The sequence below is a fragment of the Sphingomonas chlorellae genome (assembly GCF_056485145.1).
Genome location: NZ_JBQXXM010000007.1, coordinates 111,760 through 156,166, shown reverse-complemented (window position 1 = coordinate 156,166; position 44,407 = coordinate 111,760). Strand labels below are relative to the sequence as shown.

Annotated in this window: 42 protein-coding genes, 2 tRNA genes and 1 pseudogene (1 of these 45 cut by a window edge); 25 read left to right on the top strand and 20 right to left on the bottom strand. The window is 67.8% G+C overall.

Features of this window, described 5'->3' with window-relative positions; translation table 11 throughout:
- The 5 genes and pseudogenes from ACT3CF_RS16805 to nadA form a co-directional block, all read left to right on the top strand.
- Positions 1–532, top strand: a pseudogene (locus tag ACT3CF_RS16805) (hypothetical protein); the annotation flags it as partial.
- Positions 533–738: 206 nt separating this feature from the next.
- Positions 739–1,596 carry an MBL fold metallo-hydrolase gene (locus ACT3CF_RS16800; protein ID WP_478424725.1) on the top strand — a complete coding sequence of 286 codons (858 nt, stop codon included), beginning with the start codon at positions 739–741 and terminating at the stop codon, positions 1,594–1,596.
- Complete coding sequence (locus tag ACT3CF_RS16795; protein WP_478424724.1) at positions 1,593–2,285, top strand: DUF4230 domain-containing protein; 693 nt, start codon at positions 1,593–1,595, stop codon at positions 2,283–2,285. The genes ACT3CF_RS16800 and ACT3CF_RS16795 overlap by 4 nt, the downstream gene beginning before the upstream one ends.
- A 63-nt stretch (positions 2,286–2,348) precedes the next feature.
- Positions 2,349–3,110 (top strand): hypothetical protein, encoded by a 762-nt coding sequence (locus tag ACT3CF_RS16790; RefSeq protein WP_478424723.1) that lies wholly within the window; start codon positions 2,349–2,351, stop codon positions 3,108–3,110.
- Positions 3,111–3,176: 66 nt separating this feature from the next.
- A complete protein-coding gene (gene nadA, locus ACT3CF_RS16785; protein ID WP_478424721.1) occupies positions 3,177–4,187 on the top strand; it encodes a quinolinate synthase NadA in 1,011 nt (336 codons plus the stop codon).
- Between the two features lie 10 nt (positions 4,188–4,197).
- Here the strand turns inward: nadA and ACT3CF_RS16780 are convergent, their stop codons facing one another.
- Positions 4,198–5,220, bottom strand: coding sequence for a phytanoyl-CoA dioxygenase family protein (locus ACT3CF_RS16780; protein ID WP_478424720.1), 1,023 nt, complete (start codon positions 5,218–5,220; stop codon positions 4,198–4,200).
- A 75-nt stretch (positions 5,221–5,295) separates the two neighbouring features.
- Here ACT3CF_RS16780 and ACT3CF_RS16775 point away from each other — a divergent pair, with 75 nt between their 5' ends.
- Positions 5,296–5,826, top strand: coding sequence for a DUF1003 domain-containing protein (locus ACT3CF_RS16775; RefSeq protein WP_478424718.1), 531 nt, complete (start codon positions 5,296–5,298; stop codon positions 5,824–5,826).
- A gap of 49 nt (positions 5,827–5,875) precedes the next feature.
- A complete protein-coding gene (gene nadC, locus ACT3CF_RS16770) occupies positions 5,876–6,721 on the top strand; it encodes a carboxylating nicotinate-nucleotide diphosphorylase (protein WP_478424717.1) in 846 nt (281 codons plus the stop codon).
- Positions 6,722–6,735: 14 nt separating this feature from the next.
- Here nadC and ACT3CF_RS16765 read toward each other — a convergent pair whose 3' ends face one another.
- The 6 genes from ACT3CF_RS16765 to ACT3CF_RS16740 form a co-directional block, all read right to left on the bottom strand.
- Complete coding sequence (locus ACT3CF_RS16765; protein WP_478424716.1) at positions 6,736–7,182, bottom strand: DUF4112 domain-containing protein; 447 nt, start codon at positions 7,180–7,182, stop codon at positions 6,736–6,738.
- Positions 7,179–8,669, bottom strand: a complete 1,491-nt coding sequence (locus ACT3CF_RS16760; RefSeq protein ID WP_478424714.1) for an ABC transporter substrate-binding protein — start codon at positions 8,667–8,669, stop codon at positions 7,179–7,181. The genes ACT3CF_RS16765 and ACT3CF_RS16760 overlap by 4 nt, the downstream gene beginning before the upstream one ends.
- Positions 8,670–8,776: 107 nt before the next feature.
- A tRNA-Leu gene (locus ACT3CF_RS16755) sits at positions 8,777–8,863 on the bottom strand.
- Between the two features lie 131 nt (positions 8,864–8,994).
- On the bottom strand, positions 8,995–9,273 hold the full coding sequence (locus ACT3CF_RS16750; RefSeq protein ID WP_478424712.1) for an integration host factor subunit beta: 279 nt from the start codon (positions 9,271–9,273) through the stop codon (positions 8,995–8,997).
- 218 nt (positions 9,274–9,491) lie between these two features.
- Entirely contained in the window at positions 9,492–11,204 is a 1,713-nt protein-coding gene (gene rpsA, locus ACT3CF_RS16745; protein WP_478424711.1) for a 30S ribosomal protein S1, read from the bottom strand.
- Between the two features lie 292 nt (positions 11,205–11,496).
- Positions 11,497–12,870, bottom strand: a complete 1,374-nt coding sequence (locus tag ACT3CF_RS16740; RefSeq protein ID WP_478424709.1) for an aspartyl protease family protein — start codon at positions 12,868–12,870, stop codon at positions 11,497–11,499.
- Positions 12,871–12,929: 59 nt separating this feature from the next.
- On the opposite strand from ACT3CF_RS16740, the gene ACT3CF_RS16735 reads away from it, so the two are divergent.
- Positions 12,930–13,427, top strand: a complete 498-nt coding sequence (locus ACT3CF_RS16735; RefSeq protein WP_478424708.1) for a hypothetical protein — start codon at positions 12,930–12,932, stop codon at positions 13,425–13,427.
- Between the two features lie 6 nt (positions 13,428–13,433).
- Positions 13,434–13,670, top strand: a complete 237-nt coding sequence (locus ACT3CF_RS16730) for a helix-turn-helix domain-containing protein (protein ID WP_478424706.1) — start codon at positions 13,434–13,436, stop codon at positions 13,668–13,670.
- Positions 13,671–13,691: 21 nt separating this feature from the next.
- Here the strand turns inward: ACT3CF_RS16730 and ACT3CF_RS16725 are convergent, their stop codons facing one another.
- Entirely contained in the window at positions 13,692–14,330 is a 639-nt protein-coding gene (locus ACT3CF_RS16725; RefSeq protein ID WP_478424704.1) for a (d)CMP kinase, read from the bottom strand.
- 15 nt (positions 14,331–14,345) lie between these two features.
- Entirely contained in the window at positions 14,346–15,671 is a 1,326-nt protein-coding gene (gene aroA, locus ACT3CF_RS16720; RefSeq protein WP_478424702.1) for a 3-phosphoshikimate 1-carboxyvinyltransferase, read from the bottom strand.
- 101 nt (positions 15,672–15,772) lie between these two features.
- Between aroA and ACT3CF_RS16715 the strand changes: the two genes are divergently transcribed.
- From ACT3CF_RS16715 to ACT3CF_RS16690, 6 genes are all read left to right on the top strand, one after another.
- Positions 15,773–16,096 (top strand): TIGR02300 family protein, encoded by a 324-nt coding sequence (locus ACT3CF_RS16715; RefSeq protein ID WP_478424701.1) that lies wholly within the window; start codon positions 15,773–15,775, stop codon positions 16,094–16,096.
- A gap of 186 nt (positions 16,097–16,282) precedes the next feature.
- A tRNA-Ala gene (locus ACT3CF_RS16710) sits at positions 16,283–16,358 on the top strand.
- A 245-nt stretch (positions 16,359–16,603) separates the two neighbouring features.
- Complete coding sequence (locus ACT3CF_RS16705) at positions 16,604–16,903, top strand: hypothetical protein (protein ID WP_478424699.1); 300 nt, start codon at positions 16,604–16,606, stop codon at positions 16,901–16,903.
- 9 nt (positions 16,904–16,912) lie between these two features.
- Positions 16,913–18,265, top strand: a complete 1,353-nt coding sequence (locus tag ACT3CF_RS16700) for a hypothetical protein (protein ID WP_478424697.1) — start codon at positions 16,913–16,915, stop codon at positions 18,263–18,265.
- A gap of 21 nt (positions 18,266–18,286) precedes the next feature.
- Positions 18,287–18,625, top strand: coding sequence for a hypothetical protein (locus tag ACT3CF_RS16695; protein ID WP_478424695.1), 339 nt, complete (start codon positions 18,287–18,289; stop codon positions 18,623–18,625).
- A gap of 62 nt (positions 18,626–18,687) precedes the next feature.
- Positions 18,688–18,921 (top strand): hypothetical protein, encoded by a 234-nt coding sequence (locus ACT3CF_RS16690; protein ID WP_478424694.1) that lies wholly within the window; start codon positions 18,688–18,690, stop codon positions 18,919–18,921.
- Positions 18,922–18,965: 44 nt separating this feature from the next.
- Here the strand turns inward: ACT3CF_RS16690 and ACT3CF_RS16685 are convergent, their stop codons facing one another.
- Together ACT3CF_RS16685 and ACT3CF_RS16680 are read right to left on the bottom strand one after the other, a co-directional pair.
- Positions 18,966–20,291 (bottom strand): sensor histidine kinase, encoded by a 1,326-nt coding sequence (locus ACT3CF_RS16685; RefSeq protein WP_478424692.1) that lies wholly within the window; start codon positions 20,289–20,291, stop codon positions 18,966–18,968.
- Positions 20,291–20,965 (bottom strand): response regulator transcription factor, encoded by a 675-nt coding sequence (locus ACT3CF_RS16680; protein WP_478424690.1) that lies wholly within the window; start codon positions 20,963–20,965, stop codon positions 20,291–20,293. The genes ACT3CF_RS16685 and ACT3CF_RS16680 overlap by 1 nt, the downstream gene beginning before the upstream one ends.
- 269 nt (positions 20,966–21,234) lie before the next feature.
- Between ACT3CF_RS16680 and ACT3CF_RS16675 the strand changes: the two genes are divergently transcribed.
- The 4 genes from ACT3CF_RS16675 (at position 21,235) to ACT3CF_RS16660 (ending at position 25,501) form a co-directional block, all read left to right on the top strand.
- Positions 21,235–21,516, top strand: coding sequence for a type IV toxin-antitoxin system AbiEi family antitoxin domain-containing protein (locus tag ACT3CF_RS16675; RefSeq protein WP_478424688.1), 282 nt, complete (start codon positions 21,235–21,237; stop codon positions 21,514–21,516).
- Between the two features lie 114 nt (positions 21,517–21,630).
- Positions 21,631–24,126, top strand: coding sequence for a TonB-dependent receptor (locus ACT3CF_RS16670; RefSeq protein WP_478424686.1), 2,496 nt, complete (start codon positions 21,631–21,633; stop codon positions 24,124–24,126).
- Positions 24,127–24,257: 131 nt separating this feature from the next.
- Positions 24,258–24,824, top strand: coding sequence for a tetratricopeptide repeat protein (locus ACT3CF_RS16665; protein ID WP_478424684.1), 567 nt, complete (start codon positions 24,258–24,260; stop codon positions 24,822–24,824).
- Entirely contained in the window at positions 24,818–25,501 is a 684-nt protein-coding gene (locus tag ACT3CF_RS16660) for a Fe2+-dependent dioxygenase (protein WP_478424682.1), read from the top strand. The genes ACT3CF_RS16665 and ACT3CF_RS16660 overlap by 7 nt, the downstream gene beginning before the upstream one ends.
- Here the strand turns inward: ACT3CF_RS16660 and ACT3CF_RS16655 are convergent.
- The 6 genes from ACT3CF_RS16655 to ACT3CF_RS16630 form a co-directional block, all read right to left on the bottom strand.
- Positions 25,468–26,181, bottom strand: coding sequence for a response regulator transcription factor (locus tag ACT3CF_RS16655; protein ID WP_478424680.1), 714 nt, complete (start codon positions 26,179–26,181; stop codon positions 25,468–25,470). The two genes, ACT3CF_RS16660 and ACT3CF_RS16655, sit on opposite strands and share 34 nt — an antisense overlap.
- Before the next feature lie 79 nt (positions 26,182–26,260).
- Entirely contained in the window at positions 26,261–28,714 is a 2,454-nt protein-coding gene (locus ACT3CF_RS16650) for a TonB-dependent receptor (protein WP_478424679.1), read from the bottom strand.
- A 52-nt stretch (positions 28,715–28,766) separates the two neighbouring features.
- Positions 28,767–29,495, bottom strand: a complete 729-nt coding sequence (locus ACT3CF_RS16645) for a phosphatase PAP2 family protein (protein ID WP_478424677.1) — start codon at positions 29,493–29,495, stop codon at positions 28,767–28,769.
- A 28-nt stretch (positions 29,496–29,523) separates the two neighbouring features.
- Complete coding sequence (locus ACT3CF_RS16640) at positions 29,524–30,552, bottom strand: YncE family protein (protein ID WP_478424675.1); 1,029 nt, start codon at positions 30,550–30,552, stop codon at positions 29,524–29,526.
- 128 nt (positions 30,553–30,680) lie between these two features.
- The gene (locus tag ACT3CF_RS16635; protein ID WP_478424673.1) at positions 30,681–32,054 is read right to left on the bottom strand and encodes a sensor histidine kinase; all 1,374 of its coding nucleotides are present in this window, start codon (positions 32,052–32,054) and stop codon (positions 30,681–30,683) included.
- The gene (locus ACT3CF_RS16630; protein WP_478424672.1) at positions 32,054–32,716 is read right to left on the bottom strand and encodes a response regulator transcription factor; all 663 of its coding nucleotides are present in this window, start codon (positions 32,714–32,716) and stop codon (positions 32,054–32,056) included. The genes ACT3CF_RS16635 and ACT3CF_RS16630 overlap by 1 nt, the downstream gene beginning before the upstream one ends.
- Positions 32,717–32,889: 173 nt before the next feature.
- On the opposite strand from ACT3CF_RS16630, the gene ACT3CF_RS16625 reads away from it, so the two are divergent.
- Positions 32,890–35,139: a TonB-dependent receptor gene (locus ACT3CF_RS16625; protein WP_478424670.1), complete on the top strand. Its 2,250-nt coding sequence runs from the start codon at positions 32,890–32,892 to the stop codon at positions 35,137–35,139.
- A 6-nt stretch (positions 35,140–35,145) separates the two neighbouring features.
- Here ACT3CF_RS16625 and ACT3CF_RS16620 read toward each other — a convergent pair whose 3' ends face one another.
- The 3 genes from ACT3CF_RS16620 to ACT3CF_RS16610 all read right to left on the bottom strand — a co-directional run bounded on the left by ACT3CF_RS16620 (position 35,146) and on the right by ACT3CF_RS16610 (position 38,250).
- Positions 35,146–36,135, bottom strand: a complete 990-nt coding sequence (locus ACT3CF_RS16620) for a YncE family protein (RefSeq protein ID WP_478424668.1) — start codon at positions 36,133–36,135, stop codon at positions 35,146–35,148.
- Positions 36,136–36,224: 89 nt separating this feature from the next.
- On the bottom strand, positions 36,225–37,586 hold the full coding sequence (locus tag ACT3CF_RS16615; RefSeq protein ID WP_478424666.1) for a sensor histidine kinase: 1,362 nt from the start codon (positions 37,584–37,586) through the stop codon (positions 36,225–36,227).
- The gene (locus tag ACT3CF_RS16610; protein ID WP_478424664.1) at positions 37,573–38,250 is read right to left on the bottom strand and encodes a response regulator; all 678 of its coding nucleotides are present in this window, start codon (positions 38,248–38,250) and stop codon (positions 37,573–37,575) included. Before ACT3CF_RS16610 ends, ACT3CF_RS16615 begins: the two co-directional genes overlap by 14 nt.
- A 152-nt stretch (positions 38,251–38,402) precedes the next feature.
- On the opposite strand from ACT3CF_RS16610, the gene ACT3CF_RS16605 reads away from it, so the two are divergent.
- The 5 genes from ACT3CF_RS16605 to ACT3CF_RS16585 all read left to right on the top strand — a co-directional run.
- On the top strand, positions 38,403–38,705 hold the full coding sequence (locus tag ACT3CF_RS16605) for a PepSY domain-containing protein (RefSeq protein ID WP_478424662.1): 303 nt from the start codon (positions 38,403–38,405) through the stop codon (positions 38,703–38,705).
- Between the two features lie 85 nt (positions 38,706–38,790).
- The gene (locus ACT3CF_RS16600; RefSeq protein ID WP_478424660.1) at positions 38,791–40,143 is read left to right on the top strand and encodes a TolC family protein; all 1,353 of its coding nucleotides are present in this window, start codon (positions 38,791–38,793) and stop codon (positions 40,141–40,143) included.
- Complete coding sequence (locus tag ACT3CF_RS16595; protein WP_478424659.1) at positions 40,140–41,177, top strand: efflux RND transporter periplasmic adaptor subunit; 1,038 nt, start codon at positions 40,140–40,142, stop codon at positions 41,175–41,177. The genes ACT3CF_RS16600 and ACT3CF_RS16595 overlap by 4 nt, the downstream gene beginning before the upstream one ends.
- A complete protein-coding gene (locus tag ACT3CF_RS16590; protein WP_478424657.1) occupies positions 41,174–44,245 on the top strand; it encodes an efflux RND transporter permease subunit in 3,072 nt (1,023 codons plus the stop codon). The genes ACT3CF_RS16595 and ACT3CF_RS16590 overlap by 4 nt, the downstream gene beginning before the upstream one ends.
- Positions 44,242–44,407, top strand: partial view of a DedA family protein gene (locus ACT3CF_RS16585; RefSeq protein WP_478424655.1) — the beginning only. 431 nt of this gene lie beyond the right edge of the window; 166 of the gene's 597 nt are visible here — the first part of the coding sequence; it begins with the start codon at positions 44,242–44,244; its stop codon lies beyond the right edge, outside the window. The genes ACT3CF_RS16590 and ACT3CF_RS16585 overlap by 4 nt, the downstream gene beginning before the upstream one ends.

The following is a 44,407-nucleotide window of genomic DNA, read 5'->3' as shown; positions in this document are numbered from 1 at the left end:
GGCCGCGCCCGCCGCGCCGGTTGCCGCGACGGCGCCCGCCGCGCCGACGGCCCCGGAGGCGCCGGCCGCCCCCGCCGCCCCGACCGCGAGCGCCGCCGCCGGATCGTCCCCGCGCATCGTCATGTTCCGCAGCGACCGCGCCCGCGACGCCGCCGGCCGCACCGCCCCGATGGACCTGGAGGCGCTGCGCAATTCGGTCGCCCGGTTGCGCGAGGAAAAGTGCGGCCCGGGTCATGCCACGGTGGTTCGGCGCGAGGAGAACGGCCGCAAGCTGCTGATCGTGTGCAGCGACCGGATCGAGACCGCGGCGAACGACGCGGCGCGGCTGGCGATGCAGGCGCGCGGCGAGGCGCAGGTGATCGGCATCCACGACGCCCAGTTCGGCATGGCGATCGCGCGCAGTTCGCTGATGAGCGCGCGGCGCACGATCGCGGCGCAGACCGCGCTGAGCGAAAGCCAGCGGGCCGAGGCGCTGCGCGGGATCGACAGCGCCATTGCCCAGCTCGGCAAGAACAAGAACAAGAACGACTGACCGACCGAACGACCGGCGCCGCCCGCCGCGGCGGCGCCGCGATTGCCGTCAGGGGCGCGCAAGGGGAGCGGTCCGTTGCCCCGGCCGCTTTGCGCCCCAACCGGGACCGGCCGTTCTCCTTCGCGGCCGGTCCCACCCGTTTCCCCGTCCGGCACCCGCGCCCCGCGCACCTTGCCAAGACGGGCGCCAGCGCCCATCTGAACGCCATGACAGAGGCCCCCACCGGCGTCGCGCTCTCCCTGGAGCCGCTGGTCACTCGCGTGCTGGCACCCAATCCGTCGCCCTATACCTATACCGGCACCCAGACCTATCTGGTGGGCGTCGAGGATCTGGCGGTGATCGATCCCGGCCCGGCCGACCCCGCGCATCTGGACGCGCTCGCCGCCGCCATCGCCGGGCGGCGCGTGACCGCAATCCTGTGCACGCACACGCACCGCGACCATAGCCCGGCCGCCGCGCCGCTCGCCGCGCAGACCGGCGCGCCCGTGATCGGCTGCGCACCGCTGGCGCTCGCCGATACCGGCCCGCGCGCCGACGCGGCGTTCGACACCGATTACCGCCCCGACCGGGTGCTGGCCGACGGCGAGCGCGTGTCGGGCAGCGGCTGGACGCTGACCGCGGTGGCGACGCCGGGGCACACGTCGAACCATCTCTGCTATGCGCTCGACCCGGGCGGCGCGCTGTTCACCGGCGATCACGTCATGGGCTGGTCGACGAGCGTGGTTTCACCCCCCGACGGCGACATGGGCGCCTATATGGCCAGCCTCGAGCGGCTGATGACGCGCGACGACCGCGTCTATTACCCCGCGCATGGCGAGCCGATCGCCAGTCCGCAGCGTTTCGTGCGCGGGCTGGCCGGACACCGCAAGCAGCGCGAGGGCCAGATCCTGCGGCTGCTCGCCAAGGGCGATGCCGACATCGCGGCGATGGTGGCGCGCATGTATGTCGGGCTCGACCCGCGGCTGGTCGGCGCGGCGGGGCGTTCGGTGCTCGCGCATCTGCTCGACCTGCGCGCGCGCGGGCTGGTGGTCGAGGCGGGCGACTGCTGGCGGCGCGCGGCATGACGCGGCGCGGCTGGATCGCGATCGCCGCCGCGCTGACGGCGATGATGCTGATCGTCGCGGGCGGCGCATGGCTGGCGCGCGACGCGATCGGGCGGCTGGTGCACGGGCCGGACCCCGAGGTCGTGGCGAGCGCCAGCCTGGAAGGACTGCGCGAACAGAACCGGCTGTCGGCCTTTGCCGCGCGGTTCGTCGCCGTGGTGACGTCGCGCCAGTCGCGGTTCGGGCTGACCGCCGAACGCACGCTGATCCTGCCCGGATCGGTGCGGTACGAGGTCGACCTGGCCAAGCTGGCGCAGAACGACGTGCGCTGGAATGCGGCGCGCCACGAGCTGCGCGTGCGGCTGCCCGATGTCGAGGTGGTGGGGCCGCAGGTCGAGCTGAACAGCATGCGCCAATATGACAATGGCGGCGTGCTGATGAAGCTGACCGACATCGGCGGCGAACTGGACGCCGCCAACCGCAAGGCGGCGCAGGCCGAGCTGATGCGGCAGGCGCGCGCGCCGGTGCCGATGCGGCTGGCGCGCGAGGCGACGCGGCGCGCGATCGAGCGCAGCTTTGCGATGCCGCTGCGCGCGGCGGGGATCGAGGGCAAGGTGGTCGTCCGCTTTGCCGGCGAGCCCGAGGGCGGGCAGGACGAGCAATGGGACCGTTCGCGCTCGATCGAGCAAGTGTTCGGCAACCAGCAATAATTTGAACCTTCATCAATGATGAAGTAAAACGGTGCCGCGATTCGGTGCGCCAGGGGGTGTGCGATGGCGACGGCAGCAAATACGCGCCCCGCAACGGCGGGCGACGCGCGGTTCTTCGTGATTTCGGCAATGCTGATGGCGGCGGTGATCGTCGGCGGATTTTCGATGAATCTCGCCATGGGACGATCGAGCTTTGCGGTGCCGCTGATCTTCCATGTCCATGCCGCGTTCTTCTTTGGCTGGGTCGTCCTCTATCTGGTGCAGACGACGGCGATCGCGACGGGCGCGCTGGGGCTGCACCGCACGCTCGGCAAGGTGGCGCTGGGCTGGATCCCGGCGATGCTGGTCGCGGGCGCGCTTGTCGTCCGGCAATCGCTGACGAGCCATGGCGGGCCGCCCTTTTTCGACACGCGCGAGTTCCTGTTCGGCAATGCGGCCGGGCTCGCCTATTTCGCCGGGTTCGCGGGTGCCGCGATCGTGCTGCGGCGGCGCACCGACTGGCACCGGCGGCTGCTGTTTTGCGCGATGGCGTCGTTGACCGGGCCGGGGTTCGGGCGGTTGCTGCCCGTGCCGTTCATGATTCCGTGGGCGTGGTGGGTATCGGCGGTGCTTGCCCCCGCGCTGTTCCCGATCGCCGGGATGATCCGCGACCGGCGACGGCACGGACGCATCCATCCGGCCTGGGCCTGGGGGCTGGGCGGGCTGGTCGCGACGATGCTGATCGCCGACCTGATCGCGTTCAGCCCGGCGGGAAGCGCGATCACGCGCGCGGTGGTGGCGGGCACACCCGGCGATGACGGCGATTTCGCCCCGCATTTCCCCTGATCGCCGGCCTTGATCCGCGTCGTGCGGCGGGCCATGTGCGGGGCCAGCAAGACAGGGATCGGGATGATGGATGCACGGAACGGTATCGGCGGCGGCCTGACGGGGATCGACCTGCGCGCCGAGATCGAGCGGCTGCGCAAGGAACGCAATGCGGTGATCCTGGCGCATTATTACCAGAAGCCCGAATTGCAGGACCTGGCCGATTTCGTCGGCGACAGCCTGGACCTGAGCCGCAAGGCCGCCGAGACCGATGCCGACGTCATCGCCTTTTGCGGCGTGCGGTTCATGGCGGAGACCGCCAAGATCCTGTCGCCCGACAAGATCGTCGTGCTGCCCGACATGGATGCCGGATGCAGCCTGGAGGACAGTTGCCCGCCCGAGCAGTTCGCGGCGTTCCGCGCGCAGCACCCGGACCATATCGCGCTCACCTATATCAACTGCTCGACCGAGGTGAAGGCGCTGTCCGACGTGATCGTCACCAGTTCGTCGGCGGAGAAGATCCTGGCGCAGATCCCCGCCGACCAGAAGATCATCTTTGGCCCCGACCGCAATCTGGGCGGCTATCTGAAGCGCAAGTCGGGGCGCGACATGCTGTTGTGGCCGGGCGTGTGCATCGTCCACGAGGCGTTCAGCGAGACCGAGCTGCTGAAGCTGCGCGCCGCGCATCCGGGCGCGCCGATCGCCGCGCACCCCGAATGCCCGCCGCACATCCTGGACCATGCCGATTTCGTCGGATCGACCAAGGGCATCCTGGACTTTGCGCTGAACATCGCGGGCGACACGCTGATCGTCGCGACCGAGCCGCACATCATCCACCAGATGCAGAAGGCGTTGCCGAGCAAGACCTTCATCGGCGCGCCGGGCGCCGACGGCAACTGCAACTGCAACGTGTGCCCGTACATGGCGCTGAACACGATGGAGAAGCTGTACCTGGCGCTGCGCGACCTGACGCCGCGGATCGAGATCGAGGAAGGACTGCGGCTGCGCGCCAAGCAGAGCCTCGACCGGATGCTGGCGATGGCGAGCGGCACGGTGGGACAGGGCGACCTGGGGCCGATCGCGCCGCCCGCGCGCTGAACGCGCCTGTTCAGCGCCAGACGGGGTGGGGGAGCACCAGCGGCGAGAAGAAGTTGAGATACTGGGTGAGCCGCGGTCGCGCGCCGCGGTTGGGGCTGGCGCCGTGCGGGAGTTCGTGGCGCCAGATCACCAGATCGCCCGCCGCGCCGGGGACGGGCACGGCCTGATCGTCGAACGGCACCTCGCGCGGGGTGTCGTTGCCGGGCGCCGCAAGCCAGTCGTGGATGCGACGGTGGAAGCCGGGGACGAGGCGGAGCGCGCCCTGATCGGCGGGCGTCTCGTCGAGATAGAGGATCGCCTGCGTCCCGAACGGGATCGGCGTCGCGAGGCTGACGTCCCAGTGGAGCGGCGAGCCCATGAACGGCGTGGCGGGGCCGAGCGGCGGGTTGAAGCCCATCTGGTCGATCACGGGCCACAGATCGGCGGTGCCCCAGAGCTGGGCGAATGCCTTGCGGACGCGCAGGCTGTGGCGGGCGACGTCGAGTTCGGGGGCCTGATAGATCGGCGTCCAGATCGACTGCCAGCGCGGGCCGGACCAGCTTTGCGGATCGTCGGGCGCGGCGCCGAGATAGTCCCAGAGCAGCCGCGCGGCATCGGCGGCAGCGGCGGGTGCGATCGCACGACGCAGCACGACGAAGCCGTGCCGGTCCCAATGCGCGAGATCGTCGGCGTCGAGCGCGGGCGGGGCCGATTCGACCGCAGCGATGGCGGCGGCGGCAGCGCCGCGCGGGGGCGTGCCGTCGAGCCAGTGGTGATAGCGCGCGATCTCGGCCGGATCGGGCGTGCCGGCGGTGGCGATCACCCATGCCTCGAGCGCGGCGAGATCGGGGCGCCGGGCAAAGACGAAGCGCAGGATCTGGTGCGCGCCGACGCCGAGCAGCGAGAACAGCGTCCGGTCGGCCGTCGTCAGCCCGCCGCGCACCGCCGGATCGGCGAGCTGGCGCCGGCGGAACGATTCGAGCCCGCGCACGCCGAGGCGCGGCGAGGGAGCCGAATCGGCGGACGGCAGGTCCGGGGCGACGACGGGCGGCATCGCGCCAGCCTAATCCCGCGGCGGGCGGGAGCAAGGGGCGGCTGATCTTCGCGCGGCCTCGTCCGTTGCGCCGTGATGACCATGCCTCCCCCTGCGCTTGGCGGCTCGCTCAACTCGGCGTTGCTGCGCAATATCGAGACGCTGGCCGCGCGCCGCCACGACGAGGCGCGCCAGGCCGGGCTGCAGGCGCGGATCGCCGACCGGGTGACGCGATTCACGGGATCGATGGCGTTCGTCTATCTCCACCTGATCGGCTATGGCGTGTGGATCACCGCCAATCTGGGCTGGTTGCCGGGGGTGCCGCGCTGGGACCCGAGCTTTGTCGTGCTGGCGATGGAGGCATCGGTCGAGGCGATCTTCCTGTCGACCTTTGTCCTGATCAGCCAGAACCGGATGATGGCCGCCGCCGACCGGCGCGACGACCTGGACCTGCAGATCAACCTGCTGACCGAGCATGAGGTGACCAAGATCGCCGCGATGGTGCGCGCGATCGCCGAGCGGCTGGACGTGCCCGAGGCGAACGACGCGGCAGTGCGCGAGATCGAGCGCGACATCGCGCCCGAGGCGGTGCTCGACGTGATGGACGAGAAGCGCCCCCGGGGCTGATCGCGCGCGCGATGCTTGCCTGGCGCGGTGCATCGGCTAGAGCCGGGGCATGACCTGGACGCTCGACCGCTTCGACCTGGATGGCTTTGTTCGCGCGACGCTCGCCGAGGATATGGGCGAGGGGGGCGACATCACCGCGGCGGCGGTGATCCCCGAAGCGGCGCGCTTTGCCGGGGTGATGGAGAGCCGCGACGCGATCATCGTGGCCGGACTGCCGATCGCCGAGGCGTTTTTCCGCGCGCTCGACCCGGAGGCGGCGATCGAGCGGCTGGTCGAGGACGGCGCGGCGGTGGCGGCGGGGACGCCGCTGATGCGGCTGAACGGGCGCGCGCGGGCGATGCTGACCGCCGAGCGGTCGGCGCTCAACACGGTGCAGCACCTGTCGGGCGTGGCGACGATGACGCGCCGCTATGTCGAGGCGATCGCGGGGACGGGCGCGACGCTGCTCGATACGCGCAAGACGCTGCCCGGACTGCGCGTGCTGGAGAAATATGCGACGCGGATGGGCGGCGCGACCAACCACCGCATGGGGCTGTGGGACGCGGCGATGATCAAGGACAACCATGTCGCGGTTGCCGGATCGGTCGAGGCGGCGGTCGCGCGTGCGGTGGCGGCGGGGATTACGCGGATCATCGTCGAGGTCGACCGGATCGACCAGATCGCGCCGGCGCTGGCGGCGGGCGCGACGCACCTGCTGCTCGACAACATGGACCCGCCGATGCTGCGCGAGGCGGTGGCGCTGGTCGACGGCCGCGTGCCGACCGAGGCGTCGGGCGGGGTGCGGCTCGACACGATCCGGGCGATCGCCGAGACGGGCGTGACCTATGTGAGCGTCGGGCGGCTGACCCAGTCGGCGCCGGCGGCGGACATCGGGCTCGACTTTCGCACCGCCTGACCGGGCGGGGGCGTTCAGCGCTGGACGAGCGTGACCGTCGCGGGGTGGTGGCGATCGAGGTGGCGCTTGACCAGCCGCAGGTTGCGCGTGTTCGAGCGGAAGAAGAAGTCGGGGACCGCGCCGACGAACGGGATCATCCCGAGCAGCCAGTCGAAGCCGACATTGCCCGCCATCCGCACCATCGTGGTGCGCGGCATGCGCAGGTTGCGCGCCTCCCAGGCGATGTAGAGCCCCATCAGCGCGGCGACGCTGGGGCCGACCGCGGGGACGAAATCGAGCACGACGTCGAGGCCGACCGTCTGGCGCGTGCCGGGGATGGTGAACAGCCGTTCGAGCACGCGCTCCATCCCCTCGATCCGGCGGCGGACCGAGCCGGGATCGCGCCCGAGCGGCAGCGATTCGGCGAGGCGCCGGGGGCGCGACTTGGGGACAACCGGGCTGGTCTGAGGCACGCCGTTCACTCCGCTTCGCTGCGCAGATGGTCCAACGGATGCCAGGCGCGCACGTTCCGCTGCCAGCCGTCGAGCCCGGGCGCCACCAGCGACCAGCGCAGCGGCTGGGCGAGCGGGATGAACGCGACGTCGGCGGCGAGCGCGGCATCGGCCTCGGCGATGCGCTGGGCACGATCGGCGAGGCTTCCCGCGTCGCGGCCGGCGGCGACGCGATCGGCCGCCTCGGGCGCACAGGGCGCGCAGGCGGTCTGCACGAACCAGCGGCCGCTGTCATAGGGGGCGACCAGATCGACGAGGCGCAGGTCGGCGGGGGCGTCGAGCGCGACGCGCCGCGCGAGCACGCCGATGCGGCGAAGCGCGCCGGCGACCTGGCCCCAGAGCAGCGTCGCGCCCGGCCCGTCGGGGAGCGCGATCCGCAATTGCGGCGATTCGCCCGTCGCGGCGACCCACGCCGTCACGCGCGCCGCGGCCGTCGCGCGCCGCGTGGCGAGATCGAGCGCGGTCCAGCTCGGCCGCGCGGGCGGCGCCGCCGAATCGAGCTGCGCCGGAAGCAGCGCCTCGCTGGGCGCCCAGTCGGGTCCGAAGGCGGCCGTGAGCGCGACCCGGTCGATCGCCATGGCGACGGCGGCGCGATTGTCGGGATCGGCAAGGAACCCCTCGCGACGCACCACCGCCAGGCCGAACATCCCGATCGCGGGGTCGAGCCGGATGCGTTCGGCGTCGGGCCGGGCCGCCATCAGGATCGGCCAATCGACGAAGCTGCCCCCGAGCACGACATCGGCGCTGCCGTCGATGAAGCGGGCGATCGCGAGCGCGGCACGATCGGCGCGCAACTGCACCGGCGCCGGGCCGCGCGGGACACCGTCCTCGTCGCCGCCCGCCAGCGCCGAATCGGCGCGCAGCAACAGCGGGCCGCGCGTCCCCGCGCGCACGGGCGCCATGCGGAACGGCCCGGTGCCGCCCGCGTCGCGCGGGCGAAACAGCGCCAGTTCGGGCTGGGCGAACAGCTTGAGCAGGTCGGGGCGCGGATGCTTGAGGCGCACCTCGATCACCTCGGGCGTCATCGGCACGACCTCGTCGATCACCGCGAGGAACGGGGCGAGCGGGTTGCGGCTGCCCGGCGCGGCGGCGCGGCGCAGTTCGCGGGCGACCTCGGCGGTGGTGACGCTGCTGCCGTCGGGCCAGATCGCCGGACGCAGCCGGAAGATGTAGCTGCGCCCTTCGTCGATGACGATCCAGCGCTCGGCGAGCCCCGGTTCGATCTGGCTGGCGGCATCGAAGCGCACCAGCCCCTGTGCGGTGGCGCCGAGCAGCGCCCGCCGCGGCGCATCGAGCGGCCCGAGCGCCGGATCGGCGCGATCGAGCCCGGTGCCGATCGCGCTCACCCGCACCGGCGCATCGGCGCGTTCGTCGGCCGAGCCGCAGCCGCCGAGCAGCGCGAGGGCGGCGGCAAGCAGGGGCGCAGCGCGTGCGGCAAGGGGAAGGCGACGGAACATCAGGGCTCGCGAACGGAGACGGCCCGCCCGGTGTATGGTTCCGCGGCGCGGCTGCCAAGCCCGCCGAGTCGTACCGGCCCCCGATCGACAGAATGGGGCGGCCGGACTGGTGCGGACGGCGGGACTCGAACCCGCACGCCCCGAAGGGCAGGAGATTTTAAGTCTCCGGCGTCTACCGATTTCGCCACGTCCGCACGCCGGCCCCTGCAAGCGCATGCGCGGCAAGGCGTCAAGCCATTGCAAAGCGAAGAGAGCAGATCGACCGTTGTCGATCCGGGCCGATCGCCGCCGCGCGATCGGGCGGCGGCCGGCGTTCGCGCCGACTTCAGACGTTCAGGCGGACGCGCATTTCCTTGCCCGGCTTGAAATAGGGCACGCGCTTTGCCGCAACTTCGACCGTTTCGCCGGTGCGCGGGTTGCGGCCGACGCGCCCGTCGCGCGCCCGCGTCGAAAAGGCGCCGAAGCCGCGCAGTTCGACCCGGCCGTCCTCGGTGAGTCGCTGGGTGATCTCGTCGAAGAAGACGGTGACGATCTTCTCCACTTCGCGCATCGACAGCCCGGGGTTGTCCTGAGCCAACAGCTGCACGAGTTCCGAACGGATCATCAAAAGCCTCCTACTTCCCAAGCGGTTGTACGCGCCGCCCGGGTGTCCCGATATGCTATTTCTAGCGGTGCAGGGGGAGCTTCAACAACCCGCATATTTACTGATCTGCGCAAATATCTGGGGAAAAAGCTGTTCAGATACGAAACGGGGGGCGGCCAGTGGCCACCCCCCGCGGGAAAACCGGACCGGCCGGGGCCGGTCGCGATTCCGTTTCAGGCTCAGTTGCCCTGGCTGCGCGCCTTGAGCGCCTCGCCCAGGATGTCGCCGAGCGACGCACCCGAGTCCGACGAGCCGTACTGCGCAACGGCCTGCTTCTCTTCGGCGATCTGCATCGCCTTGATCGAGAAGGTCGGCTTCTTCGAACGATCGAAGCCGGTCACCATCGCGTCGAACTTCTGGCCGACCTGGAAACGCTCCGGACGCTGCTCGTCGCGGTCGCGGCCGAGGTCGGTGCGCTTGATGAAGCCGGTCGCGCCGTCGTCGCCGACCTGAACCTCGAGGCCCGCGTCGCGGACTTCGAGAACGGTGACGGTGACGATCGCGTTCTTGTTGAGGCGATCCGCGCCGCCCGTGGTGCCGGCAGCCGCAACGCCGCCGCGCTCGAGCTGCTTCATGCCCAGGCTGATGCGCTCCTTGTCGGGCTCAACCGCAAGCACGATCGCCTTCACATGCTCGCCCTTGCGATGCAGGTTGAGCGCGTCCTCGCCCGAGATGCCCCAGGCGATGTCCGACATGTGGACCATGCCGTCGACGTCGTTGTCCAGGCCGATGAACAGGCCGAACTCGGTCGCGTTCTTGACTTCGCCCTCGACGGTCGAACCGACGGGATGCTCTTCCGCGAACTTCTCCCACGGATTCGCCTGCGCCTGCTTGAGGCCGAGCGAGATGCGGCGCTTTTCCTGATCGACCTCGAGCACGACGACTTCGACTTCCTGCGAGGTCGACACGATCTTGCCCGGATGGACGTTCTTCTTGGTCCAGCTCATCTCCGAGACGTGGACCAGGCCTTCGATGCCCGGCTCGAGCTCGACGAACGCGCCGTATTCGGTGATGTTGGTCACGCGGCCGGTGAGCTTGGCGCCGACCGGGTACTTGACGCTCGCGCCATCCCACGGATCGCTCTCGAGCTGCTTCATGCCGAGGCTGATGCGCTGCGTCTCGCGGTTGATGCGGATGATCTGGACGCGGACGGTGTCACCGATGTTGAGCACTTCGCTCGGGTGATTGACGCGCTTGTAGCTGAGGTCGGTGACGTGCAGCAGGCCGTCGATGCCGCCCAGGTCGACGAACGCACCGTAATCGGTGATGTTCTTGACGACGCCGTCGATCACCTGGCCCTCGTGCAGCGACTGGATCAGGCCCGAACGCTGTTCGGCGCGGGTTTCCTCGAGCACCGCGCGACGCGACACGACGATGTTGCCGCGCTTGCGGTCCATCTTGAGGATCTGGAAGGGCTGCGGGATGTCCATCAGCGGGGTGACGTCGCGCACCGGACGGATATCGACCTGGCTGCCCGGCAGGAAGGCCACGGCGCCCGACAGGTCGACGGTGAAGCCGCCCTTGACGCGGCCGAAGATCACGCCTTCGACGCGGGCCGACTTGGCGAATTCGGCCTCCAGCTTGTCCCATGCGGCTTCGCGGCGGGCGCGGTCGCGGCTGAGCATCGCTTCGCCGTTCGCGTTCTCGACGCGGTCGACATAGACTTCGACTTCGTCACCGACCTTGAGGTCGGCCTTCTGGCCCGGCGCCGCGAATTCGCGCAGCGGCACGCGGCCTTCCGACTTGAGGCCGACGTCGATGACGGCCAGGTCATTTTCGATGCCGGTGACGGTGCCGATCACGACGCGGCCTTCGAAGCCGTCCGCCTGACCCAGCGTCTGATCGAGCATTGCCGCGAAATCGTCGCGGGAGGGATTTGCCGAAGTGGCCATAAGTGGTTGGTTCCTAAACGTTCGTTTTTCCGGCCAGCCGGTTGGCTCCGGCGGTCTTGAGGGCCGAAAACGCCGCGGCGGCCCCATGCCGGACGCGGCATCCGCAACCGGGCGAACGTGAGCGGCGATCCGCAGAAACGCGAAAAGGGCACGAAAGACTCGAATGCCTTCGCGCCACCGCCACGAGCACCCGCTCGTTGGACCGGCGGGCCATAGCCGAAAGTCCCTGCTTTCGCAAGGCGCGCGCCGGCGTGTGCAAGCGCGCCGCCTGCGGCGCGCGGCGGCGCGTGGATCAGCGCGCGACGGGGCGTCCGAGCGCGAAGCGCATCGTGTCGAAATCGAGCGTAAAATGATCGAAGGCGCGCAGCACGTCCTGGCCGAGCACGCCCATCTTGTCGTCGAGCGATGCGCCGGGGGCCGGGGTGGCGACCGCGATGCGATCGAGCGTGAGCGCGCGGCCGGCGATGCCGAGCGGAACCGACTTCCATTCGAGCGCGTCGCGGACGCGCACCGTGCCGCCCGCAGCGCTGCTGCGCTGCGTCGTGGCGCCGAGCCCCGCGAGCAGCGGGCGATGCGCCGCGGCGAAGCGGCTCGACAGGCTGGTGTGCGTCGCGCCGGTATCGAGATGGAGGACGGCGGAAGCGGTGCCGAACCGCGCCTCGACATACAGGTCGCTGCCCGCGCCGGTGAGGCGGGCGGCGCGGCGCGTTTCGATGTCGTCGGCGGGTTCGGCGGCGGCGTTGCCCGCAGCGAAACCGCCGTCGCGATCGAAGCGGATCCGGCCGAGCGCGCGCAGCACCGGAAAGCCGATGATCGCGTCGATGCGATAGCCGCCGGGAAGCGGGAAGCGGAGCTGGTCATCGTCCATCACCAGAAACACGACATTGGCGAGCGTCACCCCCGCGATCGTCAGCCGGTCGGCGACGCCGAGGCGGGTGGGCACCCGCGCGGCGGTGGGCGTTCCGACGCTGACCTTGCCGTCGAGCAGCCGGATGTTCAGCCGCACCGCCTCGCTTGCCGAGACGACCGAGAGATTGGCGCCGGTGTCGAGCACCGCATCGCTTGCGACGCCGTTGACGGCGATGCTGCCGCGGACGAGCCCCGCCGCGTCGCGATGCGTGGCGATGCGCGTGCCGGCGCCGTCGCGCCGCTGCTGCGCCGGAACGTCGGCCAGCGCGGCGGCGATGGCGAGCGTCTGCGCCATCGTGCCGGCCTCGTCGCCATGATGCGCGGCCGCAGGCAGCGCCTGCCACGCGCGGATCGCGGCCGCGGCATCGGCATAGTCGCCACGGGCAAAGGCCAGGTCGGCGCGGATCGACTGGGCGATCGCGCGGCGGCGCGGGTCGCGATCGGTGCGCAGCGCAGGGTCGGCGAGCGCGCGGCGCCCGCCGGCATCGTCGAGCAGCAGCGCGGCGTGCTGGGCGCGGAGCAGTGCGCGCGACGCCGGATCGCGTGCCGCCGCCAGCGCAGCCTCGATGGCCCCCAGATCGCCCGCGGCGGCGGCGTCGATCGCCGCGGCGGCATCGCCACGCGGTGCGGACCGGGTCGCGGGGGCCGCGAGCGCGGGCGTCGCCGCAGCGATTCCGGCACCGGCGATTAGCGCAACGGCAAGGAGGTGGCGGTTAAGGCGGGGCAGGGGGCAAGCGCTTGAGTCGCGAGCGTCCATCGCATAATCTCCGAATCACGATGATGAATTATCGTAATACAGTAAGAAATGGCTGTCGAATGAAGATGGTTGATCCGATCGCGCAGGGGGCGCGGCGCCTGCGGCTGGGAGCGGCGGCGGTCGGCCTGGGGCTGGGGGCGATGCTGGCGGCGGCGGTGCTGCTGCCCGGGCCGGGCGTGCATCTGGGCCCGGCGTCCTTGCCGCGCCCGGCGGCGCTGGCGCTGTCGGCGGCGGAGATCGCCGTGGTGTGGCTGGCGCTGTTCCGGCTGGCGGCGATGCTGCGCCGGATCGAGCGGGGCGAGCGGTTTTCGGCGGGCGTGACGCATGATTTTCGGCGGTTTGCCGCCTGGCTGGTCTCGGCCGCGTTCGTGCGGATCGTGATGCCGCCGGTGCTCGCGACGCTGCTCGCGCTGGCGAATGGCGGGCATGGGCGCGTCGAGCTCGGGCTGGCCGACGGCGACCTCGTCGCGCTGCTGGTGAGCGCGCTGCTCTTCTTCGTCGCGCGGCTGTTCGACGAGGCGGCGCAGTACGAACTCGACAGCCGGGCGATCATCTGAGGCGGCATGGCGATCATCGTCCGCCTCGACGTCATGCTGGCGCTGCGCAAGGTCCGGTCGAAGGACCTGGCGGCGCATGTCGGCATCACCGAATCGAACCTGTCGCTGCTCAAGTCGGGCAAGGTGCGCGGCATCCGGTTCGAGACGCTCGACCGCATCTGCGCCTATCTCGACTGCACGCCGGGCGACATCCTGGGATGGGTGCCCGACCCGCCCGGGGGCGAGGCGGACGCGCCGGCCTGACCGGGCGCTGACCGGGCGCCGTCAGCCCGCGGCTGCGGTGGCGTTGCGGCGCGATTCGACGAGCGCGATCGCGCGTTCGATCGCGGCGTCCACCGACAGGAAGCTGGTGTCGAGCGTCATCGCGTCGTCGGCAGCGCGCAGCGGCGCATCGCTGCGTTGCGTGTCGCGCTCGTCGCGGGCGCGAATGTCGGCGAGCACGCGGTCGAGGCTGGTGTCGATGCCGTTGCGGCGCAGTTCGAGGTGGCGGCGCTGTGCGCGGATCGTCGGCGTGGCCTTCACGAACAGCTTGGCGTCGGCGTCGGGGGCGATAACGGTGCCGATGTCGCGGCCGTCGAGCACCGCGCCGCCGGGCTGGCGTGCGAATTTGCGCTGCCGCGCGAGCAGCGCCGCGCGAACCAGCGGATGCGCCGAGACGACCGACGCGGTCTTGCCCACCGTATCGGTGCGCAGCCACGGATCGTCGAGCAGCGCCTCGTCAAAGCCGCAGGCGGCGACGGCATCGGCCTCGCGCAACGGGTCGAGCCCCTCGCGCAGCACCGTCGCGGCGACGGCGCGATAGAGCAGGCCGGTATCGAGATGCGGCAGGCCGTAATGGCGGGCAAGCGCGCGGGCGATGGTGCCCTTGCCCGAAGCGGCGGGTCCGTCGACGGCGATGATCATGGCGGGACAACAGGCCTATTGCGCGATCGCGTCAAGCGTCGCGAAGAAATCGGGATAGCTGGTGGCGACGGGCGCGACATCGTCGATGGCGATCGGCCGGGCCGCGGCCAGCCCCGCGACGACCATGCTCATCGCGATGCGGTGATCGAGCCGGGTCGCGACGGTGCCGCCGCCGGGGATCGGCGCGCCCGCCGAACCGGTGATCGCGAGGCCGTCTTCAAACTCCTCGACCGCGACGCCGTTGGCGGCCAGCGCGTCGCGCATCGCCGCGATCCGGTCCGATTCCTTGACGCGCAGCTCGTGCGCGCCGCGCGCGACGGTGCGTCCCTCGGCCAGCGCGGCGGCGACGAACAGCACGGGATATTCGTCGATCATGCTCGGCGCCAGATCGGCGGGCACGGTGATCGCGCGCAGCGGCGCATGGCGGACGCGCAGGTCGGCGACCGGCTCGCCCCCGACGATGCGCGCATCCGTCTCGACAATGTCGGCCCCCATCAGCCGCAGCGCGGTGACGAGGCCGGTACGCGTCGGGTTCATGCAGACGTTGCGCACCACGATGTCGGCGCCGGGGACGATCGATGCCGCCACCAGCCAGAAACCCGCCGAGGAGGGGTCGCCGGGCACGACGATGTCCTGCGCGTGCAGTTCGGCCTCGCCGCGGAGCTCGATCCGCCGCCCCTCGGGCGTTTCGGTGACGGTGATGTCCGCGCCGAACCCGCGCAGCATCCGCTCGCTGTGGTCGCGCGTGGGAACGGGCTCGATCACGCAGGTGACGCCCGGCGTGTTGAGCCCGGCGAGCAGGATCGCCGACTTGACCTGTGCCGAGGCGACCGGGAGCGTGTATTCGATGGGAACCGCCGGGCACAGGCCGCGCACCATCAGCGGCAGCCGCTCGCCCGGGCTGGCGGTGATCGTCGCCCCCATCCGGGACAGCGGCGCGATCACGCGCGCCATCGGCCGCGACGACAGCGACGCATCGCCGGTGAAGGTGGCGGTGATCGGATGGCTGGCGACCAGCCCCATCAGCAGCCGGGTCGAGGTGCCCGAATTGCCCATCTCAAGCGCCTGTTGCGGCTGAAGCAGCCCGCCGACACCGACGCCGTGGACATGCCAGCGCCCGTCATCGGCGCGTTCGACCGTCGCGCCCATCGCGCGCATCGCCGCCGCCGTGGCGAGCACGTCCTCGCCCTCGAGCAGCCCCGAGATCCGGCTTTCGCCGACCGCCAGCGCCGCGAACATCAGCGCGCGGTGGCTGATCGACTTGTCGCCGGGAACGGTGATGGAGCCGGAAAGCGGGCCGCGCGGTGCGGCGTGATAAGGGCGGGGGAGGGCATTCGACATGGCGCCGGCTTTGACAGGCGGCTTGCGCTATGGCAAGGCGCGGCCCACTTTGCCGGGATCAATCCCGTTTTCCACAGAGTTTGAAAGGCAAGAGGCGGCACATGGTGAAGCCCGAATGGGGCACGAAGCGTACGTGTCCGAAGTGCGGAACGCGTTTCTACGACCTCCAGAAAGACGAGCCCGTCACCTGCATCAACTGCTCGTTCTCGTGGGAGCCTGAGCCGATCCTGAAGTCCAAGCAGCCGCTGCCGTTCGAGGCGGCCAAGACCGACGGCGAGAAGCCCGAGGTCGAGGATGCGGATCTGGGCGATGAGGATCTGGACATCGTCGCCGACGATGAAGAGCCTTCGGCCGACGACGATGTCGACCTGGGCGGCGACGACGACCTGGGTGTCGAGACGAGCGGCGACGAAGACGAACATTGATCGTTTGACGCGGGGTGCCGGCAGGTCCGGTGCCCCGCCGTCGCATTGCGGGAGGGCGATGCGACGTTCACGACCCCGGTTATCCACAGCTTTGCAGTGGTTTTTTCGGGGTTTTGGAAAAAATGGCAAATTACCCCTTGCCAACCCTCCGGCGGCTTTGTAGAGGCCGCCTCCTTCCCGGGGTGTGGGGCCGTAGCTCAGCTGGGAGAGCGTCGCAATGGCATTGCGAAGGTCAGGGGTTCGATCCCCCTCGGCTCCACCATTCCACCGAAAAATTTGATCTAGAATCAACCCCTTAGGGGGAAGGCCAGTTCCTGGTCCCTCAAATCCGTCCCTCAGTGAGCTAAGCTGGACTGAGCTGCAGCGAGACGGTCTCCGAATCTCTCCCAGACCCGCTCATGCGCTCCAAAGCCTGCGCGGCGCGCAGACGACTGACCCATTTTGCGCTCTCCTTGCTCGATCGCGCCGGGCGTTCTATCATTGTTCCTCGTTGATCGCGGGGGGTGCATGGCCGAGTTAGTCTATGACGCGGATGCGCTTCCGTCTGGCGAACTCGTGTTCGCATTGCATGTCGGCATCGATCAACATTCGCGGGCGATACTCGCGGATTTGACCATGGATCTCGTCGCGCCGGTGGATCGGTCGCTGCTGAAGCCGATGGTCTTCACCGGGTTTGAGCACCGAGCATCCGAGGTGCTGGCCCGAGCGCAACAGCGCGCCGCCGAGGCCGGCGTGCGGCGCATCCTCGTCGTCGATCCGCACGGTCTCCTGAGGATGGCCGGCTCGGCGCGCCCCTACAGACGGTGATGGCCCGCCATGTCTGATGGTCACGCGACCTTAGAGCTCAACCGCGGCGGGCGCTTCATGCACCCCCGCAACTGGCAGGATTTCGAGCTTCTGGCTCGGGATCTTTTCGCTGAAATTCTTGGCGACCCCTTTGTCGATCTCAATGGCCGAAACGGCCAACCCCAGGCCGGCGTCGATGTTTGGGGCGTCGATCAAAAGACCGGACAGAGTGTTGGCGCACAATGCAAGGGGAGGTCGGACGCCCATTGGACGCCGAACTCTCGCCTGAGCGCGGATGAGTTTCGCGCGGAAGTCGTGCGAGCCAAAACGTTCGTGCCGCCGCTCGACACTTTCGTGATGCTTACAACCGGCCCAAATGATGTCGAGCTCAAGCAACTTGCCCGCGAGTTGAGTGATGCCAACAAGGCTGAAGGCCTGTTCTCGGTGAAATTCCACGGCTGGGACTGGATCGAGGGGCTGCTGGCCCGCAATACAGACCTGGCTGCAAGTTACGGACTCGCTGCGCTAGTCCGCGCGACGCCTGATTCTGCCATCGAAATGGAGATCGGGCAGCGTCTTGCGCATGCCCTTGAGTTGATCAATGCGAACCGCCATTCCGACGATCGCATTACCCTCCAACACCTGGCTCGGCTCGCTGGCCACGGGAATTGGCGGCGACTCGAGCAGATTGTCCAAGGGCACGCTGAAACAGATGAAACCGAACTGGAAGGTCTAGCCGGGCTGCTCGCGATCAGTCCCTTGTGGCTGATCGAAGGAAAGGGCGCGCCGTTCTGCGTTGATCCGGACGGATTTCGAACCCAGGTCGAGGAAATCCATGCGGCGATCACGGCGTTGGCGCCCGAACGGATCTTCTTTGTCCGCCAGAGCGATGAGAGCGAGTATGCGCATTGTGCCTTGATCGTCCTACAGCTTGATGATCTGCGCTGGCACGTCCTTCGCAATACCTATCCGGTCTGCGAAAAGGTCGGCGCGGGTGGGCGGCATGACATGCTCGAACTCTGCCGGTTGATACGGCGTCTCGATCATGCCGATGTCGATGAGCGCTTCTACCTTTTCGGCAATCACCTCGGCAGCTCTGATTTCGAGCGACTCCTCGAGGGAGAGGTCTATCCAGGTGCCGTGCTTGACCTGTTCCACAACGACCGATGGTGGGAGGGGTTCTCGACGTTGCGGCTGGATTGGTGCAGCGGCGACGACGCACATTGGATATCGCTGCGCAAAGCGGTCGTGACGGTCGGCCACCAGCTGGCGCGTGCCCGAATCAGCGCTCAGTCTAGCGCGAGTTGGCGCAAGGCACTGACCTGGGGCAAATTTCGTTTGAAGGCGCCTGCGCGCAAGGAAGAGGGGGAGCCGTGGCCCTGAGCCACGAGAATCGGGGGCAGCATGTACAAGGATCTGCTGGAGATTGCTTCGGCCTGGGCGTCAATTCTGACCGCCGCGGTCGCCACCATCGCCTATGCTCGCTACTGGTATGGCCAGCGCAAGCGCATCCGCGTCCTGGAAGACTATTTGCGCGAGGAGAAGGACCGTGACGTCGACGAGGGGCGGCGCAGTATCACGCACCTCATGGCCGCCCTTTCTATGACCGAGGTTGAGGTCCAGCACGCTGGCTTTCAGAGCAGCCTGGTCCGATCCGTGCCAGGCAATGACGAGCGCGGCCGGGCGGTGATGATCTATTTCGAATATTGCGGCGCGGACCTTCCGCCGCCCGGCAAGTTCTGAATTCGGGACCGTCTGGACACGGTCGCGCGGGCGGCCGAAATGTCTGGCGAAAGGACACGCGCTTGAGTTTCATCGACGAGCTTTTTGAGAGTGGTGGTAATTTCGTCATAAAGCGGACTGACGGCGGGGCTTCGCTTGCGCCCGCGAGCGACAGGGACGCCGATCTGGAGTCCTTCCAGCACACCGTTCGCCGCGTACGGGCGCATGCCGGCGAAGGATACAGGGTCCATCTCGAACATGTTGTTTCGGACCGCCCGGGCGGGCTGGTTGATCTTCTGATACTTGCAATCGAATAGGAGCTTCGCTTCCGGGGCCCGGGATAGGCTAGAGCGGGCGCCTCTCAGTGCGGCGGCAGGATCACTTCGATTCCGAAGCCTGGGCCTGTTGCCAGGCTTGCCTTTCCGTGATGGGCGGCCGCGATCGCTGCGACCAGCGCCAGACCCAGTCCATGCCCGGTCGTCGAACGGCTGGCATCCGCACGGCTGAACCGCTCGAACAGGCGTGGCCGGGCCTGGTCGGGCACACCGGGGCCATCGTCGTTTACGGCCAGCCTCACTTCTCCCTCTTTCCGGCTGGCCGAGAGCTGGATCTGGGTTCCGGCCGGAGTATGCTGCAGGGCGTTGTCCAGCAGGTTCGATACGAGCTGGATGAGCAGGCGCCGATCTCCCAGCACGGTGATGCCGGGCTGCACGTCGATTTCAAATAGGTGGCCGCGCTGTTCGGCATCCGGGCGGAAGGTCTCGGCAAAATCCGTAAGCGTCGCACTCAGGTCGATCGTGCGGAAATGCTTGCGTATGCCGAGCCCCTCGACTTCCGAGATGCGCAGCAGCGCGGAGAAAATGTCCAGCATCTCGTCGGCCTGTCGGATCGCCGAGTCGATGGCGGCCGCCCGGTCGGCATCGCCGTCCTCCGCTGCCTCCTCCAGCCGGTGGCGCAGCCGGGTGAGCGGCGTCCGCAAATCATGGGCGATGTCGCTTGAGACCTGGCGCAGGTTGAGCATCAGGGCATTGATGCGGTCGAGCATCTGGTTCAGCGTCGTTGCGAGACGGTCGAACTCGTTGCCCAATCCGTCGACCGGCATGCGCTTGGCGAGATCGCCATCGATGATGGCGAGCGCGGCTCGGTCCATCCTGCGCAGCCGCGCGCGGGTCAGCGCGCTCAAGGTCCAGGCGCCCCCGAGCCCGAGCAACAGCATGGCGCCGACCGACCAGTCAAACAGGCCACGCAGGCGCCGATCGACCCGCCGCAGGCCTGCCCGATCCGCCCGCACAATCAGCAGCTTCCCGTCCGTCAAGCGCGTGGTCATCGCTTGGCCGACGGTGCCGTCGCGCGAGCGGAAGAACTCCTGATAGCCTGGGACAAGCTTTGTCTTCGGGTCCAGGTTGCCCGCCAGACGCTTTCCTGCGCCATCGACCAGCAGATAATCGAGGTCATTGGCGATCGGCGCTGCGAGCCGTCGGTTGATTGCCATGGCGATTGCCGCACCGCGGTCCGCGCCAGGCTCCACCAGCAGCGCGCGCGTCTCGATGTCGATGCGGTGATCTAGCTCCCGCTCGATCGCCTCATGCGTGATCCAATAGGCAATCCGTCCGATCGCCAGCGTGCCGAGCGTGAGCGCGATGCTGATCAGCGCCGCAAGCCCGAAGGTGGAGCGGCCGAAGCGCATCAATCCGCGCGCATCCGGTATCCGGCGCCGCGCACGGTTTCGATGGCATCCTGGTCGAACCCGGCGTTGAGCTTTGTGCGCAGCCGGCTGAGATGCGTCTCGACGATATTGGTGCGAGGCTCGAAATCGAGATCCCAGACGCGCTCCAGAAGCATGGTGCGCGTCACGATGCGTCCAGGGTGGCGCATAAGCTCGGCGAGCAACAGGAACTCGCGAGGCTGCAGCGCCACCTTGCGGCCGGAGCGACGCACCAGGCGTCGCTCGAAGTCGAGCTCGATATCGCCCACATGCATGCGGACGGGGTCGGCTTGTAGGAGGGGGCGACGCGCGAGCGCCTGAATTCGGGCGGCAAGCTCGGAAAAGGCGAAGGGCTTGACCAGATAGTCGTCGGCACCGGCTTCCAGTCCCTCGACCCGGTCGTCGATGCTGCCCATCGCAGTCAGCATCAGGACCGGCGTCGCGCAATTGCCGGTGCGCAGCATCTTGACCAGCGAGAGCCCGTCGAGCGCGGGCACCATGCGGTCCACGATCAACACGTCGAAGCTGCCGTCGGTGGCCTGGAACAATCCGTCACGGCCATCGGCCGCGGTCACCACGACATGGCCGCTTTCCGTGAGACCGCGCGCGACGAAGGCGCGCGTCTCGGGGTCATCCTCCACGATCAGAATACGCATTTCCAACCTCTATCGCCGTGCCGGCGCCGGATGCCAACCGCGCTTGGCTTCCGGGCAGACTGGCGTGACCGGAACAGGGACGCACGCAAGTATCCGAAGCCGAGGCTTGCATTGGCTCCTGGGAGAGCTTTTGCGCGCAACATTGGGATAACATTGGCAAATCCATACAACATCCCAATGTCGCGCTTTGCCGATTGGCAGGCGCGCATCGAAGCGTAAAGGCGAGCCTTAGTTGCGATCAAGTCGCATTAGCTTCGCAGGAAACGCAGATGCCGCATGCCATAGCGCTCACCGAAATCGCCATGCGCGGCGCAGCCGCCCGGCGGATTCGGGCCGCTGTCGGCGCGCCATCGGTGGCCCCTCGCGAGGCGCTCTGCGCTGGTGAAGTGATCAAGCGTCTGCGCGGACGGGGTACGGTTTCTGCGGCCGAGCTGCGGGAAGCGGGGATCTCGGCAGCCTATGCGAGCCAGTTGCGGCAGCGCGGAATCCTGGAGCGGGTCGCGCACGGCAGGTCCCGGCTGGCGCAGCGCTTCGACCAAATTCTTTCCTAGAAGCCATTGGAATAGGGGCGAAATCTTCGTCTTTATCGCTAATGCGACTTAGAATCATGAGTGACAGTGGCCCTTGGGCAGCTGTTGAGAGTTGAGCAAAGGGGGTTTCTTTTGATGACCGTTTCCGCCACGCGCACCGGCGCGTCTTTCCTCGCCCTTGCCTGTGTGGGGTTCATCGCTTCGTCCGCGACGGCCTATGCGGCCGAGAACGATCCCGCGCCCGCCAATGACGGCAAGGATGGCCAGGACCGCAGCGCGCAAGACCGCGAGCAGATCGTCGTCACCGGCGCCCGCACCGAACTGCAAGGCCCCAAGGCGACCGCGACGCTGCAGAATACGCCGCGTTCGGTGATCGTGCTGCCCAAGGACGTAATCGACCAAACCGGCTCGACCACGCTGGCCGATGCGCTGCGCACGGTGCCCGGCATCACCTTCGGTGCCGCCGAGGGCGGCAATCCGGTCGGCGACCGTCCCTTCATCCGCGGCTTCGACAGCCAGGGCTCGACCTTTGTCGACGGCGTGCGCGATACCGCCGCCCAGGCGCGCGACACCTTTGCGGTCGAGCAGGTCCAGGTCGTGCGCGGTTCGGACTCGACGCTGGGCGGCCGCGGTAGCGCCGGCGGCTCGATCAACATCATCACCAAGACCCCGCAGGCGACCAATTTCGTGCGCGCGAGCGGCAGTGTCGGCACCGCCGACTACAAGCATGCTTCGCTCGACGTGAACCAGTATCTTGGCAACACCATCGGCGTGCGCCTCGCGGCGATGTGGCATGATCAGGATTTCGCCGGCCGCGATGCGATCTGGCAGCGCCGCTGGGGCGTGGCGCCTTCGGTTACGGTCGGCCTTGGCACCGACACCCGCCTGACCGCTTCCTATTATTATCTAGAGACGCACGAGCTGCCCGACAGCGGAATTCCCTATCTCTACACGATCGGCAACGCGCCGGGCACGGGTGAGATCTATTCCGAACCGGCTATGGGCGACGTCAGGACGATCGCCGGCGTGACCGGCCATGTCGATCGCAACAGCTTCTATGGTTTGAAGAGCCGCGACTTCCGCGACGCCTATACCCATCAGGCGACGCTCAGGGTCGAGCATGACTTTGGCGGTGTGACGCTGCGCAACAGCAGCCGCTATAGCTATAACGAGCAGAATTACATCTACACCCAGCCCGACGACCAGCAGGGCAATGTCTACGGCACCAACGCCGCCACGCCCGCGACCGCAGGCGGGCTGGTCTGGCGCCGCAACAATACGCGCTACGGCTATGCCGAGGCACTGACCAACCAGACCGACCTGTTCGGCAGCTTCGAGACGGGAAGCATCAAGCACAGCTTTGCGACGGGTCTCGAGATCAGTTGGGAGAAGGCGCGCCGCGGCACCTATGTCACTGCGAGCGGCTCGACCATCAGCCCGCGCTGCACCCCGGCGGCGCTGGCACGCTTCTACTGCACCAGCCTGTTCAACCCGAACCCGAACGATGCGTGGGTCAACTATGCCAGCGACACCTCGACCACGGTGGTGCCGGTGGTGAAGGGCGGTCCGACGACCGAAATCCAGAACGACGCGCACACCGTCTCGGCCTATGCGTTCGACTCGATCACGCTGATGCCGTCGCTGATCCTGAACCTGGGCGGGCGCTTCGATCGCTTCACCTCGAAGCTGACGCCGGCGATCCCGGCGGGCAGCCAGGGCTTTAGCCTCGAGCGCACCGACAACATCTTCAACTGGCAGGCCGGTCTGGTGTTCAAGCCGACGCGCAACACCAGCCTCTATGCGAGCTATGCGACGGCGGCCACGCCGCCGAACAGCCTGCTCGGCGAGGGCCAGGAGGCAAACGCGCTGCCGACGACGAACACCAGCGCAAACCTAGCGCTGCTCGACAGCCTCAAGGTCGAGACGACCAAGAGCTATGAGATCGGCGCCAAGGCCGGGCTGTTCGGCGATCAGCTCTCGCTGACGCTCGCCGCTTTCCAGACCGATACCAACAATGCCCGCGCCACCGGCGAGGACAATACGGTCCAGTTCATCGGCAAGCGTCGCATCCGCGGCATCGAGTTCAGCTTCAATGGCAACGTCACCAAGTGGCTGAACGTGTTCGGCGGCTATACGCATCTCGACCCGAAGATCGTCGATGGCGGCTTCACTGCGCTGACCGCGCCGGCCGTGGTCGTGGGCGGTACGACCGTACAGGCAGCCAAGACCGTGCTTGTCCCCTCCGTCAACAATGGCCGCCAGGCGACGCAGACCGCCCGGGACAGCTTCACGCTTTGGGCGAACGTGACGCCGATGAAGGGGCTTAGCGTCGGCGGCGGCGCCTTCTACATGAGCCGGGTGTTCGGCGGCTATGCCGACAACCGCTCGGCGACCCAGAACGCAGCCGGCGTGGTGACCGTCAATCCGGCGACCAAGGTCCTGGTGCGTACCGTGCCCGAATATTGGCGCTTCGACGCCCGGATCGGCTACACGATCAACGAGCATTTCGATGTGAGCGTCAATGTGCAGAACCTGACCGACAAGGTCTATTTCCCGCAGGCCTATACAGCGCACTATGCGTCGATCGCGCCGGGCCGCTCGGCTTTTGCGACGCTCGGGATCAAGTTCTGAGCGACGATCTGCAATCGCTCTCCCCAGCGGAGGTTGCCGCCCGCCTCTCCGGTTCGCCGGAGGAGCGGGCGGCGCTGATTCAGGCGGGCGCGGAGCAAGGCGTAGCCGAGGCCCAGGCGGTCTGGGGGCAGATGCTGCTGGATGCGGGGGAGGCGCGTCAGGGCTTCGCGTGGTTCAACAAGGCTGCAGCGCAGGGCCACCTCATGGGACTCAACATGGTCGGGCGCTGCTATGACCTGGGTTGGGGCACAGCCATCGACAAGGTCCGCGCCGCCGAGTGCTTCCGCGTCGCCGCCGAGCGCGGCCTCGACTGGGGCATGTACAATTACGCGACCACGCTCACGCTTGGCGACGGCGTGCCCGAGGACAAGGGGGCTGCGCTTGCCTGGTTTGAGAAGGCGGCGGGACAGGGCAACGCCAAGGCAATCAACTATCTCGGCAGCTTCCATGAGGATGGCTGGGTAGTGGAACGCGACATGGCGAAGGCCGCCGGCTTCTATGCGGAGGCAGCCAGAGGTGGCGACTTCCGGGGCATGTTCAACCATGCGCGCATGCTGCTCGAGGCCGAGCGGCCCGACGAGGCGCGGCGGTGGATCGCCGAAGCCAGGAAGACGGCCACCCCGGCATTCACCGCGAAGATGCGGGGATGGCTGCTGGGATCGTCCTGGCCCGAGCTCGCGGAAGCGCTGGCATGCTAATCGCGATTCCGGAGCTGTTGGCGCTCGAGCAGGTGTCCGAGCTTCGCGCCATTCTCGACGCTGCGGATTGGGTGGACGGCAATGCCACCTCGGGCGCGCAATCGGCGCTCGCCAAGGACAATGAGCAGCTTCCCGAAGGGGGCGAGGCTCATCGCCGCGCCGGGGGGCTCATGCTTGATGCGCTGGGCCGCTCGGGGCTCTTCGTCGCCGCAGCGCTCCCGCTCAAGGTCTTTCCGCCCTTGTTCAACCGCTACGCCGGCGGCCAGAAGTTCGGCACCCATGTCGACAATGCCGTGCGCATCCAGCGCGGCAGCGATTTCCGCATCCGCTCCGACCTCTCGATGACTGTGTTTCTAGAGGATCCCGAGGCCTATGACGGCGGTGAGCTGCTAGTCGAGGGACAGTTCGGCGAGCGGGCGGTCAAGCTGCCCGCCGGTCACGCGATCCTCTATCCTTCGTCCAGCCTCCACCGGGTGGCGCCGGTGACGCGCGGCACGAGGGTAGCCAGCTTCTTCTGGATCCAGTCGATGGTGCGCGACGATGGCGCGCGGCGGATCTTGTTCGAGATGGATCAGGCTGTGCAGCGACTGGTCGCGACGCTCGGCAACGACGATCGTTCGGTCATCGAGCTGACGGGCGTCTATCACAATCTCTTGCGCCGCTGGGCGGACGCCTGACTTTCTCGGGCGCGCATCCTGTACCCCTCGCCATGGATCGTTTCGATTGGATCGATCTCGAGGTTCGTTCTGAGCCTTGAGCGCAGGTTGCTAAGATGCACGTTTAGGATGTTCGTTCTGGGCGCATAGCCGCGATGCCAGACACGCTCGACCAGCATGGCACGGGTGACGATAGCCCCGGCGTTGCGCATCAGCTCGGCGAGCAGCGCGAATTCGGGTTTGCCTAGATCGACCCGTCGCCCGGCGTGGAGAACGGCCTGACGATCGAAGTCGAGTTCGATGTCCCCGACTACGAGACTATGGGTCTCCGGCTGCAGCGGCGTGCGGCGGCGATGAAGCGCATGAAGGCGCGCCGACAATTCGGCGAAGCCGAAGGGCTTGGGGAGATAGGCGTCCGCGCCGGCATCGAAGCCTTCAATGCGATCCTCGACGGTCGCCATCGCAGACAGAATGAGCGCGGGTGTCGCGCACTTCTCGGCGCGCAGTCTCCGGAGGAGCGCCAGTCCATCGAAATCCGGGTACCGCCGGCCGATCACCAGCACGTCGAAATTCTCGGCGACCGCCGCGGTAACACTCGACCCCCGGCATTCGGCCGTCTCTACCGAGTCTCCCATCGCCGAGAGCTGCCGCGCGATCAGATTGCGCAGTTCGGGATCGTCCTCGACGACGAGAATTCGCATTGGGCTCTCTGGGTCGAGCTGGCGCGGCCGGAGGGGAGAGGGCCCGCCGCGTACCGGACGCAGCGGGCTCCCCAGGCCGTCAGAACTTGACGCGCGCATCGACCAGGAAGGAACGCGGCGGCAGGAAGTTGAACTGGTCTGCCTGACCATAGCCATTCTGGTAGCTGACGCCGCCCACCGTGGCCGTCGGCGCACCCGAGCTGCTGCTCGAGATTGCCGTGACCGCGCGGCTGTCGAAGACGTTCTGCACCGTGACACCGAGACGGAAATTGTCGCCGACGTCCTGGCTCATCGCGAACTGGCCGATGCTGTACGGCTTGATGCGATAGAGGCGCAGATTGGGATTGCCGCTGAACTCGGTGGCATATTGCGGACCGGTGAACTTCTGGTCGAACGAGAGCCGGAAGCCCTGGTTGCGATAGACGAAGCCCGCCGCCGCGGTGCTGAACGGCGCCTTGGCGATCTGGGCGCCGGTCGTCGTGCTGCGTGCGTAATTGTACGAGCCATTGGCGAACAGCGTGAGGCCGTGGACCGGCATCAGGCTGACCTGGCCCTCGACGCCCTTGTAGCGGACCTGGCCGATATTGACGAGCAGCGTGGTGTCGCAGCCGACGGTGGTGCAGGTACCGATCTTGTTGTTGACGTTGATGATATAGCCATCGACATCGACCGAGACTTTGTTGCCGTGCCAGACGGTGCCGACCTGATAGTTGGTCGTGGTCTGCGGCTTGAGCGCGTCGAGCGCGGTCGAGAGCGATCCCGACGTCGAATAGAAGCTCGACAGGTCCGGTACATACATGCCCTGGGCATATTGGGCGTAGAACGACCAGTTGGTCATCGCTTCCCAATTGGCGGTCAGGAACGGAAGCGTCTTGGTCCAGGTCGCGCTGGTGTTGATCTGCCCGCGCGACTTCTGGTTGACGAGCGCATCGACGCCGCGCGTGAAGTGGACGAACTTGACGCCCGGCGTGATCGCCAGGCCGTCGATCGGACGGATCTCGGCCTCGCCGAACAACTGATACTGGCTCCAGTCCGAGTGCTGGACATATTGGATGGACGCAAGCGAAGTCGACGGCAGCGCGTTCTGGGCGGCAGTGCCGTTGCCGTTGTTGAACTTCTCGTTGTAGCTCGGCGCGCCGGTGGTCATGTCGAGATCGAGAAGATGGCGGTCGGTCACGGCGTGCTCGTACCAGCCGCCGACGCGCAGCTTGCCGAAGCTGAAGTCATAGTTGAGCTGGCCGATATAGCCGAGCACCCGGTACTTGTTCATCTTGTCATAGCCGAGCACGTCGCCGGCCTTGGTCACCGCGACATAGGGCGAGGCGGCCGTACCCGCGCCGGTGAAGCCCGACACCACCGAGCCGGTGTTCCCGGACAGCGTGTTGTTGGTGTAGCCATACATGTAGACGCGATTGTCCATCGAGAAGCCGGAGCCCAACTCGCTCTGGAGACGCAGATAGGAGAAGTCGGTGGTCTTGTCGGTGCGGTTGTAGCGCCAATAGTCCATCGTCTTCGGGTCGTTGGTCAGGCCATAGTCCTTGCCGAACACGCCCACATTCGAGCTCGCCGCGCAATTCTCGCCGGTAAGCTGGGTCAGGGCCTGGCCGTCCGGGCCGACCGCCGCATTGGCGAAGCCCGTGATGCCCTTGGTGGCGCTGCCGCAGGTCGCGCCCTTGGTGACGTCGGACTGGTAGTAATGGTTGCGGTTCCAGGTGCTCATCACCGTGAGTGTGTTCGAGGTCCCGATCGGGACGACCGCCTTGCCGTAGAGATTCTTGCCAGCGACCGGCGAGTAGGTCAGCGCGCCGTCCGATTGCATGATCTGGCCGGTCAGCACGATACGGGTGCCGCCGAGGCTCTGGATCGCGCCGCTCTGGAATTCGGCGCGGCCGATGAACGAGTTCCACAGGCCGGCGATCGCCTCGACCTGGCCGCCCATCTGGTCCTTCACGCCGCGCGAATACATGTTGATGTTGCCGCCATAGCTCGCCTGGCCGAGCTGGCTCGCATTGCCCGGGCCGCGGTCGACGACCACCGTCTCGATCGTGTTCGAGGGGAAGAAGGCCGTCGAGTGATGGGTCGGGTTGTTGGTGTCGCCGAACGGGATCGAGTCGTAAGTGACGTTGTATTCGCCGTCCTGGAAACCGCGGATCACTGCCTTGGTCTCGGCAAAGCCATAGCCATTGCCCGCACCGCTGATCGACACGCCCGGGGTAAGCGCGATCAGCTCGTTGAAGTCGGCGGCCGGCGTCGTGTTGTCGATATAGTCGCGGCTGACTGCAGATTGCGGCTGGGTGGTGGTGAGCGACGCAGTGAGCGGTGCGCTCTCCGCGGTCCGCGAACCGGTGACGATGATGTCGGAGGAGGTCAGCGACTGCTTGTCATTGGCCTGGCCGGCATCGTTAGCGCTGGTCGACTTGGCATTGTCGTCGGCCTGCATGGTCTCGGCAGTTTGTGCCTGGGCGGCGGTGGCGCTCGTGATGGCGGCGATGCTGCCGGCCACGAGCAGGGCGATCCGAAGGTTCTTCTTCATCTTGATAGTCCCCCCATTGGGTCTCTTCAGAAGGTCAGGAAGCGCGAATGGCTCAGCGCGCGAGGCGAGCCAGTTCGGCGCGAGCGGCCGCAACGCGCTGCGCCGCGCGGGGATCGGCGAGGATGCGCTCGGCTGCGATCGACGCGATCACATGGCTGGCCTCGGTGTCCGTCGGGAAATGCACGCCGCAGATCTCGCGGCTGAGCGCATAGTCGCGGGCGCGGTCGAGCACGGCCGCGGCCTTGGCCGGGGCGAGCGTCGCGAGAACCAGGCCGACCGAATAGCCGAGGGTCGAATGGCCGCTCGGATAGCTGCGGGTCGGCTTCTTGCCCTTGCCCGCATCGCAATTCGGCATGGTCGGATCGACGCCCCAGGGGCGGACGCGTGCGAAATGCTCCTTGTAGATGTTGGCAGCCATGTTCGCTTCGTTGTGGACGAGCGTCAGCAGTTCCCAGGTCGCCGGCAGGGTCTTGAGGTCGACGCCCATCACCTGATCGAAGATCGAGGGATCCTCATGGGCGTCATCCTGGCGCGCCTGCTCCAGGCGCTCGGGCGAGGTGGCGGCGATCAGCGCGTGCAGATAGTCGAGCTCGAGCTTCTCGGCCTGCGAGCCGCGCGCGGCCGGTGCCGGGACGAGGCCGTCCTCGGGGAAATCCGCAGGGCTCAGCAACTGGAAGGTTTTGGCCGGCTTGGGAGCCGGAGCGGTCTGCGCGTGGAGCGTGGCGGGGACCACCGCACAGGCGGAGGCGAGGAGAAGGCTGAGGGCAGTACGAAGCGACATTTATGGTCTCCCAATTTGGAATTGCGGATCAGGAATTGGCGGGGGCGAGGACGAGCACCACGAAGCTGCCGGGGACCGGCTTTCCGCGCTTGGCGCCGGGTTCCGGGGCTGCGAGCGTGGCGGTCGGCAGGTAGATGCGGCCGTCGCGTGGATCGATCGCGCCGGTCTTGGCGCCGACCTGGGTGGTGATCGTACCCGCGAGGCGGATGTGCGTGGCGTTCTTGACGTCGATCGCGACCAGCGTGCCGCTGCCACCGCACGGAATGAAGGCGAGGCCGCGGGCTTCATCGACCAGGACCGCATCCGGGTCGCCGCCGATCGCGAAGGTTTCGGTCACCTTGCCTGCGGCCGGATCGACCACCACCGCGACATTATTGGCGCAAGCGCTGATCAGTCGCTTGCCTGCCACCAGTGCGAGACCGGTGGGACCATCGCAGCCGGTAAGCGCAATTGTCTTGGTGACGCGGCGCGTCTTCAGGTCGAGCACCGCGATCACATTGCGGTCCTCGATGTTGATGAAGGCGCCGCCCTTGCCATCGGCCACGCCGAACTCGAGACCGCCGCCCACGGCGATCTTGCCGGCGAGCTTGTGCTGTTTGGGATCGACCAGCGCCACCGTGCCGTCGCCGGCATTCATCACCACGACCAGGCCGGTGACCGGATCGATGAACGCGGCGTCGGGCTTCGCGCCCGTCGCCACCTCGGCGATCACGGCACCGCTACCGGCATCGATGAAGCGCGTCAGGCCGGTCTCGCCATCCGTCTCGACCAGTTCCTTCGAGCCGGGAAGGGGGAGCACGGCATGACCGCGATGCGCGCTCGCCAGGGCCGGCGTGACTCGCTTGGTGGCGAGATCCAGGGCCATCACCGCATCGGTACGCGCAACATAGAGTCGGTTGGTCGCCGGATCGACGCTGGCGAAGTCCCAGCCGCCGTCCGCGCCCGGAATTCGGTTCTCGATCTGATAGTTGACGCTGGTTGCCGACTGCGCGTGACCGAAATTGGGCGCAAGAATTCCTGCCGCGGCAAGCGCCGCAGCACAGCATTTCTCAATCATGTTTCAATCAACCCCAAAGTGAGCCGGCGATGTTACTCCGGCCAAGGCAGGGTCCGGCTAGGTTCGCCGGATGACAGTCGCGTGACTCAATGGCCCTTGAGGTCCCTCAATCGCCTTACATTACAAAATTAGAATGTGGCCGTGACTTCCGCTGACGGGAACGTCACCCGGATGATCAGGCCGGGCCGGGCATCGCCAAGCGAGACCTCTGCGTCATGGAAGCCCGCGATCGCCGCGACCAGCGCCAGGCCCAATCCGTGCCCCGGCGTAGTGCGGCTGCGCTCGAGCCGGACGAACCGGCGAAGGACCTCCTGGCGCTCGCTTGCCGGAATCCCCGGACCATCATCCCGAACCGCCAGCACGACCGTGTCGCCCTCTTTCCGAAGCGACACCTGGGTGGTGCTGTGCTCGGGCGTGTGCAGCTGGGCATTTTCGATCAGATTGACGACGAGCTGGTTGAACAGGTCGGCATCGCCGCGGATCGTGCAGGGTTCGCAAGCCTCCAGCACGAGCAGACGGCTATTGTCCGCGAATGCTGGCACGTAGGATTCGACCACATCCTCGACGAGCGGGCCGAGCGCGATCTCGGCCACCTTGGGGCGCCGCCGGCCCGCCTGGATTTCGCCGATCCTGAGCAGTGCCGCGAAGAGTGACAACACGCCGTCGCATTCACGGTCGGCCGCTGCGATCAGCGCGATACGCTCGGCCTCGCCCAGTTCTTCCTCGGCCGCCTGGCGCAGCGTCGCCTGCAGTCGGGTCAGCGGGGTTCGCAGGTCATGGGCGATATCGCTCGAAACCTGGCGCAGATTGTCCATCAGCGCCTCGATCCGGTCGAGCATCCGGTTGAAGGTGCGGGCCTGGTCGGCGAAGGTACCGCCGAGCGTGTCGATCGGCACGCGGCGGGAATAGTCGCCGGCGATAATCGCGCTCGCGGTGGTGCCGATCGCGGCAAGGCGTGCGGCGATCAGCCGGCCAAGTAGCAGGCTGGCGAGGAAGCCGGCGGCGGCGGACAGGGCCAGGGCGATGCCGAACAGCGGCCACAGGATCTTGCCCAGGTCTTCGATCGATTCACTCTCGGCGACGATGGTCAGCCGGCCACCATCGCCTAGGACGATGTGCAGGGCGCGCGCCGGCTCCCAGACTTCGCCGGGCTGACGGAACATGATGCTGCGCACGCCGTCGCGGCCGATGCGTATCTCGGCGGTGCCCGCCACGACCTTGCCCCGGCCGTCGAGCAGGCGATGCCCGATGCTGCTGATCTCCCGCCGCGCGGCGCGCTCGCGAATCCGTATCGCGACGTCCGCGGTGCCCGGCGGCCGCTCGCCGACCGGCGCCAGCAGGCGCAAGCGTTCGCGTTCGATGCGCGCGTCCTGCACCCGGTCGAACGCTAATCCGGCGGCGGCATAGAGCGCGGCGCCGATCGCCACCGAGCCAAGCGCGAAGATCAGGCCGAACAGCCCAGAGAGGCCGCTAACGCTGCGCGGCCGCAGCCATGCCTGCATCATGCGGCGCGCAGAATATAGCCGAAGCCGCGCGCGGTCTCGATCGGATCGGAGTCGCCATGCACGACGAGCTTCGAGCGCAGCCGGCTCATATTGCTCTCGATGATGTTGGTCGACGGCTCGAAGGAATAGCCCCACACCGCCTCGATCAGCATCTTGCGGGTGACGGGGCGGCCGGCGTTGCGCATCAGCTCGGCGAGCAATGCGAACTCCTTCTTGTTGAGATAGAGCGGCTTGCCGCCGCGCCAGGCTCGGAAGGTCGTCAGGACGATCTCCAGGTCGCCGGCACGCAGCACATCGCCACGGTCGCCGCCACCGCGCCGCACGATCGCGTTCAGCCGCGACACGACCTCGACCAGGCTGAACGGCTTGACCAGATAGTCGTCAGCGCCGGCATCGAGCCCTTCGATCCGGTCTTCGAGCGTGCCGAGTGCGCTCAACATCAGCACCGGCACGTCGCGCGGCTTGCGGCGCAGCACTTCCATCCCGTCCAGCCGGGGCAGCATGCGGTCGAGCACCATCGCATCGAAGCGACGCTCGCCCAGATGGGACAGCGCTTCCTCGCCCGATGCGGCGATCTCGCACTCGAGCCCGTGCTGGCTGAGGCCGCGCTCCAGATAGGTCGCGATCCCTCCGTCATCCTCGACGATCAATATCTTCATGACAGGCGATATCCTTCGCGAAGCGTCTTGCGAGATTTTTGTGACAGCTTGGCTGAACTGCCGCTCCGGGGGCCCGCCGCGGGCGAAGATTGCAAACTTAGAATGTTTCGCCCCCTTATCTGCCGGCGGCGACTGAACCATAAGCCCGCCCGACCATCAGGATTGGAGTGAAGATGACGTCGGTGCCACGCGGGCCCGGGCGACGCCTGGAGCGCGCCCTGTTCCTTTGCCTTGCTTCCGCCCCGCTCGCGCTTGCCGCGGGCGAGGCGCAGGCACAGGATTCGTCTCCGCAGGACGTGCAGGACGATCAGGAGATCGTCGTCACCGCGCCAGGGTTGCGCGGATCGGTCGAAGGACCGATCGCGCCCGAAATCTCGGTCGACGCGAACGCGATCACGGCCATGGGTTCCAGTACGTTGGCGGACGTTATCGCGCAGCTCGCGCCGCAGACGGGCGGCACCCAGGGGCGCCCGGGCGGCGGCAGCGTGGTGTTGCTCAACGGGCGCCGCATCTCCTCGATCGGCGAGGTTCGCAACCTGCCGCCCGAAGCGGTGGCCCGCGTCGAAGTGCTTCCCGAGGAGGCGGCGATCCGCTTCGGCTATGCCGCGCACCAGAAGGTGATCAACGTCGTCCTGCTGCCCAGCTTCGCATCCGAGACCGGCGAGCTCGAGGACCGGGTGACCGAGGCGACCACGCGCAACGACTTCAACACCGAGATGAACCTTGTCCGCATCGCGGGCGACAATCGCATCACCGCCAATCTCCAATATCAGATCGGCGACGATGTGACCGAGGCGCAGCGCGGCATTGCCGGCGCCACACCGCTGCGCACCCTGGTCCCGATGACCCGCCAGTTCACCATCGACGGCGTCTATGCCCGAGCGCTGGATGGCGGCATGGGGGTGACCGGCAATGCGAGCTACGACCATTTGAATTCCCGCGCCCTGTTGGGGGCGATGCAATCCGATCCGTCGCGAGCGCTCGCTCGTGTAACCACGACGGACACGGGCCATGCCGGGGGCGTGCTGAACGGCACGCTTGCCGGCTGGACCTGGTCGCTCACCTCGAACGGCGATCATGTCGCCACCACCATTCGTACCGGTGCCGATGGCGCCATGCCTGCGCGCAGCAGCCGCGGCGTGGACGACCTGCTTGCACTCGACGCGGTCGCCAGCGACGCGCTGTTCCGCATGCCTGCCGGCAAGGCCAATCTGAGTGTCCAAGCGGGCGGGAGCGGCGAGCGGCTCGCGGCGCGCGACGAAGACGGCCTCACCCGCCGGCTTACCCGGCGCATGTTCAGCGGCCAGCTGGCGCTCGACTTGCCGCTGCTCAGCGACCGTAGCCCGGTCGGCGAGGTCTCGGCGGGCGTCAACATGGCGCTGCACGACTATTCCGATGCCTCGGCACCACTCGACCGCGGCTGGACCGTGAGCTGGACACCGCGCGAGCCTTTGTCCGTGTTGATCGCGGGCAGCCGTGAGGCCGCGCTGCCGACGATCCGCCAGCTCGGCGACCCGATCACCGCGACGCCGGATGTCCGCTTCTACGACTATGGGACAGCTCAGACCGTCACGGCCGCCCGGCTCGATGGCGGCGATCCCACGCTGCGCCACGACGTCCGCAGCCTGTTCAAGCTCGAGGCGACGCTCAAGCCGAACAAGCGCTGGTCGATGATCGCGACCTATACCGACGCGACCACCCGCGATGCGATCCTGATGTTCCCCGGTATCTCGTCGGCGCTCGAGTCGGCCTTTCCCGATCGGGTGCGGCGCGATGGCACCGGCGCGATCATCAGCGTGGATGCTCGGCCGCTCAACATCGCGCGCGAGGTGCGGCAAGACCTGCGCTTCGGCATCAACTTCAGCAAGTCCTGGAGCGGGGCTGCCGGCCCGAAGCTCCCCGGCGGTGGCAGCTTTGGCGGCAACCATTATTTCGGATCGGGGAGCACGACACTCCAGTTCGCGGTCTATGACACCTGGCACCTAGTCGATCGCGTCGAGCTGGCGGCCGGGCAGGTGCCGATCGACCTGGTTGCCGGCAACCGGCTCGGGGAAGGGCTCCGGGTCGCTCGCCATGCGCTCGATGCGCAGCTCAGCGCGACCCATCATGGCTTCGGCATCCGCGCCAGCGCCAGCTGGCTCGGCAAAACCCGCGTGGCGCCCGGGCTACCCGGCGAGCTCAGCTTCAATGCACCCGTGACCGCGGGCGTCCGGTTGTTCTTCTTCCCCGAGCAGCAACCCGCCCTCAAGCGGGCGATGCCCTGGCTCCAGGGCTTCCGGCTGTTGCTGGCGGTCGATAATGTGTTCGGCAGTGCGGCCGATGTCCGGGACCGGTTCGGCGCCGTGCCGATCGCCTATCAGCGCGGCTATCTCGATCCGCTCGGCCGCGCCTTCCGCCTCAGCATCCGCAAGACGTGGCAATAGCCACCCCTATTGGCGCTTCACCACGAGGATATGGAAGGAGCCCGGGATCGCCGAGGGGCGTCCGCCAGCGGGCGCCGGCGCGAAGCGGGCGGTGGGAAGGTAGATCGTGCCGGTTGCGGGATCGAGGGCCGCGGTGCGTGCGCCGGGCTCGGTCGTGACGCGGCCGGCGGGGGTGACGGTGCCGCCGGCAAGCGAGAGGATATCGAGCACGCCCGATTTGCCGCAGGGGATGAAGGCGAGCTTGCGCGCCGGGTCGAGCAGCACTGCGTCGGCGCCTTCCCCGATATCGACCAGCGCGGTCATGCGCTTCGCCCGCACATCGACGATCGCGGCCTTGCCATTGGCGCAGGCGCTGATCAGGCGACCGTGCGGCGCATCATAGGCGAGGCCGGTCGGTCCCTCGCAGCCCGGCATGGCGATCGGCGCACCCGCGCGGCCCTTGACCGTATCGACCGTCTCGATCTCGTTCGCGTCCTCGTCATTGATGTAAAGCGTCGTGCCGACCAGCGCGCCATATTCGAGCGCCGGCTTGACGGGGATGGTCCGAGCGACCTTCATGGCGACGGTGTCGATCTCGGCGACGGTGCCGCTATCGGCATTCATGATGAAGGCGGTGCGGCCATCGGCGCTGAGGATCGCGGCATCGGGTTTCTTGCCTACGGGCAGGCTGGCCAGGGTCGCGCCGGACGCCGCGTCGAAGAAGCGGACCATGGCATCGTTGCCGCTGGTAACGAGCAGCCGCCCGCCCGCGAGCGGCACGGCGGCATGGCCCCGGCTGGCGATCCCGATCGTGCCGATCAGCTTGCCGCTGTCCAGGTCGATTACCGTCACGCCATCGGCCCTGGCGACATAGAGACGGCGGGCCGCCGGATCGACGCGCGCATAGTCCCAGCCACCGTCCGGCCCCGCAATGCTGCCGGTGACGGCATAGCGCGGCGCATCGGCCGCCGCGGTGGTGGAGAGCAGGGCGGCAAGGGCAAGGAACAAGGGGCGCATCGGGTTCTCCATCGATCGAAGGATCGGAACCTAGCGCCGCCGGGGTTCGCCCAGGATTTCCCCAACATTGGGGAAAAACAATCTGGGCTTCAGGGCAGGGGGAAGCGGAGCTCGATGCGCAGGCCGGGGCCGTTGTCTGCCAGGAGCAGCGTCGCGCCGTGCAGTCGCGCGATGGAATCGACCAGCGCCAGGCCCAGGCCCGCACCCGGCGTGCTCCGGCTGGTATCGATGCGGTAGAAGCGCCCGAGCACGCGCGAGCGCTCCCCCGCGGGGATGCCGGGTCCCGTATCGGCGACGGCGAGCCGGATCTGTCCTTCATGGTGCCCCAGCTCGAGCCGGATGCGCGTTCCCGCCGGCGTGTGGTGCATCGCGTTCTCGATCAGGTTGGTCACGGCCTGGGTCAGCAGCTCGACGTCGCCGCGCACGGTGATGCCGGGCGCGATGACTTCTTCCAAGACATGGTCCGCATCCTCGATCGCAGGCGCATAGATCTGGCCCAGCCGCTCGAGCATCTCGCTGAGATCGGCAGTGCCGAGGCCGGCCTGGGCGCCCCTGGCCTCCATCGCACCGATTCGCAGCAGGGCGCCGAAGATGCCGAGGATCTCGTCGATCTGCGCCATCGCACCATCGATCTGCTCGGGAAGCGGGGCAGGGTCGGCGCCGAGCTGCATCCGCTCCAGTCGCTGGCGGAGGCGCGTCAGCGGCGTGCGCAGATCATGAGCGATATCCGTCGACACCTGGCGCAGCCCGTCCATCAGCACTTCGATCCGGTCGAGCATCCGGTTGAGATTGGCCGAAAGCTGATCGAACTCGGGGCCCATGCCGATGCGCGGCAGGCGCTCGGCGAGACGCCCGTCGTTGATCCGGGCGATGGCGTGGTTCACCTGATCGAGCCGGCGCAGGAACAAGGTACCGACCAGCAATCCGCCCGCCAGCGCGAGCAGCGAGATCAGGATCCCGAAGGTGACGGTTGACAGGCGCAGTCCTGAGCGAAGGTCGCGCAGATCCGAAATGTCGTTCGCCACCACGAGCAGCGCGCCATCGGATAGCCGAGCGCCGAATGCCATGACGGGGACCTGGCGGCCCGACCCGCCCTCGTCCGAATCCCAGACCTCGAATTCGTGCCAGCCGGTCCGTGCCGCCGTTGCCGGCAGCGATCCCGCGAGCCGCGCACCTTCCTTGTCCATCAGCAGATAATGGAACTGGTCCTCGCGCACGGCGCGAGCATGCCGGTTCATCGTTGCGACCAGCTCCGCGCGTCCCCGAGTGGCGAACTCGTCCACGAGCACATCATGCTCGGCGAGAATGCCGTCGCCGGCCGCTTCGACCGCATAGGCCGAGACCGAATGCTCGACGATGGCGAGCAGGGCGGCGGCGCCGAGGGCGAATACCAGGGTGAGGGCGATCGCGAAGCGGAACGCTCCGCTGACCAGCAGCCTAGGGGTTCCCATCGAGCCGATATCCTGCCCCGCGGATGGTCTGGATCAGCTCGCGGTCGAAGCCCTTGTCCACCTTTGCCCTGAGCCGGCTCATATGGCTCTCGATCAGGTTCGAGCCAGGATCGAAATGGAAGGACCAGACATTCTCGAGCAGCATGCTGCGCGTGACGATCTCGCCCTGGTGCAGAAGGAGGTATTCGAGGAGCTTGAACTCCTGCTGCTGCAGTTCGATCTTGCGGCCCGCCCGCGTCACCCGTCGCTTGAGCAGGTCTATTTCCAGATCTGCGGCACGAAGCACGGTCTGGACGTCGGCGACCGGCTGGCGGCGGGACAGTGCGGCCACCCGCGCAAGAAGTTCGGATGCCGCGAAGGGCTTTACGAGATAGTCGTCGGCACCGGCGCGAAGTCCGGCGACACGATCATCGACTTCGCCCATCGCCGTCAGGAACAGGACCGGCGTCCGGACATCGGCCGCGCGCAAGGCGCGGAGAACGGCCAAGCCGTCGAGGCCCGGCACCATGCGGTCGAGGATCAGGACGCCGTAGCTTCCGGTGGTGGCCAGGAACATTGCATCGGGACCGGTGCTGGCCGTGTCGACCACATGCCCTTCCGCCTCGAGAAGCCGGACAAGGTGATTGCGGGTCTCTGTATCGTCCTCGAGGAGAAGCAGCTTCACGAATTCAGCCCATGGCAGCCCGGAAACGGGCGCCGCGACAATGCCGCGGTCCGTCGGTCATTCAAGTTGGGGATTCCCAATCTTCGCCTCAACCTCTCGCAATGTGGCTTCGCCTAAGACGATGGCGACAGGGGACAGAGGAGCATTTGACGATGCGAAAGACCAGCCAAATTCTGATTCTCGCGGGGCTTGCCGCCGCCCTGCCGATCGCGGCCGCCGCCGCGCCCGTGCAAAAGACTCCCAAGGCCAAGCTCACGCTGGCCCGCGCCCAGGCGATCGCCCTCAAGGCGCGGCCCGGCAAGATCACCGATCATGAGCTCGAAGCGGAAAAGGGCGGCAGCGGCCTGCGCTATTCCTTCGACATCAAGGCCGGTGGCAAGACCTATGAGGTCGGCGTCGATGCGGTGACCGGCAAGCTGCTGGAGAATGCGGTCGAAGGCCCGAACCCCGACTGACCGGGACGCAAGTCCACGCTGCCGGTCCCGACGCCGCCGCCTGGCCCCCTTGGCGGCGGCGTCTTCTCCTTTCCGCCGAGGTTTCGTGCTCCACGCCACCCGATCCCGCTTCCTGCTGCTGCTGATATCTGGTGCGCCGCTCGCCAGCTGCGCGCACTACACGCCGCTGCCGCTCCAGACCGAGGCGCCGCTCGCGCCCAGCCTTGCCGCCATCCCGGACCTGCCGGGTCGTGCGCTGACGGTCGCCGAGGTGACCGCGCTGGCGGTCTCGCACAATCCCGACCTGCTCGCGGCCCGCGCCAAGACGGGCGTGGCCGAGGCGCAGCTCGTCCAGGCTGGCGTCCTGCCCAACCCTAGCCTGACGGGCGCCTTCCTTCCCCTGTTGTCGGGTTCGGGCTCGGTCCCGGCGTGGAATCTCGGCCTCTCGCAGGACATCAAGGCGCTGATCGTCCTCAAGCCGAAGCGCCGCTCCGCCAAGGACAGCCTCTATCAGGTGCGCGCGGATCTGCTCTGGCAGGAATGGCAGGTGGCCGGGCAGGCCCGCCAGCTCGCGGGCGATATCGTCCTGGGCGAGCGGCTGCGGCCGATGCTCGAACGGGCCTATGAGCTGATGGCAAAGCGCTACGCAGCGAACCGCAAGGCGTTAGAAGCCGGCAATTCGACGCTCTCGACCTTGGCACCAAGCGCCGCCGCGCTTCAGTCGGCGCGTGCCGCGCTGCTTCAGCAAGACCAGGCCCAGCTCGCCAACCGCCACAAGCTCAATGCACTGCTGGGGATCGCGCCCGATGTGACGGTGCCGCTCGCCGACGCAATCGACCTGCCGCCCTTCGACCCTGCCGGGATCCGCGCGATGCTCGCCACGCTGCCGCAGCGCCGTCCCGACCTGCTCGCGCTGCGCGCGGGCTATGCCGCGCAGGACGAGCAATTGCGTGTCGCGATCCTCTCGCAATTCCCCGACCTGGTGCTCGGCGCCTCGGTTTCGAGCGACAACAGCAAGGTGGTCAGCGGCGGACCCGATGTGCAGCTTGGCCTGCCGGTGTTCGACCGCAACCAGGGCAATATCGCGATCGCCCGCGCGACCCGCGAGCAGCTCAACCGCGAATATGCCGCGCGGCTGGCCGGAATAACCGGCGAAATTGGCGGGCTGCTCGGCGAGCGAGACCAGATCGCGCTCCAGCTCGCTGCCGCCCATCATGATCTCGACGAGGCGCGCGCCGCGGCCGAGCGCGCCGCCAGGGCCTTTGCTGCCAGCACGCTCGACGAGCGATCGTTCGTCGATCTCCTCAGCACCCGCTTTTCCAAGGAACAGGAAGTGATGACGCTCGAGCTCGCACTGTTCGACCGCCAGGTCGCGATCCAGACATTGATTGGGGCGGGACTGCCAGCGGTCGATACGCTCGGCTTTCCCGATCCCGGTGTGGCGGGAGCGGCCCAGTGAGCGCGCGTACCGCCACGCTCCTGCTGCTCGCCGCCTCGCTTGCCGGCTGCGCCGCCAGCGAACCCGACAATCAGGCGGCGCCGTCGACCCAGGTGACCGTGACGCAGGCCCGGCAGGGGAGCCTGCCGACGCTGATCGAAGCCTATGGCTCGGCGGCACCCTCGGGCAACGGACAGCAGACGATCAGCACGCCCCAGCCCGGTCAGGTGGTGAAGCTGCTCGTGACTCAGGGCGTCGCGGTCCAGGCAGGCCAACCCCTGCTGGTCTTCGCCGTCGCCCCGACAGCGCGTAGCGCCTTTACCCAGGCTGCCGATGCGGTGAAGGCAGCGCAATCGCAGCGCGATTCCACTGCACAGCTTCTTTCCCAGCAGCTCGCGACCCGCGACCAGCTTGCCCAGGCCGAAAAGGCCCTGGCCGATGCGCGCGTGCAACTCGCTGCGCTCAGGGCAGAGGGCGCAGGCTCGGGGACCGTCACCTTCCGCGCGCCCTTTGCCGGAATCGTCGCGACGATGCCGGTGGCCGAGGGCGACCGCACCCAACCGGGAGCCGCGCTCGCAAGCGTGGCACGCAGCGGCTCGCTGGTGATCACGACTGGCGTCGATCCGGCGCTGCGCAACCAGGTACGTGTCGGCGCCGAAGTTCGTCTCGCCCGGCTGGATGGCGGCACGGCCGTGACCGGCCATGTCGTGCGGGTCGATTCGATGCTCAATCCGACGACCCGTCAGGTCGATGTCGACATCGCCTATCCGGCCGGCAGCTTCCTGTCCGGCGAGGCCGTGCGTGCCGCCATCGTCACCGGCCAGGCCCAAGGCTGGGTCGTACCGCACAAGGCAGTGACGATGGATGCCGAGGGCAAGGCGATGGTCTTCCAGGTGACGGGGGGCAAGGCGCATGCGGTGCCGGTGAAGGTCCTGGTCTCCACGCCCGAAAGCGACGTGGTCTCCGGGCAGGTCGCGGCCGGCATGCCGCTGGTCGTCGACGGTGCCTATCAGCTCTCCGACGGCGACGCAGTCCATGTGGGTGACGCCAAGTGAATTTCTCCAGGTTGCTGGCCAGCCAGTCGCGGGCGTTCGTCGTCGTCGCGGTGGCGCTGGCGCTGGCCGGTCTCGTCGCCGCGCTGTCGCTGCCGATCGGTCTGTTCCCGCAGGTCTCGTTCCCCCGCGTCGTGGTCGATATCGACGCGGGTAGCCGACCCGCCGACCAGACTGCGCTGATCGTCACCCGTCCGGTGGAGCAGGCGCTCCGCTCGGTGCCCGGCGTCCAGAATGTGCGGTCCGAGACCTCGCGCGGCGCCGCCCAGATCTCGATCGACTTCGGCTGGGGCCGCGACATGGTCGCAAGCACGCTGGAGGTCGATGCGGCCATGGCCCGCGCGGTCGCGGCGCTGCCAGCCGGCACCAGCTACAACGTCCGCCGGATGGACCCGACCGTCTTTCCGATCATCTCCTACGCCTTGGTCTCGGACAAGGATTCGCCGACCCAGCTACAGGATCTGGGCCGCTACCAGATCACGCCCTTGCTTTCGGGAATCTCCGGCCTCGCCCGGGTCGATGTCCAGGGCGGCGAGACGCAGGAGGTGCAGGTGCTCGCCGATCCGGCGCGGCTGGCAAGTTTCGGCCTGTCGATGGGCGATCTCTCCACGGCAATTTCTAACGGCAATGTGCTGAGCGCGGTCGGCCAGGTGCAGGATCGCGGCCGCCTGTCGCTGGTGATCGCCGATCACACGATCGCCTCGCCCGAGCGGATCGGCGATGTAGTCGTCAAGTCGAGCCCGGGGGGCGTGGTGCGGGTGCGCGACGTCGCCACCGTGCAGGACGGCATCCTGCCGCAATGGCTGCGCGTGTCCGAGGACGGCAAGCCTGCCGTGCTGTTCAACATCTATGAACAGCCCGACGGCAATTCGGTGCAGATCGCGAAGGAGGTCCAGGCCCGGCTTACCGGGTTCAAGCTGCCGCCGGGCGTGAAGCTCCTCAACTGGTACGACCAGAGCGAGCTCGTCACCCAGTCCTTCGCCAGCGTCCGTGACGCGGTGCTGATCGGGCTGGTCCTGGCCGCGATCGTGCTGCTTGTCTTCCTGCGCAGCTGGCGGGTGACGCTGGTAGCGCTGATCGTGGTCCCAGCCACGCTGATGGCGACGGTGCTGGTCCTGTCGATCGCCGGCATGAGCTTCAATATCATGACGCTCGGCGGCATCGCAGCGGCCGTCGGCCTGCTGATCGATGATGTGATTGTGATGATCGAGCATATCGTCCGCCGCGCCCAGGGCGATGGCTCGCCGCCGGAAGCGGAGACCGGCGAAGCCGCGATCCTTCCTGCCGCGCGCGAGTTCCTCGCGCCACTTACGGGCTCGAGCCTGGCGACGCTGATCGTGTTCCTGCCGCTTTCCTTCCTAACCGGGGTGACGGGGGCCTTTTCCAAGGCGCTGTCGCTCACCATGGCCGCGGCGCTCGCCATCTCCTGGGCGATGACCGCCTTTGTGGTGCCGGTGCTCGCGCGGCGCCTGCTGAAGTTCGACGGCAAGCATGCCGCGCATGGCAGCCATGAAGGCTGGATGACCCGCCGCCACGACCAGGCGATCGACGGCGTGATGCGCCGGCCCTGGCTGCTCGCGGTGGTCGCTGTGCCGCTCCTGGTCCTGGGCTATGTCGCCTATTCCAACGTGCCGACCGGGTTCATGCCCAAGGTCGACGAAGGCGGCTTCGTGATGGACTATTTCACGCCGCCCGGCACCTCGCTCGACGAATCCAGCCGGCGCATGGCGCAGGTAGATGCGCTGCTGCGCGCCGACAAGGATGTGGCGACCTTTTCGCGGCGCCTGGGCACCGGGCTGGGGGGCGATCTCGGCCAAAGCTATCATGGCGACTATTTCGTCCGGCTGAAGCCGAACCATTCGATGAGCGCCGAGGAGAAGATGAACGCGGTTGCCGAGGAGGTGGCGCGGAAGGTGCCCGGCGTCGAGGTCGAAGTCGCGCAGCTGATGGAGGACCTAATCGGCGACCTGACCGCGGTCCCGCAGCCGATCGAAGTGAAGCTCTATTCGTCGGATGCCGCCGTGCTCGGTCCGCAGGCCGAGAAGATCGCGGCGCTGATCGAGAAGATTCCGGGTGTCGTCGAAGTGAAGAGTGGATTGCAGCTCGCCGGCGATGCGATCGATGTGAAGATCGACCCGATCCGCGCCGGATATGAGGGCATCACCCCCGCCGATGTGCAGACGGCGCTGGACACGGCGCTGACCGGGGTTGTCGCGACGTCGATCCCGCAGCCGAGCAAGGCCGTGGATGTGCGCGTGCGCTTGCCGGGTGTGACCACGCTTACCCAGGACCAGCTCGCGCAGCTCCCGATCCGTGCATCCGATGGCCATGTCTTTCCACTCTCGCGGGTCGCTACGCTCGCGCCGGTAAGCGGGCAGCCGCAGATCAGCCGCGAGAATCTGGAGCCGATGGTGGCGGTGACCGGCCGCATCACCGGGCGCGGCATCGGCGCCGCGGTCGGCGACGTGACCAAGGCGATCGACCAGCCCGGCGTTCTGGCGCCGGGGGTGCGCTATGAGATGGGCGGGCTCTATCAGCAGCAGCAGATCGCCTTTGACGGCCTCGCCAAGGTGTTCGTCGCGGCACTGATCGCCGAGTTCATTCTTCTGCTCGTGCTATACCGGCGCTTTGCGATCCCGCTGATCATCATCGGCTGCTCCTTGCTCTCGACGACGGCGGTGTTCACGGCCTTGTGGGTCGCTGGCCTCGACCTCAACATCACCGCGCTGATGGGCATGACGATGATCATCGGCATCGGAACCGAGATGGCGATCTTCTACGTCTCGGAGTTCGAGGAACTGCGCCACCGCTTGCCGCCGCTGGCTGCGGTGCGCGAGGCGAGCCGCAACCGCCTGCGGCCTATCACCATGACGACGTTGGCGGCGATCCTTACCCTCCTGCCGCTCGCGCTGGCGATCGGGCAGGGCTCGGGGATCCAGCAGCCCCTGGCGGTGGCAATCATCGCGGGTCTGGCCCTGCAATATCCGCTCGTGCTGATAGCCATGCCCGTGCTGCTGCGCTTCACCCTGGCGCACGAGGAGCGGGATGCTGCGGAGCCGATGGCGGCGTGAGCGCCTGGATCGAGACTATCGTCGCGCAGCTGGGCTATGCCGGAATTGCCCTTCTGATGTTCGCCGAGACGCTGTTCCCGCCCTTGCCCTCCGAAGTGATCATGCCGCTCGCCGGCATGGAGGCAGGGCGGGGGAGCCTGTCGACGCCCGGCGTGATCGCCG

What these genes read in the sequence shown, in the direction of transcription:
- ACT3CF_RS16775 (WP_478424718.1), top strand. Translation starts at nt 5,296, where the DNA reads ATGACCATGCCTCCCCCTGCGCTTGGCGGCTCGCTCAACTCGGCGTTG.
- ACT3CF_RS16730 (WP_478424706.1), top strand. Translation starts at nt 13,434, where the DNA reads ATGGCGATCATCGTCCGCCTCGACGTCATGCTGGCGCTGCGCAAGGTC.
- nadA (WP_478424721.1), top strand. Translation starts at nt 3,177, where the DNA reads ATGGATGCACGGAACGGTATCGGCGGCGGCCTGACGGGGATCGACCTG.
- ACT3CF_RS16705 (WP_478424699.1), top strand. Translation starts at nt 16,604, where the DNA reads ATGGCCGAGTTAGTCTATGACGCGGATGCGCTTCCGTCTGGCGAACTC.
- ACT3CF_RS16645 (WP_478424677.1), bottom strand. Translation starts at nt 29,495, where the DNA reads ATGTCGCTTCGTACTGCCCTCAGCCTTCTCCTCGCCTCCGCCTGTGCG.
- ACT3CF_RS16625 (WP_478424670.1), top strand. Translation starts at nt 32,890, where the DNA reads ATGACGTCGGTGCCACGCGGGCCCGGGCGACGCCTGGAGCGCGCCCTG.
- ACT3CF_RS16800 (WP_478424725.1), top strand. Translation starts at nt 739, where the DNA reads ATGACAGAGGCCCCCACCGGCGTCGCGCTCTCCCTGGAGCCGCTGGTC.
- ACT3CF_RS16665 (WP_478424684.1), top strand. Translation starts at nt 24,258, where the DNA reads ATGCTGCTGGATGCGGGGGAGGCGCGTCAGGGCTTCGCGTGGTTCAAC.
- ACT3CF_RS16685 (WP_478424692.1), bottom strand. Translation starts at nt 20,291, where the DNA reads ATGCGCTTCGGCCGCTCCACCTTCGGGCTTGCGGCGCTGATCAGCATC.
- ACT3CF_RS16660 (WP_478424682.1), top strand. Translation starts at nt 24,818, where the DNA reads ATGCTAATCGCGATTCCGGAGCTGTTGGCGCTCGAGCAGGTGTCCGAG.
- rpsA (WP_478424711.1), bottom strand. Translation starts at nt 11,204, where the DNA reads ATGGCCACTTCGGCAAATCCCTCCCGCGACGATTTCGCGGCAATGCTC.
- ACT3CF_RS16640 (WP_478424675.1), bottom strand. Translation starts at nt 30,552, where the DNA reads ATGATTGAGAAATGCTGTGCTGCGGCGCTTGCCGCGGCAGGAATTCTT.
- ACT3CF_RS16650 (WP_478424679.1), bottom strand. Translation starts at nt 28,714, where the DNA reads ATGAAGAAGAACCTTCGGATCGCCCTGCTCGTGGCCGGCAGCATCGCC.
- ACT3CF_RS16620 (WP_478424668.1), bottom strand. Translation starts at nt 36,135, where the DNA reads ATGCGCCCCTTGTTCCTTGCCCTTGCCGCCCTGCTCTCCACCACCGCG.
- ACT3CF_RS16630 (WP_478424672.1), bottom strand. Translation starts at nt 32,716, where the DNA reads ATGAAGATATTGATCGTCGAGGATGACGGAGGGATCGCGACCTATCTG.
- ACT3CF_RS16735 (WP_478424708.1), top strand. Translation starts at nt 12,930, where the DNA reads ATGAAGATGGTTGATCCGATCGCGCAGGGGGCGCGGCGCCTGCGGCTG.
- ACT3CF_RS16635 (WP_478424673.1), bottom strand. Translation starts at nt 32,054, where the DNA reads ATGCAGGCATGGCTGCGGCCGCGCAGCGTTAGCGGCCTCTCTGGGCTG.
- ACT3CF_RS16780 (WP_478424720.1), bottom strand. Translation starts at nt 5,220, where the DNA reads ATGCCGCCCGTCGTCGCCCCGGACCTGCCGTCCGCCGATTCGGCTCCC.
- ACT3CF_RS16675 (WP_478424688.1), top strand. Translation starts at nt 21,235, where the DNA reads ATGCCGCATGCCATAGCGCTCACCGAAATCGCCATGCGCGGCGCAGCC.
- ACT3CF_RS16725 (WP_478424704.1), bottom strand. Translation starts at nt 14,330, where the DNA reads ATGATCATCGCCGTCGACGGACCCGCCGCTTCGGGCAAGGGCACCATC.
- aroA (WP_478424702.1), bottom strand. Translation starts at nt 15,671, where the DNA reads ATGTCGAATGCCCTCCCCCGCCCTTATCACGCCGCACCGCGCGGCCCG.
- ACT3CF_RS16615 (WP_478424666.1), bottom strand. Translation starts at nt 37,586, where the DNA reads ATGGGAACCCCTAGGCTGCTGGTCAGCGGAGCGTTCCGCTTCGCGATC.
- ACT3CF_RS16790 (WP_478424723.1), top strand. Translation starts at nt 2,349, where the DNA reads ATGGCGACGGCAGCAAATACGCGCCCCGCAACGGCGGGCGACGCGCGG.
- ACT3CF_RS16715 (WP_478424701.1), top strand. Translation starts at nt 15,773, where the DNA reads ATGGTGAAGCCCGAATGGGGCACGAAGCGTACGTGTCCGAAGTGCGGA.
- ACT3CF_RS16795 (WP_478424724.1), top strand. Translation starts at nt 1,593, where the DNA reads ATGACGCGGCGCGGCTGGATCGCGATCGCCGCCGCGCTGACGGCGATG.
- nadC (WP_478424717.1), top strand. Translation starts at nt 5,876, where the DNA reads ATGACCTGGACGCTCGACCGCTTCGACCTGGATGGCTTTGTTCGCGCG.
- ACT3CF_RS16695 (WP_478424695.1), top strand. Translation starts at nt 18,287, where the DNA reads ATGTACAAGGATCTGCTGGAGATTGCTTCGGCCTGGGCGTCAATTCTG.
- ACT3CF_RS16750 (WP_478424712.1), bottom strand. Translation starts at nt 9,273, where the DNA reads ATGATCCGTTCGGAACTCGTGCAGCTGTTGGCTCAGGACAACCCCGGG.
- ACT3CF_RS16680 (WP_478424690.1), bottom strand. Translation starts at nt 20,965, where the DNA reads ATGCGTATTCTGATCGTGGAGGATGACCCCGAGACGCGCGCCTTCGTC.
- ACT3CF_RS16670 (WP_478424686.1), top strand. Translation starts at nt 21,631, where the DNA reads ATGACCGTTTCCGCCACGCGCACCGGCGCGTCTTTCCTCGCCCTTGCC.
- ACT3CF_RS16655 (WP_478424680.1), bottom strand. Translation starts at nt 26,181, where the DNA reads ATGCGAATTCTCGTCGTCGAGGACGATCCCGAACTGCGCAATCTGATC.
- ACT3CF_RS16740 (WP_478424709.1), bottom strand. Translation starts at nt 12,870, where the DNA reads ATGGACGCTCGCGACTCAAGCGCTTGCCCCCTGCCCCGCCTTAACCGC.
- ACT3CF_RS16605 (WP_478424662.1), top strand. Translation starts at nt 38,403, where the DNA reads ATGCGAAAGACCAGCCAAATTCTGATTCTCGCGGGGCTTGCCGCCGCC.
- ACT3CF_RS16700 (WP_478424697.1), top strand. Translation starts at nt 16,913, where the DNA reads ATGTCTGATGGTCACGCGACCTTAGAGCTCAACCGCGGCGGGCGCTTC.
- ACT3CF_RS16760 (WP_478424714.1), bottom strand. Translation starts at nt 8,669, where the DNA reads ATGTTCCGTCGCCTTCCCCTTGCCGCACGCGCTGCGCCCCTGCTTGCC.